Origin of the sequence: Pseudomonas sp. Pse1, assembly GCF_024519635.1 — a bacterium.
GTDB lineage: Bacteria > Pseudomonadota > Gammaproteobacteria > Pseudomonadales > Pseudomonadaceae > Aquipseudomonas.
Window position 1 is genome coordinate 1 of record NZ_JALJRO010000028.1, and the last position, 55,899, is coordinate 55,899.

Below are 55,899 nucleotides of genomic sequence, written 5' to 3' on the forward strand. Positions count from 1 at the left end.
CCGATGATCTTTATCAGGTGATGATGTCGGTGCGTCGATTCAAGGATGACAAGCGGCCTACGGAGGATCGCTACCTGATTACCTTGAGCATTGCCGAACCCTGGATGAAGCGCTGACCGTCTCGCCCCCCGCTGGCAGGCAGCGTGGGGGCAGTCCTATGTCGAACGAACCGCCGACGCCAAACCCACCAGCCGCCTCACCCCCTCACTCACCTGCGCCTCGCTCGCCACCGCGCTGTACCAATGCGCCTGCCCGAACAACAGCCCAATCACCGCATTAGCCATTCCGCCCTCGGCGTCGCCAATGATCCCCCGCAGCAGCGCCGCATACTGCTCCTTCAAACCGACAATGCGCCGCTTCTGCCCCTCGTCCAGATTGGTAAATTCACGGCAGATCAAGCTCAACGGGTGCGGTTGCTCGGCATGAAATTCCATGAACCCGCGCACGAACAATTCCAGGCGTTTGCCAGGGCTGCGTGCGCCTTTCAAGCGTTGGCTGGTGTGCTGCACAAGGTCGCTCAAACCGCTCTCGATCAGCTCGAAGAGCAACGCCTGTTTGTTGTCGATGTGGTGGTACAGCGAGCCGGGTTGCAGGCCGAGGTGGCTGGCCAGGTCGCGCAGGCCGATGGCTTGGTAGCCGTGCTCGGCGAACAGTTCGGCGGCGGCCTCGAGCAGGCGTTCGCGGGGGCTGGGCAGGGCGGTGGCGAGGTTTGTGGCCATGGCAGCTTATCCGGCGTGGCGATAGTGGGAGGGGGCGGCGTGGCGGGCGGTGCGCAGCAGCAACAGCACGGCGCAGAGGATCGGCAGGTTCACCAGTAGCAGCGCGTAGCGCAGTGATTGCTGGCCGAATTGCGGCAGCAACAGGTCACTGAGCAGGCCGGTGAGCAGCGGTCCGACGCCGACCCCGAGCAGGGTGCTGACGATGGTCTGCAGGGCCATGGCGGTGCCGCGGCGGGGGGCCGGGACCAGCTGGGTGACCAGGTTGTACGACGGCGCGACCCACCACACGGCGAAGAACGAATACAGCGCGCACCAGAGCATGGCAGCGGGAATCGGCACGTTGCCCAGGCGCGTCAGCAGGGTGTCAGACCACAGCAGGTAGGGGACCAGCGCACACAGGGCCGTCAGGTGGCCGATCACTGGAATCGACACCTGCCAGTGCGGATGACGCCGGCACAGGCGGTCGCTGAGCCAGCCGCTGAACAGCCCGCCAATACCCGCCGAAATACCGCAGATGACCCCCGCCAGCAAGCCGGCGTGTTGCAGCGACAGGCCATGGGAGCGCACCAGAAAACTGGTGTTCCACATGCCCACCGCATAGGAGCTGAGGGTGGTCAGGCCGCCGGCGAGGATCAGGCAGCGGTAGGCCGGCAACGCCCACAACTTGCGGGCTTCGGCACCCATGCCGAGCAGCGCCGGGTGGGCCGGGGCGTGGGGTGTGAGATCCCAGCGCCCGCGTTGTGGTTCACGGACCAGCGCGGCGAGGATGGTGCAAAACACCAGGGCCGGCAGGCCGAGGGCGATAAATGCGCTGCGCCAGCCGTAGTGCTCGACCACCCAGGCGCCGATGCTCAGGCCGATGATCGAGGAAAAGGTCGGCGCTGCGGTAAAGCAACTGATGGCGAACGAACGCCGTTGCGGCGGGTACAGGTCGGCGATCAACGACAGCGAGGCCGAGGTGGTCGGCGACTCGCTGATCGCCACCAGCATCCGCGCCACCGCCAGCGCCACGAAACTGCCGGCCCAGCCACAGGCGATGGTCGCCAGCGCCCACAGCAGACAAGACAGGGCCAGCAGGCGCACGCGCGGCATGCGGTCCACCAGCCGACCCGCCGGCAGGCCCATCAGCGCATAGACCGCGGCAAACGCCAGGCCGGAGATCAGGCCGATGGCGGTATCGCCGACGCCGAACTCGGCCTTGATCGGCTCGACCATCACCGCGAGGATCTGCCGGCCGACGAAGTTGTCGGCAAACACCAGGGCCAGCAACAGCAGCAGGCCATGGCTGCGCCAGCCGACTTTGGCCGCCGGCAACGCGCCCTGGTGCACGGTCATCGCGGCGCCCACAGGTCAGGCAAGCCAGGGTCACTGACCACGATCAGGCGCTTGAGCAGGACTTTCAGGGCTTGCGCGTCGGCGGCACCGAGCTTGCTCGACAGGTCCTCTTCCACGGCCTTGGCCAATGCCAGTTGATGCACCGAGACTTCGCGGCCCTGGGCTGTGAGCACAAAGCGCAGCGCTTCGCTGCTGCCTTCGAAGGCGACCAGGCGCTGGCGCTCGAGGAAACGCATGCTCGCCAGGGTCACTTCACGGCCGGTGTAGGTGACGAAGGTGTTGATTTCGTCGAGGGTCATGTTGTCGCGGATGCACAGGATCGACAGCACAAAAAACGACTGCTCATCCAGTTGCTGGCTGTTAAGCAACTGGCGCAAGGCGTTCAACGCCTGGTAGTGCGCACGGCCCAGCAGATAGCCGAGCAGGTCTTCGGTGTAGCTGCACTCCGGTGGCGGCGGGGTGGTCGCCAGGCGCAGTTCGCTGCGTGGCTTGCGCGTGGCCAGGGCATATTGACCGCTCTGGAACGCCAGCGGCGCGCGGTCGCTGTGGTCGAAGGCGAGCACTTCGCCAACGAAAATCACGTGGTCGCCGCCCTCGTACTGGAACGCCGTGCGGCATTGGAAACGCGCGGTGCAATCCTGCAGCAACGGTGCCTCGCTGACGCCGTTGTCCAACTCGATTTCGGCGAATTTGTCTTCGCCCTGGGTGGCGAAACGGCCGGACAGGGTCTCCTGCTCGGTAGACAACACATGCACGTTCCAGTGCTTGCCGTTGCTGAACACCGGCAGGCTGCGCGCCTGCTTGGACAGGCTCCACAGTACCAGCGGCGGATTCAGCGACACCGAGTTGAAACTGTTGGCGGTGATGCCCACCGGCGAGCCGTCTTCGCTCTGGGTGGTGATGATCGTGACCCCGGTGGTGAAGGTGCCAAGCGCGGCACGGAAGGCCTGGGGATCGAAACTGATGTTTTGCATTGCCATGACTGGCCTCATGGGGTGGGGATTTTCGTATGGCCAGTATTGGGCGATTGTGGTGGCCAAACATCGTCTCAACGGACTAACGCTAATGCAGGGACATCGTCCGATTGGACGTGGTCGCACAGGGCGCGGCGCGGCTAGGGTAGCGCCAGGCGCATCGGGCGCTCACCGGCCATCGAGCCAACCTGCAAGGGGATAACAATGAGTTCAGCGACGTCTTCACCACAGGCCCTGGGCAGCCTGCTGGCGCAACAGCAAAGCGCCTTTGCCAGCGCCGGCCATGTCAGTGCCGACACCCGCCGCCAGCGCCTGCAACAGGTCATCGATTTGCTGGTGCAGCACCACGAGGCATTGACCACCGCTATCGACCAAGACTTTGGCGGACGTCCCGCCGGTTTTTCGTTGATGAACGACGTGCTGGGTGCGCTGGCCTCGCTCAAATACGCTCGCGATCATTTGCAGGCATGGATGCAGGACGAGCCGCGTGAAGTGTTCGCGCCCTATGATCAACTCGGCGCCCGCGCCTGGGTGATGTATCAGGGCAAAGGCTCGGTGGGCATCCTCGGCACCTGGAATGCGCCGCTCTATACCCTGTTCAGCCCGCTGGCCTCGGCGTTGGCCGCCGGCAATCGGGCGATCCTCAAGCCCTCGGAAGTGGTGCCGCGCACCGCCGAACTGCTGGCGAAGTTGTGCGCCGAACACCTCGACCCGCGGGTGGTGGCGGTGGTCAACGGCGGGCCTGAGTTGGGCGAAGCCTTCAGCAGCCAGCCGTTCGATCACCTGGTGTTCACCGGCAGCACGGCGGTCGGTCGACTGGTCATGGCCAACGCCGCGAAAAACCTGGTGCCGGTGACCCTGGAGCTGGGCGGCAAGTCGCCGGTGATCGTGTCGCGCAGTGCCGACCTGCAGAAAGCCGCCTTCAGCATCGCCGCCGGCAAGGCCAGCAATGGTGGGCAGATTTGCATCAACCCGGACCTGGTCTACGTGCCCAATGCTCAGCTTGAAGACTTCCTCGCGGCCTTGCGCGGTGCCTATCGCGACCTCAACCCGACAGTCGCAGGTAATCCGGATGTGGTGGCGGTGGTCAATCAGCGTCATTTGCAGCGGGTCGAAGGCCTGGTGGCGGACGCCGAGTCCCGTGGCGCGCGTATCGAATGCCTGCCCGAAGTCCTGCCGGTGGACAGCGAAGACCGCCGTCGACCGCTGCGGGTGGTGGTGGATCCGCCGGCGGACACCCAGATCATGCACGAGGAAATCTTCGGCCCGGCCATGGTCGTGTTGAGTTACCACGACCTGGATCAGGTCATCGCCCAGATCAATAGCCGGCCACGGCCGCTGGCGCTGTACTACTTCGGCGAGGACCACGCCGAGCAACGCCAGGTGCTGGAGCAGACGCTGTCCGGTGGGGTGACCATCAACGACGTGATGATGCACGCCGCCCTGCACGATGCGCCGTTCGGCGGTATCGGCGCTTCCGGCATGGGTCATTACCACGGCCGCGAAGGCTTTCTGCAGTTCAGTCATATGCGCACCGTGTTCAAGGCCCCGGCCCACGATCCGCGTCGCGAATGGGGCCTGCTGCCGCCCTATGGCGAGCATTACCTGGCGGCCATGCTGGCTGGGGTCACCTGCGACTGATTGCAGCGCCGGCGATTCGCTGGCGCAAATCCGCTGCGGCACCGATGATGTGATCCGCAGCGCCGACCGCGAACCACTTCCCGATCACTTACGACAAGGGCGCGACCGTACCCATGGAAAACCAAGACAACCCCGTACCACCATCCACCACCGGCTGGCCGCGCCGCAGTGTGCTTAAGGCCGGAGCCGTCGCTGTTGGCGTCGGCCTTCTGGGACGCTTCGCCGAGGTCCGTGCCCAAGGGCTGTCGGCCGGCGACTACCAGGCCATGGATGCCTGGGCCATGAGCCAAGCGATCCGCAGCGGTGAACTGAGCGCCGACGAGCTGCTGGCGGCGGCTCTGGCGCGTTACAACGAGGTCAATCCCAGGGTTAATGCGGTGAACATGCTGCACGAGGCCTACGCCCGCGACGTGCTCGCCCGCCGCCGCGCCGCGGGCACCCTGAACCAGGGCGCCCTGGCCGGCGTGCCGCTACTGATCAAGGACCTCAATACCGGCCTGCAGGGCACCGTCACCAGCAACGGCAGTCGGATGTTCAAGGACTCGCCACCGGCGGCCCGCACCAGCACCCTGATCGCCCGCTACGAGCAGGCTGGCGCGGTGCCGTTCGGCAAGACCACCTGCCCGGAGTTCGGCCTGACCACCACCACCGAATCCCTGGCCTGGGGCCAGACCCGCAACCCATGGAACCTGGCCATGAGTGCCGGTGGCTCGTCCGGTGGCGCGGCGGCGGCAGTGGCGGCGGGGATTGTGCCGGTGGCCCACGCCACCGACGGCGGCGGCTCGATACGGATTCCGGCGTCCTATTGCGCACTGGTCGGGCTCAAGCCTAGCCGCTACCGGACCCCGAGCGGACCGCTGCATTTCGAAGGCTGGTTCGGTGCCAGCGTGGCCAATGTGGTCTCACGTACGGTGCGCGACACCGCGCTGTTCCTTGATGCCGGGCAGGGCCATGAAGCGGGCAGCGCCTATTGGCTGCCGCCGCTGGCACGGCCATATGTCGAAGAACTGCAGCGCGAACCGGGCAAATTGCGGGTCGCGGTGGTCCGCCAGTCGCTGACCGGTGCGCCGCTGGAACCGGCGATTGCCGCGACTCTGGAGCAGACCATCAAGCAACTGCAAGCCCTCGGCCATGAACTCGACGAGCTGACGCTGAATGTCGATCCACGGCAGTTGTTCGGCGCCCACGGCATGGTCATCGGCACTGCGCTGCGCAGCCTGATCGAGGAGCGTCAGCAAGTGCTTGGTCGCGAGGCCACGGCCCAGGATCTGGAACAGATCACCCGGGTCAACCTGCAACGCTCGAAAGGCGGCAGCAGCGTCGACCTGTACCGTGCACGGCAGTCGTTTGAAAGCATTGGCGCGACCATGGAACAGCACTTCGAGCGCTATGACGTGATCCTGTCGCCGGTCACCGGCAGCCTCACCCCGAAACTCGGCCTGCTGTCCCTCGACCAACCCTGGGACACCTATGTCAACCACGCCATGGGCAGCGCCGGCTTCACCGTGCTGGCCAACGTCAGCGGCCAACCGGCAATCTCCCTGCCGCTGGGCCAGAGCGACAGCGGTATGCCGGTGGGCATGATGTTCACCGCACACCTGGGCGGCGAAGACGTCCTGCTGCGCCTCGCCGCACAACTGGAACAGGCCCATCCGTGGGCGGCCAGAAGGGCCAGGGTGTAATCCCCATTTCCTGTGGTGAATGGGTTGGCCTCATCGCTGGCAAGCCAGCTCCTGCAGGGATCGCGGTGCACGCAGAAATTGTGTTCGACCGCAATCCCTGCAGGGGCGGGCTTGCCCGCGATGAACCCGAGAGCGCTGCGGATGACTGCCCCTAGTCCAGATTGACGATGAACCCCTCCCTTCGCACCCCTGATCATGGGCTGCACTCCGCCAGCGCACCCGCTGCGTCGTCGGCGGTTTCTTCCTGACCTCAGCTAATGGCATAACAACAATGACGGCTCAAGTTCAGTCTCAGGCCCGGTACGACGTGATCGTCGTCGGTTCGGGCGCCGGCGCGATGACCTCGGCGGTATTTCTGGCCGACCAGGGTTTAAGCGTCCTGGTGGTGGAAAAAAGCAACCAGTACGGCGGCACCTCGGCGATTTCCGGTGGCGGTATCTGGATCCCCAACAACCACTACTTCGCCCGCATCAACGGCAACGACAGCTATGCTACCGCGCTGACCTACCTCAAGGCCGCGGCCGGCGAGCATGTCGAGGAAGTACGCCTGCGGGCCTACCTGGACAACGCGCCGAAGATGATCGAAGCGCTCACCCGCACCAGCCGGGTACGCTATGCGGTGGCGGCCAAGTACCCCGACTATTACCCGCACCTGCCAGGCGCCCTGGCCGGTGGTCGCACCCTTGACCCGGAATTGTTCGACACCAGCTTGCTCGGCGATGAACTGGCCAACCTGCGCAAGCCGTCGCCCTCGACGCTGTTGATGGGCTGTATCGCCTGGACCGCGCGGGATGCGCACAAGGTCATGGCTCGCAGTTTCGGCTGGCGCCTGCTGATCATGAAGCTGATGCTGCGCTACAAGCTGGACTTCAAATGGCGGCGCAAGAGCAAAGGCAAAATTGATCGCCGCGCCTCCCTCGGCAGTTCGCTGGTGGCCTCGCTGCGCCGCTCGCTAATGGATCGTCAGGTGCCGCTGTGGCTCAACACCGATTTTTGTGGACTGATTAGTGACAACGGTCGGGTCACCGGGATCACCGTGCAGCAGGGGGACACCGAGCGCCAGTTGTATGCGCGCCGTGGGGTGATCCTCGCCTCGGGCGGTTTCGAACAGAATCAGGCGCTGCGCGACCAGTACCTGCCCAAGCCCAATCGCCAGGCCTGGAGTGCCACTCCGCCGGGCAATAACACCGGCGCGGCACTCACCGCAGGCCTTGGACAGGGCGCGGCCACCGCGTTGCTGGACTGGGCCTGGTGGGCACCGACCATTGCCGTACCGGGTGAAGAAAAACCCCGGGGGATCTTCGCCGAACGCGCGTTCCCCGGCGCTATCGTGGTCAACGGTCAGGGCCAGCGCTTTGTCAACGAAGCGGCGCCGTACCTGGAGTTCGTCGATGCGATGTACAAGGACGACAACAGGACCGGCGGCAAATCGGTTCCAGCCTGGGTGATCTTCGACGCGCATTTCCGTTTCAACTACGCCATGGGCCCGCTGATGCCGGGTCAGGTAGTGCCCGACAGCCGCCTGCGCAAAGAGTGGCTGAACAAGCTGTACTGGAAGGCCGAGACGCTGGAGGGCCTGGCCCGGCAGATCGGTGTCGATGCCGCCGGCCTGGAAGCCACCGCGCGCAAAATCAACGATTACGCCAGCTCCGGTGTCGACCTCGACTTCGGCCGTGGCGGCAACGTCTTCGACCGCTATTACGGCGACAGTAACGTCAAGCCCAACCCGTGCCTGGCGCCGCTGCGCAAAGGCCCGTTCTATGCGATGCGCCTGGATGCCGGCGATATCGGCACCAAAGGTGGTCTGCTGACCAACCAACACGCCCAGGTGGTGCGCGAAGACGGCAGCGCCATCGACGGCCTGTATGCGATCGGCAACTGCTCGGCATCGGTGATGGGCACCAGCTATCCGGGCGCCGGCGGCACTCTCGGGCCGGCCATGACCTTCGGCTACGTCGCCGCCAATCACCTGGCGCGCCAGGGTTAGGAGGTGGGCTATGTCGATGTCTGAAAATCTTCCCGCCACAGAGGTGCTGCCAGCCTTGCACGTGGACGACAGCAGCAGCGTCGCCTGGGACCAATTGTGCGATGTGCTGGTAGTGGGCTGGGGCGCGGCCGGTGCCTGTGCCGCCCTTGAGGCATGCGCCCGAGGTGCCGACGTGCTGATCGCCGACCGCTTCACCGGCGGCGGTGCCAGCGCCAAGAGCGGCGGGGTGGTGTATGCCGGTGGCGGCACCCGTCATCAACAGGCGGCCGGCTTCAACGACAGTCCCGAAGCCATGTTCGACTACCTCAAGCATGAAACCTGCAATGTGGTCAGCGACGAAACCCTGTGGCGCTTCTGTGCCGACAGCGTGAGCAACCTGCAATGGCTGGAAGGCCACGGCGCACCCTACGGACACCAGATGCCGCCGGGGGGAAAGACTTCCTATCCGTCCGATGGCTACTTCCTTTATTACTCGGGTAACGAGCTGGTACCGAGCCACAGCGGGCCGTTGCCGCCAGCGCCACGCGGGCATCGCACCGTGGGCAAGGGCCAGGGTGGCGCGGTGTTGTTTGCCCATCTCAAGGCAGCATGTCTGAAAGCCGGCGCCCGACCACTGTTGCAGGCCGCCGCACGGCGCTTGGTGGTTGATGCGCAGGGGCGGGTGCTGGGTGTCGAGTTCTGGTGCCTGGCCGAAGGCAGTCGAGAAGCGCAACTGCATGCCCGCCTCGCGGCGCGCGCTGAACGCCTGCAGAACTTTGCCCCGGGCTACTGCAACAAGCTGCGCAAGAAAATCTGCCAGCTGGAACGGGATTTCGCACGACCACGCCGGGTTCGGGCACGCAACGGGGTGATCCTCAGTACCGGCGGTTTTATCTTCAATCGGCAGATGCTCGAACAACACGCGCCGAAATTTCGTCGCAACTTCAAGGTCGGCGCCACCGGTTGCGATGGCAGCGGTCTGCGCCTGGGCGCCAGTGTTGGCGGGCAGGGCATCGGGCTTGAGCGGGTCTCGGCCTGGCGCTTTCTCAATCCGCCCTACAGTTGGCACAAGGGCATCGTCGTCAACCGTCAAGGCCAGCGCTTTTGCAACGAAGAAGTCTACGGCGCCACCCTCGGCCAGCCATTGATGGAAGAGCAGGGCGGCAAGGCCTGGCTGGTGCTCGATGCACCGTTGCGCAAGAAGGCGATTCGCGAGGCGTTGTTCGGGGGCTATTGGTGGTTCCAGAGTTTTCCGGCGCTGGCACTGATGCTGTTCAAGGTGCGCAAGGGCCAGAGCTTGAGCGAACTGGCCGGCGCCACCTTGATGGATCCGGCAGCGTTGCGCGATTCGGTGTTGGCCGCCAACGCCGCTGCCCGTGGCGAGGCGCCGGAGCCGTTCGGCAAGTCCGAGGGCGGGCGTCAGGTGCTGGAGCAGGGACCGTTTTACGCCTGCGATATTTCCGTGACCAACCCGGTGTTTCCGCTGGGCGCCTTGACCCTTGGCGGGCTGCGGGTGGATGAGGGCAGTGGCGCGGTACTGGATGACCAGGGCCAGGCAATTGCGGGACTGTATGCGGCCGGGCGCACAGCCTTGGGCATCCCTTCGCACCTGTACATCAGCGGCCTGTCCCTGGCTGACTGTGTGTTCTCCGGCCGGCGCGCCGGGGCCAGCGTGGCCCGTGCTGCGCAGCCATCCCCCTCGACCCACGCACATGAGATGACACCATGACCGACTCAACAAACAGCAACGGCCGGGTTCACGGTAAGGTGGCGCTGGTCACCGGTGGCGCCAGGGGCATCGGCGCCGCCAGCGTGCGGGCGTTGGTGGCCGAAGGCGCGCGGGTACTGATCAGCGACCTCGATGTCGAAGCCGGCCAGGCCCTGGCGACCGAACTCGGCGCGGCGGCCGCCTTTATCCGCCACGATGTCAGCAGCGAGGAGCAGTGGCGCGAGGTGATCGGCCATCTGCGCGAGCACTACGGACGCCTGGATATTCTGGTCAACAATGCAGGGATCCTGATCTGCGGTAGCCTCGAAGAAACCAGCCTCGCCGACTGGCACAAAATGCTGCGGGTGAACGCCGACAGCGTGTTCCTCGGCTGTCGTGAAGGCATTGCGTTGATGAAGGACCGCGGTGGCTCGATCATCAATCTGTCGTCCATTGCAGCCCTGGCCGGGCGTGACGATTACCTGGCCTATAGCGCCTCCAAGGGCGCCGTGGCGGCGTTGTCGCGCTCGGTGGCGGTGCTGTGCCGGCGGCGCAAATACCGCATCCGCTGCAACACCCTGCACCCGGATGGAGTGCTGACCGATATGACCCGCGGCGGATTTCCCCAGGGTGTCGACCCGGACCGTCTGACCATCGACAGCGACCCGATGAACCGCATGTGCCGGCCCGAGGATGTGGCGGCCAGTGTGTTGTTTTTGGCCAGTGACGAGGCGAGGGCGATCAATGGGGTGGAGTTGCGTATAGATAGCGGGCAGATGGTGATGAGTATCTAAGCGATGGGTTCGCTCCTTTGCTTCCCTGCTCCTGTGTAGGAGCGAGCTTGTTCGCGATGGCTATCTTTCGGCGTACACCGGAAAAAAGCCATCGCTAGCAGGCTAGCTCCCACAGAATATTCGCAGCTCACATGACGCATCGCCCGCGCCTAACTCCCCACAAACCGCGCCCCTCGTTTTTCAATAAACGCCTGCATCCCCTCCTTCTGATCCCGCGAAGCGAACAACAGCGCATTGGCCTTGCGCTCCAGCGCCAGGCCGGCCTCCAGCGGTGCATCCATGCCGGCGAGGATTACCTCCTTGATCTGCTCGGCAGCGAGCGCCGGCATTGCCGCGATGACCCGCGCCAACTCCAGGGCATGGGCTTGCACCTGATCATCATCCACCAGATCACTGACCAGGCCGGCCACCCAAGCCTCTTCAGCAGTGATCGGCTGCCCGGTCAGCGCCATGCGCATCGCCTTGACCTTGCCCACCGCGCGCACCAGGCGCTGGGTGCCGCCGATGCCGGGCATGATGCCGATGCGGATCTCTGGTTGGCAGAAGCGCGCGCTGCGGCCGGCGACGATCAGGTCGGCGTGCATCGCCAGTTCGCAGCCGCCGCCATAGGCATAGCCGCAAACCGCCGCGATCACCGGTTTCGGGCAATGCTGGATCGGCCCCCAGACTCGCTCAGTGTGGCGCTTGTAGATATCAATGGCACCGACCCCGGCCATGCTATTGATGTCGCCCCCGGCCGCGAACACCTGGTCGCCGCCGGTCAGGACGATGCAACGCACCTGCGGATCGAGCGCCAGTTCGCTGAAATGCTCTGACAGCAGCGCCTGCAACTCCAGGCTCAGGGCGTTGGTCGCCTGGGGCCGGTTGAGGCGCAGCAGGGCAACGCCGGGCAGGGGGTGTTCCAGCAGGACCGGTGTAGCGGACACGTCGGACATGGTCATCCTCTTAAGCCTGAAAAAGCCGTAAATGGTCGCCAGTGTCCTGTTCGCGAGGGCGAACTTTCATCGTCCGTTCAGACGTAGTTTGCCCTGCAGTTCCTCCCTAGAGTGAGCCTTGTCAGTAGAAAAGGAGCACATGATGGAGCTGCATTCGGGTCTTGATTTCAGCGCCAAGGTGATACTCATCACCGGTGGCACCAAAGGCATCGGCGCCGGCATCGCGCTGGGATTCCTGGCGGCGAACGCCCGGGTGATTGTCTGTGCCCGGCGCGAGCCGGAACAGCTGCCAAGCCTCGGCGACAGGCGCGCCACCTTCATCGCGGCCGATGTGCGCGACCCCGATTCGCTGCAGCGCCTGTTCAACTGCATCGAGCGCGACTTCGGTCGTCTCGACGTGGTGATCAACAACGCCGGTGGCAGTCCGGCCGCCGATGCGGCCACGGCCTCGCCGCGCTTTCACGAAAGCATTATCAACCTGAACCTGATCGCCCCGTTCAACGTCGCCCAGCACGCCAACCGCCTGATGCAGGCCCAGGCGCAGGGCGGTTGCATCGTGTTCATCGGCAGCATCAGTGCGCTGCGTTCCTCGCCGGGCACCGCCGCTTACGGCGCGGCCAAGGCCGGGGTGCTGGCGTTGGTGCAGTCGCTGGCGGTGGAGTGGGGGCCGAAGGTACGGGTGGTCACGGTCAGCCCCGGGCTGGTACTGACCGAACAGGCTCATCTGCACTACGGCACCGAAGCCGGGATTGCCGCTGTGGCGGCGGGGATTCCGGCTGCGCGCATGGCAGTCGCCGAAGACATCGCCAACGCCTGCCTGTACCTCGCATCGCCCCTGGCCAGTTATGCCAGCGGCTGCAACCTGCTGCTGCACGGCGGTGGCGAACGCCCGGCATTCCTCGGTGCCGCGCAAGTATTGCCGACCTGATCGACCTACTGCGGCGACCGAGTTCGGGCGCCGCCTTCATTCTGAAGGAGACGACTTTGGCTGATCCACAATTGCTATCCAATGTGCGCGCCCTGGTGGGCCGCCAGTACGGCCGCGTGTACGCCTGGGACGAAATCAATGCGCCGATGATTCGCCAGTGGTGCGAAGTCATGGGCATCGACAACCCGCTGTACACCGACCCGCAGTTTGCCCTCGGCACTCAGCATGAAGGCCTGATTGCCCCGCCTGCGATGCTCCAGGTGTGGACGATGGAAGGCCTGCACGCCAACAACTATCCGCCTGGCTCCACCGACGAGAACCCCTACGAGGTGCTCAAGGAGATGGAAGCCTACGACTACAGTTCCACGGTGGCGGTCAACTCCGAGCTGAGCTTCACCCGTCCGGTGCGCCTCGGTGAAAAGCTCTACTACACGACGCGCCTGGATGCGGTCAGCGACGAGAAAACCACCGCCCTCGGCACCGGTTTCTTCGTCACCCTGGTGATGAGCCACTTTGTCGAAAAGGCCAGCGGTGACGAGCCGGTGGGCGAGTTACTGTTTCGCGTGTTCAAGTTCCGCCCGGCGCATGCTCAGGCACCTGCCAAGGTCGACGCTGCACCGGTCAAGCCCAAGCGCCCGCTGCCGGGGATCAGCGATGACACGCGGTTCTTCTGGGAAGGCTGCGCCCAAGGCCAACTGCTGATCCAGCGTTGCAGTGCGTGCCAGACCCTGCGCCATCCGCCGGCCCCGGTGTGCATCGAATGCCACAGCTTCGACTGGGACACCGTGCAAGCCAGTGGAGAGGCGACTCTGTATTCCTTCGTGGTCATGCATTACCCGCAAGTGCCGCCGTTCGACTACCCGAATCCGATCGGCCTGATCGAGCTGGCCGAGGGCGTGCGCCTGATCGCCGGGCTGGTGGGCATCGAGCGCAGCGAATTGAAGGTCGGCCAGCGTCTGCAGGTCGAGTTCCAGACCTTCGATGACCAGCAGACCCTGCCGCTATTCCGGCCGGTAGAGGCATAGGAGCCCCCAATGGATTTCGAATTGAGCGAAGACCAGCGCGCCATTGCCGAGATGGCCGACGGACTGTTTGTCGACCACTGCCATGACGACTACATGCGCCAGTGGGATGTCAGTGGCGAGCCAATGATGGCGCCGCTCTGGGCGTTGTGCATCGAGACTGGCCTGCAGGCCCTGGCGATTCCCGAGGAGCACGGCGGCAGTGGCCTGGGTATGACCGAGCTGATGCTGGTGCTGCAGGCCCAGGGCAAGGCCCTGGCCCAGGTGCCGTTGTGGCGGCATCAACTGGCGGCGGCAACCCTGGCGCGTTTTGCTGCCAGCGAGCATGCCCACTGGATTGCCCGGGCGGCGTCCGGCGCAGCCTTGCTGAGCCTGTCCCTGGACGGCCTGAACAACGCGCTGGGCATCGAGTTGCAGGCGCAACCGATGGCAGAGGGTTGGAGCTTGAGCGGTCGGGTCGCGGCCCTGTCCCTCGGCGATCAGGCCGCAGCAGCGCTGCTGGTGGTGCAGGCCGAAGGGCAGCCACGGCTGGTCCTTCTCGACCTCTCGGCGCCGCAGATCAAACGGATCCCGGCGGTGCTGACTCACGGCGAAGCCGTCACCGACCTGCACATCGACGGGCTGACGGTGGACTCTGCGGCGTTGTTGCCCAGTGACGCGGTGGCCTGGCTCGAGCTGCGCAGCGTCGCCGCCCTGGCCGCCCTGCAACTGGGCAGCAGTGAAGAGCAGATCCGCCGCACCGTGGCCTATGTCAGCGAGCGCCGGCAGTTCGAGCGCAGCATCGGCAGCTTCCAGGCAGTGCAGATGAGCATGGCCGACACCCATATCGCCGTCGAAGCCTTGCGCACCGCCTTGTGGCAGCTGGCCTACCGAATCGATGCCGACCTGCCAGCGCCCAGCGAGGCCCTGGCCACTGCCTGGCTGGCCTGTGAAGCCGGGCACCGCATCGGCCATGCCGCACAGCATGTGCACGGCGGTATTGGCGTCGACCTGACGTACCCGATTCACCGTTTTCTCTACTGGAGCCGCGGCCTGAGCCTTGCCTTGGGCGGTTCGGCGGCAAACCTGGAACGCCTCGGCGACTGGCTCAACGATAACGACAAGCTGGGATGGAAATATGACCTCCAAGAACACCAAGCGCTTTGAAGACGTGCGGGCCGGCGAAGCCCTGCCGGAACTGGCGGTGCCGATTACCGTGACCCTGATCAATGGCGGTGCTATCGCCACCCGCGACTACTTCCCCGGTCACCACGATGCGCAAGCGGCGCGGGAACTGGGCTCGCCGCACATCTTCATGAACATCCTCACCACCAATGGCCTGGTGCAGCGTTTCGTCGAGCAGTGGGCCGGTCCGCTGGCGCAGTTCACCGCGCTGAAAATCAAGCTCGGTGCGCCGAATTACCCCGGCGACTGCATGACCTTCAGTGGCAGCGTCAGTGCTGTCGATGCGCAGACTCGCTCGGTGGAAATCACCTTGAGCGGCAAAAATTCCATGGGCAACCACGTGACCGGCACGGTCGCGCTGGTCCTGCCCTGATAGCCGGAGACACACAGATGACTGATTCATCGATTTCCGGGCGTGCCGCGATCGTTGGTCTGGGCGCGACCGAATTTTCCAAGAACTCCGGGCGCACCGAATTGCGCCTGGCCATGGAGGCCACCTTGAGCGCGCTCAAGGACGCCGGCATCGACCCGAGTGAGGTCGAGGGCTTCAGTTCCTATTCGGTGGACAAGGTCCCGGAATACGAAATCGCCCGGCTGCTGGGGTGCAAGGACGTCAAGTTTTTCTCCCAGGTGCCCCATGGCGGCGGCGCGGCTTGCGGGCCGGTGATGCACGCGGCGATGGCGGTGGCGACCGGCGTGGCCAAGGTGGTGGTGGTCTATAGGGCGATGAACGAACGTTCCTGGTATCGCTTCGGCACCGGCAGCTACGGTTTTGCCTCGACGCCGACCTTCGACAACGTCAACTACGGCTGGTACATGCCCCACGGCTTCCACACGCCGGCGGCCTGGGTCGGGATGTTCGCCCAGCGCTACATGCACACCTATGGCGCCACCAGCGAAGACTTCGGCCGGGTCGCGGTGGCGGCGCGGGATTTCGCCGCGACCAACCCCCAAGCGTTCTTCCACGGCAAGCCGATCACCCTTGAAGAACACCAGGCCTCGCGCTGGATCTGCGAGCCGTTGCACCTGCTAGATTGCTGCCAGGAGTCCGACGGTGCGGTGGCCATGGTCATCACCTCGGCCGAGCGCGCCCGTGACCTGCGACAAAAGCCGGTGACCATCAAGGCCGGCTCCCAGGGCATCAGCCATGGCCAGCAGAGCATGACCTCGTTCTACCGCGAAGACATTACCGGGCTGCCGGAAATGGGCGTGGTTGCCCGGGAGCTGTATCGCCAGTCGGGTCTGGGGCCGGAGGCGTTCCAGACCGCAGTGATCTACGACCACTTCACCCCGTTCGTACTGCCGCAGCTGGAAGAGTTCGGTTTCGTCAAACGTGGCGAGGCCAAGGAGTTCATCCGTGCCGGGCACCACGCTCGCGGCGGCAAGTTGCCGATCAACACCCACGGCGGGCAACTGGGCGAGGCCTATATCCACGGCATGAACGGCATCGCCGAAGCGGTGCGCCAGGTGCGTGGCACGGCGGTCAACCAGGTGGCGGATGTGCAGAACGTGCTGGTCACCGCCGGTACCGGCGTGCCCACCAGCGGCCTGATTCTCGGCGCAGCCTAAGGAGCAGCAGATGTTCGTCGACCTCACTCCCGAACAACACGCCCTGCGCCATAAGGTGCGGGACTATTTCCAGGCCCTGATGACCCCGGACATGCGCGACCAGCTGCGCGGCAAGGAAGGCGGCGAGCTGTTCCGCCAGACGATCCGGCAGATGGGTCGCGATGGCTGGCTGGCGGTGGGCTGGCCCAAGGCCCATGGCGGCCAGGGCTTCGCCGCCACCGAGCAGTTGATCTTCTTCGAAGAAGCGAACATCGCCGGCGCGCCGCTGCCGTTCGTCACCATCAGCACCGTCGGCCCGGCCTTGATGACCCATGGCAGCGCGTTGCAGAAAGAACGCTTCCTGCCAGGCATTGCCGCCGGTGAAATCATGTTCGCCATCGGCTACTCGGAACCGGGTGCCGGCAGTGACCTCGCGGTGCTGAAAACCAGCGCCCGCCAGGACGCCGACGGCTTTGTGGTCAACGGCAACAAGCTGTGGACCTCGGGTGCCGAATCCGCCGACTTCATCTGGCTGGCGGCCCGTACCGACCCCGAGCAGGCGCGGCACAAAGGCATTTCCCTGCTGATCGTCGACACCACCACGCCGGGCTTCTCCCACACGCTGATCCCGACCACCAGCATTCCGACCACGGCCACTTACTACGACAACGTGCGGGTGCCCAACGAGATGCTGGTGGGCGAGCTGCACGGCGGCTGGAAGCTGATCACCTCGCAACTGAACCACGAGCGCCTCGGCCTGGGCACCTGGTCGGACAAGGTGGTGGCGCTGTTTCGTCGGGTCTACCTGTGGGCGCGGGCCTGCGACGAACAAGGGCGGAGGGCGATGGACAAGGCCTGGGTACGCAGTTCCCTGGCCGAGTGTTACGCGCGGCTGGAGGCAATGCGCCTGATCAATATGCGCATCGCCGCCGACCTTGAACACGAGCGCATGGACGTGGCCCTGAGTTCGACCACCAAGGTGTTCGGCTCGGAATCGGCCATCGAGATCCTGCGCAAGCTGGCGGCCATCGTCGGCGCCAATGGTTCGATGCGCAGCGGCTCGGCGGCGACCCTGCTGCAGGGCGAGCTGGAGTACGAGCTGCGCAGTTCGGTGACCCTGACCTTTGGCGGCGGCACCAATGAAATCCAGCGCGAGCTGATTGCCCAGTTCGGTCTCGGCATGCCACGGGCGCAGCGCTGACGCTGGTCCCAACCCAACAAAAAGAACCGTACTCGCCCTGCATCCGGGGCGAGTCGAAGGGGACATTCATGAGCACTATCGAGCAATTCCGGCACGACACCCGTGCCTGGCTGGAGGCCAACTGTCCGCAGTCGATGCGCACCGCGATGGCCGAAGGCGATGTGGTGTGGGGCAGCCAGAATCCGGAGTTTCCCAGCGCAGACGCGCAGCTGTGGTTCGAGCGCATGCGCGATAAGCGCTGGTTCTGCCCCGAGTGGCCAGAGGAGTACGGCGGCGCCGGCCTGAGCGAAGACCAACTGGCGGTGCTGGAAAGCGAGATGCGCCGGATCAAGTGCCGGCCACCGCAGATCAACCTCGGCATCTGGATGCTCGGCCCGGTGTTGCTGGCCTACGGCAGCGAACAACAGAAGCGCGACCTGCTGCCGCCTATCGCCCGTGGCGTAGTGCGTTGGTGCCAGGGTTTCTCCGAGCCGAACGCCGGCTCCGACCTGGCCAGCCTGAAAATGGCCGCCCGTGATGGCGGCGATCATTTCGTCGTGGACGGCAGCAAGATCTGGACCTCGTACGGCGACAAGTCCGACTGGATGTACGCCCTGGTGCGCACCGATTTCAGCGCGCCGAAACACGAAGGCATCAGCCTGATTGTGCTGGACATGCGCAGCCCCGGCGTCAAGCCGCAGCCGATTGATTTGATCAGCGGCAAATCGGCGTTCTGCCAGGTGTTCTTCGACGCCGTGAAAGTGCCCAAGAGTCAGTTGATCGGCCCGTTGAACGGCGGCTGGAACCTGGCCAAGTACCTGCTGCAACACGAGCGCAAGGCGATGTCGAAGTTCGGCGAATTCAGCCTGCCGTCCCACGTCGACCTGCTGGGCCTGATGCGCGAGTACGTACCCGCACCACAGAGCCAAAGCGAGCACGCCTTGCACGCTCGGGCCACCGCCTGCGCGATGAACGAGCAGGCCTACAACCTCACCGTGCAGCGCATGGGCGAGGAGGGGCGGGCCGGTGAAGACGTCAGTGGCCTGATGTCGATCATGAAGCTGGTGCACACCGAGCAGGAGCGCGACAAGTTCGAAGTGCTGCTTGATGCCATGGGCGGCGTGGCGTTCGGCTGGCACAGCGAGGCGTTCAGCGAACAGCAGTTGGCGGTGACCCGCTCCTGGTTGAACAGCTACGCGCTGACCATTTCCGGCGGCGCCTCGGAGATCCAGTTGAACGTTATCGCCAAGCGCGTGCTGGGCTTGCCCGACGCGAAGAAAGGAGCCAATCAATGAGCCTGCGTTATAGCGATGAACAGCGTTTGCTGGCCGACAGTGCCGGGGATTTTCTCGCTGCCCGTAGCCCGGTCACGGCCCAGCGTCGACTGCGTGATGAGGCCGCGCCTTTGGGCTTCGACCCGCAGCTGTGGCGCGACGCAGTGGAGCTGGGCTGGAGCGCGATTGCCTTCCCGGAAGCCTTCGGCGGCCTGGACTTCGGTTGCAAGGGCTTGGGGCCGATCTTCGAGGCCATGGGCCGCAACCTGTCACCCATGCCGTTGCTGTCCAGCGTGGTCCTCGGCGGCTCGCTGGTGCACCTGGCAGGCAACGCGCAACAACAGACTCATTGGCTGCAGGCGCTGATCAGTGGCGAACAACGCCTGGCCCTGGCCGTCGACGAACAGTCGCGCCACGAACCACGGCGAATCGCCCTGCAGGCCGTGGTCGAGGGCTCGGGGTATCGCTTGCAGGGGGACAAGGTGGCGGTGGTCGATGGTCTTGGCGCCGATGCCTATGTGGTGGCGGCGCGCACGTCCGGGCAACTGGGCGATACCCAGGGCATCAGCCTGTTCCTGCTGCCGGGGGATGCGCCGGGCCTGAACGTCAGCGCGGTGTCGTTGATCGATTCGCGCAATGTCGCACGCCTGCAACTGGATCAGGTGCAGCTCGGCAGTGAGGCCTTGCTGGGCGAGCTGGGGCAGGGCTGGTCGGTGCTCGAAACGGCATTGGACCGTGGTCGTGTGTGTCTCGCGGCGGAGTTGCTGGGAATGGCCGAGCAGTTGTTCGCCACTACCCTGGAATACCTCAAGACCCGCGAGCAGTTCGAGACCCGCCTGGGCAGTTTCCAGGTCCTGCAGCATCGCGCCGCGCAGATGTACGTCGACCTGGCATTGAGCCGCAGCGCGCTGATGGCGGCGCTGGCGAGCCTGGATGACAGCGGTGTTGATGCCCGTAGCCGTGCGCGCCTGGTCAGCCTGGCGAAATGGAAAACCGGCGACACCGCGATCAAGGTCGCCAACGAAGCGGTGCAGATGCACGGCGGGATCGGCGTCACCGATGAACTGGATGTCGGCCTGTACCTCAAGCATGTGCGTGTTGCGCAGGCGTGCCTGGGGGATCGGGATTTTCATTGTGAGCGGTATGCGGCCAATACCTGAGCCCCGGCATTGAGCACCACCCAAATCCCTTGTGGGAGCTAGCCCGCTAGCGATGGCGGAGTCTCAGGCCATGCAGAGGGTGGATGTGCCGGCCTCATCGCTAGCAGGCGAGCTCCACAGGGGTCGCTGGGGCATTCGGCAGTTGAGTAGACCCAATCCCACAGACCCTTCAGCTGTTCTGGAGACAACAACAATGAACATAGAACCCTGGCAAACCGCCTGGCGGCAATTGATTGCCCCCGGTGCGCCATTCGAGGTGGTGACCCCCGATGACGGCGCGCCACGCTACTTCCGGCATGCCGCGCAGAACCTGCTGCAGGTGCTCGATGCCGGGCGGGTTCACGGTGACCGTGAATTCCTGGTCTGGCAGACCCAACGCCTGACCTTCAAGCAATACTTCGATCAGGCCGACCGCCTGGCCGGGCAGATGATTGCGCAGTTCGCCATTCAACCTGGCGAACGCGTGGCAATTGCCATGCGTAACCAGCCGGCGTGGCTGGTGGCGTTCGCCGCGATCCAGCGCTGTGGCGCGGTCGCTGTCCCGCTCAACAGCTGGGGCCTGCGCGACGAGTTGCAATACGCCCTGCAGGACAGCGGCTCGCGCCTGCTGCTGTGCGACCAGACGCGCCTCGACACACTGCGCAGCGACCTCGACCGCGAACAGCGCGCGACCATTGTGGTCGGCGCCACGCAAGGCCCGTTGCCGGAATATTGCCGGCGTTATGAAGCACTGATCAGTGCCCCGGCACAACCACTGCCCAGCCTGCTGATCGATCCTGATTCGGCCGCATTGATCCTCTACACCTCCGGCACCACCAGCCGTGCCAAGGGCGCCGTGTCCAGCCATCGGGCGATCTGCCAGGCGCTGTTTGCCCTGGAGTTCCAGGGCGCATTTTGCGCCATGAGTTCCCCGGAACGGATCGGCGTGGTGATCAACAGCGGTTTCGCCCCGACTACCCTGGCCGCGGTCCCGCTGTTTCACGTCAGCGGCCTGCATGCGCAGTTTCTCTCGGCCCTGCGCGGCGGCCGGCGTTTGCTGCTGATGTACAAGTGGGACGTGGAACAGGCGCTGGACCTGGTGCGTGACGAGCGTTGCACCCAGTTCAACGGTGCGCCGGTGATGATGCAGCAGTTGCTGGCTTCACCGCGCTTCGGCACCGAGCACACCGCCAGCCTGTTCGGCCTCGGCCTGGGCGGCGGTGCCTCGTCCGCCGGGGTGCTGGACAACATGCTCAAGCTCAAGCCCGACGTGATCGGCGGCGCCGGTTATGGCCTGACCGAAAGCAACGGCATCGGCGCGGCAATCGGTGGCGATCCCTTCGTCTACAAACCGGCCACCGCCGGCTGGGCCTTGCCGATTGTCGATATCCGTATTGGCGATGACCCCCAGCGGCCGCAACCGGCTGGCACCCGCGGGCTGATCTGGCTGCGCTCGCCGACCCTGATGAGCGCCTACTGGAACTTGCCCGAGGCCAGCGCGCAAACCCTGCGTGATGGCTGGCTCGACACCGGCGATATCGGTTATCTCGACGACGAAGGCTTCCTCAGCATCACCGGGCGGGTCAAGGAGTTGATCAATCGCGGTGGCGAGAAGATCTCCGCGGCGGAAATCGAGACCTGCATCCTCGACATGAACGGCGTGCTCGAAGCAGCGGCCTTCGCCATGGCTGATCCGTTGCTCGGTGAGGTGGTGGGGTTGGCGGTGCATGGCCAGTCAGGCTCGCTGCCCCATGAAGAACAGATCCGCGCTTTCATCGCCACGCGCCTGGCCGCCTACAAGGTGCCGGCCCAGGTCTATCGCTCCCTCGAACCCTTGCCACGCAACGCCACCGGCAAGGTGCTCAAGGCACAACTGCAGGAAAAATTGGGCGTATGACGCCTGCTTAGTCTTTCCGGACGATGTTGGGGCCGGCAGAAGGCGAACAATGGCTGCATCCCACACAGCCTTATCAGCGAAGGAGGCAATACATGAAAATAACAAGAACAGGTCTCATGCTCGCGGTCGCCGTCACAGCCAATACCGGGCTGCTGAGCGTCGCGCACGCCGAGGTATCCCCCCAGGAAGCCGCCAAGCTGGGCAAGGAACTGACCTGCGTCGGCGCCGAGCAGGCGGGCAACGCGGCAGGCACCATCCCGCCCTACACCGGCAAGTACCTGGGCGAGGTGCCGGGCTGGAACCATGTGAAGTATTCCGGCGACCAACCAGTGGATCCCTATGCGGCGGAGAAGCCGATCCTGGTGATCACCGCGCAGAACATGGGCCAGTACGAGTCGCACCTGACCGAGGGCCAGAAAGCGCTGCTGAAGAAATACCCGACCACTTACAAGATGAACATCTACCCCGGTCACCGGGATTTCCGTTATCCCGACTACGTCTGCCAGCGCGCGATGAAAAACGCGCTGAACGCCAAGCTGGTGAATGAGGGTGCGGGCTTTGAGGGCCTGGGCCAGGTGCCGTTCCCGATTCCGAAGAACGGCATGGAGCTGCTGTGGAACCACCAGTTGCCGGCGCGTGCCTACACCGAGGAAAAAACCACCGACCTGGCGTCGGTCCTGCCCAACGGCAGCATCGGTTGGGGTCGTGCTTATGCGCGTAACCTGTCGCAGGCCAACTCGCCAACGGTCGAGCCCGCGACTGAGGGTAAGATCCAGGCGATGAGCAACAACATGACCCTCAAACCGGCGCGCGACAACGGCACGCTGAGCATTGCCCACGAGCCCTATAACTTCGTCACCGAATCGCGCCAGGCCTGGTCCTACAGCCCCTCGACCCGGCGTGTGCGGCAGTTGCCGGGCTACGGCTACGACCAACCGATGATCGGCACCAACGGCACCATGACCGTCGACGAGGACCGCCTGTTCAATGGCTCGCCAGAGCGTTTCAGCTGGAAGCTGATCGGCAAGCGTGAGATCTACACCCCGGCCAACGCCTTCAAGCCCAACTCAGGCACCCTCAAGTACGCCGACATCCTTACGCCCAACCATCCCAATCCGGATGTGATGCGCTACGAGCTTCGGCGCGTCTGGGTACTGGAGGCGACCTTGAAAGAGGGCTTTCGTCACGTCTATGGCAAGCGCGTGCTGTTCATTGATGAGGACACCTGGAACGCAGTCATGGCCGATAACTACGATGCCCGTGGGCAGCTGTGGAAACACGCCATGGTCAACTACTACTACCACCCTGACATGAGCGGCTGGCAGGCCGGCTCGCAGTTCTTCATGGACCTGAACTCCGGGCAGTACACCGGCTACGGCATGTCCAACGAAGCGAAAAAAGGCCCGATACTCAACGAAGGCAAGTTCACTCCGGACCAGTACACCGCCGACGCGGCGCGGGCGATCGGTCGCTAATCGCAAACCGCAGTGATAAAGGCCTCGCCGGGTAACTGGCGAGGCCTTTTTTTGTCGTATGCACAACTCCTTTAGGAGCCAGCTTGCTGGCGAAAAACGTTAACGATAACGCGGATTGTCTGGATGTACGCGATGGCGGTGTGTCAGGCGACACACATGCCGGATTTGCCGGCGCCATCCCGAGCAGGCTCGGTCCCACAGAGGGCGTGGTGACCGCCGATCTTGCGACCAGCCACAAAACCCCGTGGGCGCTGGCTTGTCGGACCGGTCCCACAGTTGAACGCCATCCAGGTTTACCCTGCCAGATGCCCGCTCAAATCCCCGCTCATTTCCAGGTATGAATAATCACGGAAACTGAAACGCCAGATCCCGTCCACGCACTGGAACTCATCCACATACCTTCCGGCCGCAATGATCTGCAGCGGCAGGCTGTCAGTGGCCTGCAGCACCGTGTACGACGAGCGCACCGTCGCCGTCTGCGAAGCCTGGTCAATCTCGATGATCGGGTTGCTGATGAGGTGCTTGCTACGTGGCGTGCCGCAGGGGTACAGCTTCAGGCGCTGTTGCCAAATGCCCAGCAGGGCCTGGTGGTCGATAAACCCGTCATGGTTGTGCAGCTTGATCCGCGCATGGCGGAACAACTCGGCTGCGGCGACCAGTTGGCCGCTGTCCAGGTAGTCGGCATAGCGGTACAGCAGATTGCACAGCTCAATGGCGTTGTTGTTCATGAAATCACCTCATAAAAAAGCCGCTGCGACCCGGGCAGGTGGCAGCGGCGTGATGGCCTGAAAAGACCGATCAGGCAGTGACGCTGGCGTGCGCGCTGACCGCCGCCGCAGGCTGCTTGATCTGCTGCCGATAACGCGGCAGCGCCAGGGCCAGAAACACGCTGGCCAGCACCAGCATCGACACCGAGGCCGCCAGGGCATAGCGCAGGGATTCACTGCCCAGGGTCGGAACGAAGAAGTCGCTGAGCATGCCGACGAACAGCGGGCCGACGCCGACGCCGAGCAAGGTCATGGCCATCACGAAAATCGCCGTGGCCTGGGCCAGGCGGGTCGCCGGGAACAGGTGGGTGATCGCGCTCAGGCACGGCGTCGCCCACCACACGCCGAAGAAACCGAAGGCGCTGTAGAACAGAAAGGCTTGCGGTACCGCAGTGCTGCCGATGTAGAACGCCGTGCCCTGGGGCCAGAGGAAGTAGGCGAGGGCGAACGGAATGCTGATCAGCGTGCCCAGCAGCGGTACGCCGATCTGCCAGCCGGCATCGCGGCGTGCCATGCGGTCGGTGAGTACGCCGCAGACCAGGGTGCCGATGGTCGAGCCGGTGCCGCCGACCACCCCCACGAGAAAACCGGCCTGTTGCAGATTGAGGCCGTGGGAGCGGATCAAAAAGCTCGGGCTCCAGGTGCCGATGGCGTAGCCGGCAATCGCCGCCGCGCCGCCGGTGAGCACCAGCCAGACGAAGGAGGGCATGCGAAACAGCTCGACCAGAGTCGCCAGCCAGCCGTCCTCGGCCGCCACCGTGTTGCTCACCGGCATTACCCGCTTGGGCGCACGTACGGTCAGCAACAGCAGCAAGCCGAGGAAAATCCCCGGCGCACCGATCAGCAAAAAGGCGTAGCGCCAACCGTGGTGCTGGGCAATCCAGCCACCGAGGCCGAGGCCGACGATCGCCCCCAGGCTGGAACCGAGCATCAGGAACGCCAACGCCGTGGAGCGGCGGTTGGCCGGGTACAGGTCCGAGACCATCGCCACCGACGGCGCCGTGCCGCCGGCCTCGCCAACCGCCACGCCGATGCGCGCCAACAGCAGGGTCATGAAGTTGCCGGCCATGCCGCAGAGCATGGTCATCAGGCTCCAGGCAATGCAGCTGAAGGCGATCACCGGCTTGCGCCCGACCCGATCCGACAGGCGTCCCAGCGGGAAGCCGAACACGGTATAGAACACCGCGAATGTCACCCCCGACAGCAGGCCGATGCCGGTGTCGGAAATGCCGAACTCCAGCTTCACCGGCTCGATCAGGATCGCCATCAACTGGCGGTCGATGTAATTGAACACATAGATGCTGGCGAGCACGAACAACGCGTAGTGCGTGCGCCATGTCACGGGGGGGGATTGGTTCACTGCGGGTGCTCCGGTTCTTGTTCTGGTGGTCGCGATGCTCGGTCGCCTGCGGTTTATTTTCATCGTCCATTCAGACCATTTCCTGCCGGTGGGGCCAACCGTTCGACACCATAGCCGACCTAGTCTTGTCGGACGATGTTTCGCTCCAGCCCAGCGTCAATCATTGCGCTCATCTTCGCTGGCGTGGCGAGTCCACGACAGCCTGCAAACAATAAGAAGCTGAGGAATTGCAATGAGCGTCTTGTTCGAGCCGGTCACCCTGGGTGAGCTGCAACTGGCCAACCGCATTGTCATGGCGCCCATGACCCGCAGCCGGGCCCTGGCCGATGCCGTCCCCGGCAGCGACATGGTCGAGTACTACCGCCAGCGGGCCAGCGCCGGGTTGATCGTCGCCGAAGGCACGGCGCCGTCCGCCAGTGGCCTGGGCTACTGCCGCACGCCGGCGATCTACAGTGTCGAACAGATGGCCGGCTGGCAACGGGTAACCGACGCGGTGCACGCCGAGGGCGGGAGCATTGTCCTGCAACTGATGCACGTCGGCCGCGCCGCCAGCCGCCACAACAAACCCCAAGGTGCGGCCACTGTGGCGCCATCGGCACTGCGCGCACGGACCCAGGTGTTCAGCGACAGCCACGGCCTGGTGGACACCGACGAGCCCGAAGCCCTGACGCTGTACGCCATCAATCAGGTCATCAACGATTACCGCCAGGCCGCACTGAATGCGCGCCAGGCCGGTTTCGACGGGGTCGAACTGCACTGCACCAGTGGCTACCTGCCGATGCAGTTCATGGCCTCGGGCAGCAATCAGCGCAACGATGAATATGGCGGCGATGCCCACAGCCGGGTGCGTTTTGCCAAGGACGTGATCGAGGCCATGGCCAACGCCATCGGCGCCGGTCGCGTGGGGTTTCGCCAGTGCCCAGGCAACCCCTACAACGACATCGATGACCAGGACCCGGCCGCCACCGCCGCCGCCCTCTGCCAGGCGGTGGCGCACTTGCCTCTGGCCTACCTGCACATCATGCGCTCGCCGCTGGAAGGCCTGGATGCCTTTGCTTTGGCACGCCAGCACAGCCCGCATCAACTGATTCTGAATGACGGTTTCGACGGTCCTTCGGCCAGCGCCGCCCTCGCGTCGGGCGAGGGGGCTGCCGTGTCGTTCGGTCGTCATTTTATTGCCAACCCGGACCTGGTGGAACGTCTGCGTCGTGGCCTGGAACTGAGCCGTTTCGATCGCAAGACCCTGTACACCCCGGGCGCCGCCGGCTACTCGGACTACCCCGTCAGCCAGGAGCGTGCGCGATGAACCAGCAGCAATTACCCAGCGGTCTGGTGAGTCACCCGGTGCCACGTGAGCAGACCCAGGCCTTGCTCGACCAACGTTCGGCCGCTGCCGGGCTGATCAAGCCCCGCGACCTCTACACCCTGGCCGATCGCCTCGAGCAACAGGCCCTGGAGCAGGGCGAGCGGCCCTTGCTGATCTACGGCGAACAGATCCTGAGCTACGCCGAGGTCGATGCGCGGGCCAACCAGATGGCCCACACCTTCTACGCCAACGGCCTGCGCGCCGGCGATGTCTGCGCCCTGGCCATGGAGAACCGCCCGGCGTTTTTCTGCAGCTGGTTCGGCCTGGTCAAGCTCGGGGTGGTGGTGGCGTTCATCAACACCCAGGTCAGCGGCAAGCCGTTGCTGCATGCACTGCAGACCACCGAGGCCAAGGCCTTGCTGGTGGGCGAGGAATGCCTGGCCAATATCCAGGCCACCGAAGGCATGCCGGAGCTGCCGTGCTGGTTGATCCGCGATGCCGAGAATCCCTGGAGCGGCGCCTTGCCCAAAGGCGTCGACGGGCATTTCGACACGCGTCTCGCGCAAGCCCCGCGCAGCGCATTCCCACGCGATATTCGAGCGCACATCGAAGCGCAGACGCCGACCCTGCTGATTTTTACCTCTGGCACCACCGGCCTGCCCAAGGCTGCGCGCTACAGCCACATGCGCTGGATGTCCTCGGGCGACGTCATGCACGTCACCCTCAACGTCACCCGGGACGACGTGTTCTATTGCTGCCTGCCGCTGTATCACGGCGCCGCCGCCACCTCGGTGACCTCTACCGCCCTGCGCGCCGGCGCGGCGATTGTGGTGCGCCGCAAGTTCAGCGTGCGTGAATTCTGGATCGACGTAGCGCGCTATCGCATCAGCATCTTCCAGTACATCGGCGAGATTTGCCGCTACCTGCTCAACCAGCCGGTTCGCGACGGTGAGCGCGAGCACAGCCTGCGCTGCATGCTCGGCGCCGGGCTCGCGCCGGACACCTGGCAGCGCTGGCTGGAGCGCTTTGGGCCGATCCAGGTATTCGAAGGCTGGGGCGCCACCGAAGCGAATGCTGCGGTGATCAACGTCGACAACTACTTCGGTTCCTGCGGACGGGTGCCGGACTGGAACAAGACCAACCTGCGCCTGGTGCGCTACGACGTCGAGAACGACTGCCACCCACGGGACGAGCACGGCTTCTACCAGGTCTGCAAGGTCGGCGAGGTCGGCGAAGCCATGGGCTTTATCGTTGATCATCCGGAGATCGGTGGCGGGCGTTTCGAGGGTTACACCTCCAGCGAAGCCACTGAAAGCAAGATCCGCCGCAACGTGTTCCGCGACGGTGATGCCTACTGGAGCTCGGGCGATCTGCTGCGCGAGGACGCCGAGGGCTATTGCTATTTCGTCGACCGCATCGGCGACACCTACCGCTGGAAAAGCGAGAACGTCTCGACCCAGGAAGTCGCCGACGGCCTCGGCGATCTGTCGGGTCTGGAGCTGATCAACGTCTATGGCGTGCAGGTGCCGGGCCAGGAAGGGCGTGCCGGCATGGCCGCGGTGCTGATGCAGGCCGGCTGTGATTTCGATCCGGCGGCGCTGTTCGAGCTGGCCGATGCACGCCTGCCGCGTTATGCCGCGCCGGTGTTCGTGCGGGTCACCCAGGCCGCCGACCTGACTGCCAGCTTCAAGCTGCGCAAGGTCGATCTGCAACGCCAGGGGTACTGCCCGCGGCGTTGTACCGATCCACTGTTCATCCGCGACGAGGCCGCGCGCAGCTACGTGCCTTATTCGCCAGAAGCCTTGGCCCGCGCCGGCCTCGCGCCCTTCGCGGTGACCGGCAATGACTGAACTCGACGCCAACGGCCATGAACTGCGCGACGGCCTGCGCTATCCCTGGGTGCAGCCGCCGGAGTCCGGCCAGGCACGTGAGGTGGCACCCGGCGTGTGGTGGTTGCGCATGCCGCTGCCGTTTCGCCTCGATCACATCAACCTCTACCTCTTGCGCCATGGCGACGGCTGGGTAGCGGTGGACACCGGGATGAACACCGAGCAGAGCCGCGAGGTCTGGGACCGGGTGCTGAGCGAAGTCTGTGGCGGCCTGCCGCTGCGGGCGGTGGTCTGCACCCACTTTCATTCCGACCATGCCGGCGTCGCCGCCTGGCTCAGTGAGCGTTTCCAGTGCCCGGTGTACATGACCGTCAACGAGTTCCAGTCGCTGCACGTGCGCTTTCCCGCCGATCAGGCGCCGGGCTGGGACTTCCTCGATTTCTACCGCAAGGCCGGGGTCAGCGACGCGCAGAGCCGCGAGATGTTCGCGGTGATGAGTAACGCGCATTTCCTGCCAGCGCCGCTCAACCATTTCCGTCGCCTGCAAGAGGGCAGCCTGCTGCAGATCGGTGGCCGCACCTGGCAGGTGGTGATCGGTCGTGGTCATTCGCCGGAGCATGCCTGCCTGTATGCCGCCGACGACGGCTTGCTGATTTCCGGCGACCAGGTGCTGCCGCGCATTACCTCGACCGTCGGCGTGCACGCCACCGAGCCCCTGGCCGACCCGCTGCGCGACTGGCTGCAGTCGATCGAGCACCTGCGCAGTCTGCCCGACAGCGTGCTGGTACTGCCGGCCCACGAACGTCCGTTTTTCAATCTGCATCAGCGCCTGGATCAACTGGAGGCCCATCACCAGGGCCACCTGGCGCAGATGCTGGCCAGCTGTGCCGAGCCGCGCACCGTGCTCGAGCTGATGGCCGTGTTGTTTCCCAGGCTGTCAGGGCGTTTCGACGAACTGATGGCCCTTGGCGAAACGTTGGCCCACGCCAACTACCTGGTGGCCGAAGGGTCGCTGCAGCGGGAAGAGGACCGGGGGCTTTATCGCTACCGGTGCGCGGTAAAGGGAGCGCGCAAGGCTTCTGCGCTCAAGGTGTTTTGAGCCGGTTGCACGGCGCCCGTGTTGAACAGTCCAGGCAGCCACCCGGCTGCCGTTGAGGAGAGTCAGTGTGATCAACAACAACAAAAATAACTCCAGGGTCATGGCTTCGAGCGTGTTTCAGGTCAGCAGTCTGGCGGCGGCCATGGCGCTGGTGTCGAGCCCGGCCTGGGCCGGCGATACGATCGAATTCGACAACGGCCTGACCATGGACTGGGCAGTGACCACCAGCTACGGCATCGGCGTGCGCACGGCCGACCAGAGTCGTCGACTGCTGTCGGTCAACGCCGACGATGGCAACCGCAACTTCGACCAGGGCGGCCTCACCACCAACCGTGTCGGCGCCCTCGGCGAACTGATCCTGCGCAAGGACAACTACGGCGCCGTGGTGCGTGGCAGTACCTTTTACGACGACGTCTACCACCAGGAAAACGACAACGACTCGCCATCGACAGTGAACAAGACCGGGCGCAACGACGAGTTCACCAGCGACACCCGTTACTACAGCGGCGGCCGTACCCGTCTGCTCGATGCCTATGTGTTCAGCGGCTGGCGTTTCGACAACGACACCATGCTCGACGTCAAGGCCGGGCGGCATATCGAATCCTGGGGCGAGAGCCTGTACTACCCGGGCGTCAACGGCGTGCAAAACCCTTCCGACGCGGTCAAGGCTGCGCAGCCCGGGGTCGAGGTCAAGGAAGTGCTGCTGCCGGTGGGCCAGTTCTCCGGCTCGTTCCGCCTCAATCCGCAACTGACCTTCGGCGCCTACGTCCAGTACGAATGGAAGGGCACCGAGCTGCCGCCAGTGGGAAGCTACCTGTCGAGCAGTGACGTGGTCGGTCCGGGCCGCGAGTTCATCTACGCCAACGGCCAGAAAATCGCCTATCGCGGCACCGACGATCCAAGCGACAGCGGCCAGTGGGGCGTGCAGGTGCGCTATCGCCCGGTGCAGGCTCTCGAGCTGTCGCTGTTCCACATCAACTATCACGACAAGAACCCGGCCACTGCGCTGGTCGGCTATAACCCGCTGCCGGTCGGTGGCGGCCTGCTGGCCATGGCGTCCAACGGTTATCGGATCAAGTACTTCGAAGACATCAAGCTGACCGGTATCAGCGCCTCGACCAAGCTCGGTGACGTGCAGATCGGCGGCGAATGGTCGTACCGCGACGGCGTGCCGGTGATGGTCAATACCGGCCTCGGTGCGGTGCCGGCCAAGGGCAAGGGCCAGCAGATGCAGCTGTCGGCGATGCGCATCCTCGGCGATCGGCCGTGGGCCAGCCAGACCACCCTGACCGCCGAAGTCATTCGCACGCAAGTCGACAGTGTCGAGGCGACCTCGGCGGCGCCGAACCTGCAGGGCCTGAACCTGCTGCCTTCGGTGGCCGGCCTGGTGGCGCCTTCCGATGACTACACCTTCAGCACCCCCAGTGGCTGGAAGACCAAATCCTCCAGTGCCTACACCGTCGGCGCCTCGTTCAGCTATCCGGGCGTGGCCCAAGGCTGGGACCTGGAAGTGCCGTTCAGTTTCTCCAACGTGTTCAGCGGTGCCACGCCCATGGGCGGCAGCATCGCCGGGGTCGCCGGCGACCGTCGCCTGAGCGCCGGGACCACCTTCAAGTACCTGGGCAACCTGGAGCTCGGCCTGAAGTACATCGCCTACCTCGGCGAACCGGACCCGATCAAGCGTCCCTTCGCCGACCGCGACTACGCCACCTTTTCGGCGAAATACAGCTTCTGATCGACCCTCGGCCCGTGCTGCGTTGACGGGCCTTCCAATTATCTTGTCATTGCCGCAGCCCGGCGCTGCGGCAGGGAGGCTCTATGGGACTCAAAGGACACGCGGCCATTGTCGGCAGCGCGCAATACAAACCGGAAAAATACGCCACCGCGCCGAAGATGTTCCATCTCGAGCAGGTCGCCGACCTCGCAGCCCAGGCCCTGCGTGATGCCGGGCTCAAGGCCTCGGACCTCGACGGGCTGGTGATCAACGGTCCGCACTTTCACGAAGCCTCGGTGTTCGTGCCGGCAATGGCCGCTGAGTACCTGGGTTTGCGGCTGAATTTTGCCGAAGTGGTGGACCTCGGTGGCTGCACTTCGGTGGGCATGGTCTGGCGCGCTGCTGCTGCGATCGAACTGGGTCTGTGCCAGGCGGTGCTCTGTGTGATCCCGGCGCGCATGGCGCCGTTCGGTCCTGACGAGGACCCGAGCTGGATGGCCCGCTCGATGCGTTTTGGCGGGCACAGCACGGCCTTCGGCGCGCCCGAAGCGGAGTTCGACCTGCCGTACGGACATATGGGCCAGAACACGGGCTACGCGATGATCGCCCAGCGCTATGCCGCGCAGTACGCTTATGACCAGCGGGCGATGGCGAAGATTGCCGTCGACCAGCGCACCAACGCGTTGGCCAACCCCCAGGCGATGTTCTACGGCCAGCCATTGACCATCGAGCAGGTGCTGGCGAGCAAGATGGTTGCCGACCCGCTGCACGTCCTCGAAATCGTCATGCCGGTGGCCGGTGGCGCCGCGCTGATTATCACCAGCAAGGAAGTGGCGGCGCGGGCACGCAAGCGTCCGGCCTTTATTACCGGGTTTGGCGAGCACCTGGCGTTCAAGTCGCCGTCCTATGCCGAGGACATGCTCAACACCCCAATCGGCCCGGCCTCGCGCCAGGCATTCAGCATGGCCGGGCTCAAGCCCAAGGACGTGGATGCCGCGCAGATCTACGACTGCTACACCATCACCACCTTGCTGACCCTGGAAGATGCCGGGTTCTGCGGCAAGGGTGAGGGCATGGCGTTCGTTCGCGAGCACGACCTGACATGGCGCGGCGATTTCCCGATGAACACCCACGGCGGGCAACTGAGTTTCGGTCAGTCGGCCTCGGCCGGTGGCATGAGTCAGGTGATCGAGGCGGTGACGCAGATCGCCGGTGCCGCCGGTGAACGCCAATTGGGTCGCTGCGACAGCGTCTACGTCTCCGGTACCGGCGGCGTGATGAGCGAGCAGGGCGCATTGATTCTTCAGGGAGCATAAGCACATGTCCAACAACAAACCGATGCCGGTCGCCACGCAGATTTCCGCTCCCTTCTGGGAAGGCCTGAAGGCGCGCCGCCTGTTGATCCAGCAATGCAATGCCTGCAGCCACTGGAACTTTTACCCGCGCCGGCATTGCCCCAAGTGCCTGGAACATGACCTGGCCTGGCGCGAAGTCGACGGCACTGCGACGCTTTACAGCTACACCGTGACGCGCATCGCCACCTTGCCTGACTTCATTGATGAGATGCCGCAGAAACTGGCGGTGGTCGAATTGGCCGAAGGGGTGCGGATCAATACCAACCTGGTCGGGCTTGAAGAGGATGAGCTCAAGATTGGCATGGCGCTGCAGCCGGTGTTTGCCGAGGTGGATGCCAAGGGCAATCGCCTGTTGCGTTTTACCGGGGTGGACAAGGATGCGGCCAGCCTTGAGGGCTTGTCGGGGCAGGACCGCGAGCCGACGCCGGTGGCGGCTGAGCAACCGGCGGCGCGGCAGATCGATTTGAATGACGGCCCGGCGTTGCAGGCGTTGGTCAGCGAGCAGTACAGCGACTGGAGCAATGTGGTGGTGGTCGATCAGGCGCTGATCGATGCGTTTGCCCAGTTGTCGGGCGATGACTACTGGATCCACACCGACCCGGAACGTGCACGCCTGCAAAGCCCGTTCGGCGGCACCATCGCCCACGGTGCCCTGGTGCAGGTGCTGCAATCGCGGATGAAGCTGGCGTTGGGTTTCGAAATCAGCGGCTTCACCACCCAGATCAATTATGGTTCCGATCGCCTGCGCTTCCCGGCGCCAGTCCCGGCCGGCTCACGCATCCACTCGCGGGCACGGGTGAAAAAAGTCGAACTGCTGCCGCGGGGTACTCAACTGACTCTGGAGTTGAATATCCATGTGGTGGGGCAGGACAGGCCGTCGGTGATTAATGATCTGGTGATTCTGTATATCGCTTGATCCCGCAGATTTCCCCGATTCTGTGACCACCCCGCCCCTCTGTAGGAGCGAGCTTGCTCCTACAGAGGATCCAGGTACACCCAGGATTTCCTGATCGCCCCCAAATCCCTGTGCGAGCCAGCCTGCTGGCGATGGCGGAGTGTCTGGCACAGCGGCTGTTGAATGTACCGGCTGCAGTTCCGAACTCCGTGCCCCCCCACACGCCATTTGCATAAGCCATTTGGACGATGTGCCCCCCCGGCCTTGCGCCGACTATCGGTGCACAGGCAACGCCGCAGTGCTTGCCCTGGCGCCTGACAAGAACAAGAGGATTTGGCCCTATGACTTGCCCCCCGCACGTGTGCCCCGAACAGGAGCGTTGCCCATGCGCTCGGTGATCGGTTACATCGTCTGCCTGATGGTCGCCGTGACCATTGGCTACACCTTTTCCCCGAAAACCCCACCCCAGGCCGAAGTGTTGGCCATGCGTCCGGACCGGGTGCAGATCAATGGTCTGCTCAATCTCGGCGCACGGGTGGTGGCGGTGGGTGAGCGCGGCAGCATTCTGCTCAGCGACGACCAGGGTGTCAGTTGGCAGCCGGCTACTGTCGCCACCCAGCGCAACGCCACCTTGACCGCCGTGGTCGCCCTCGACGCCAGGCGTTTGCTGGCGGTCGGGCACGACGGCTGGATCCTGCGCTCCGAAGACGCTGGCAGCAGCTGGCGCGAGATCCGTTACGACAGCGACCTCGGCGAGCCACTGCTGGGCATCTGGAGCGCCGGTGGCGACAACGTCATGGCCTTCGGCAGCTTCGGCAAATTCTACCAGTCGCTGGACGCCGGACAGAGCTGGACCGCGCGGCCCCTGGACATCGACAGCGCGCACCTGAACAGCATGGCCGGCGGCGACGATGGCCGGCGCATGCTGGTGGGCGAACAGGGCCTGGTCCTGCGCACCACCGATGCCGGCCAGCACTGGCAGACCCTGCCGGCGTTCTACAGCGGATCCCTGTTCGGCATCGTGCGCCTGAGCGACGCTGACTGGGTGACCTACGGCATGCGCGGGCATGTCTTCGTCAGTCACGACTTTGGCGACAGCTGGACCCAGATCAATGTCGGCAACCAACTGCCGCTTTACGGCCATGTGCTGCTGCCCGATCACTCAGGGCTGGTGATTGTCGGCGCCGGCAGCTCCGTGGTGCGGCTCAACGCCAAGGGTGCGCTGGTGGGTGTTGAGCGCCTGGCCGGGCTCGGCACCTTGACCTCGGTGACGGTGGTGGGCTCGCGCCTGCTGGTCGGCGGCGAGCGCGGCGTATTGCAGGGGACAGGTGGCAGCGTGGCTGCCCGAGTGGCCACGCAGGCTACCCAGTGAAGGAGAAACGGGTAATGAATCACGGAAAACACTGGGTGACGCGCAGCGTCGATACCTGCGCCGATTACCTGATGGCCTGGCGCAAGGGGCTGCTGTTGCTGTTCGTCCTGGTGACCCTGGGCCTGGGCTACAGCGCCACCCATACGCAACTGGACCCGGGCTTCAACAAGCAGATTCCGGTGCGCCATGACTACATGATCAATTTTCTCAAGTTCAGCCATTACTTCACCGGCGCCAACCGTTTCCTGGTCAGCGTGCGCTGGAAAGGCGAGGGCGATATCTATAACGCCGAATACCTGGAGACCCTGCGCAAAGTCACCGACGATGTGTTTTTCATCTCCGGTGTCAGCCGTCCCAGCGTGACCTCGCTGTTCACCGCCAACGTGCGTTACATCGAGATTACCGAGGAAGGTTTCTTCGGCGACGTGGTGGTGCCGCCGCGTTTCAGCGGCACCGCTGAAGACCTGGCGCAAGTGCGCAGCAACACCGCCGCTTCGGGCCAGGTCGGGCGGCTGGTGGCCAACGACCTGAAATCGGCGATGGTCCGCGCCGACCTGCAGGACACCGACCCCAAGACCGGCCAGTCGGTGTCCTATGTCGACATCGCCAAGCGCCTGGAAGAGATCCGGGGCAAGTACAACAGTGACGATATCGAGATCAACATCGTCGGCTTCGCCAAGCTGGTGGGCGATGTGGTTGAAGGGCTGAACACGGTGATCGGCTTCTTCGTGGTCGCCTTCGTCATCACCGGCCTGCTGCTGTGGCTGTACTCGCGCTCGCTGCGCCTGACCGTGGTCGCGCTGGTAGTCGCGCTGTTGCCGGTGGTCTGGTTGCTCGGGTTGCTGCCGCTGCTGGGACTGGGTATCGATCCGATGTCGATCCTGGTGCCGTTCCTGATTTTCTCCATCGGCGTGTCCCACGCGGTGCAGATGACCAACGCCTGGAAACAGGACGTGCTGGCCGGCAGCACATCGCTGCAGGCGGCACGTTCGGCGTTCTGCAAAATCTTCATTCCCGGTTCCCTGGCGTTGTTGATGAACGCCCTGGGCTTCGCGGTGATCATGCTGATCGACATTCCCATCGTCCACGAACTGGGGGTCACGGCGTGCATCGGCGTGATGCTGATGATCATCACCAACAAACTGATGTTGCCGATCATCATCTCCTATCTGCGCCTGGAGCCCGGCCTGTTGCGCCGTGCGCAGGCCAAGCCCCAGGGCCGGCATCGCCTGTGGTGGCGGCTGTCGGCACTGGCGGAACCGGGGCCGGCGCTGGGCGTGTTCGCCATCAGCGTGCTGCTGCTGGTGGCCGGGGCCTGGAAGGCACGGGATTTGGCAGTGGGCGATATCGGTGCCGGCGCGCCGGAACTGCGCGCCGATTCACGCTACAACCTGGACAACGCGAAGATCATCAGCAGCTACTCGATCGGCCTCGATGTGATGTCGGTGTTCGTCCAGGTCAAGGGCGTCGACGAAGGCTGCCTGTCGCCGGCGGTGATGCGCGCGGTGGAAGCCTTCGATTTCCGCATGCGCACCGTCGCGGGTGTGCAGTCGATCCAGAGTGTGGCGGACATGGGCAAGCGGGTGATTGCCGGCAATAACGAAGGCAACCCGCGCTGGGCGGCGATCCCCGGTTCGCCTCGTGGCCTGAGCCAGGGCGCCCGGGCTTATGTGCCGGATGATGGGCTGGTGACCGACGGTTGCCAGCAGATGCAGATCCTGGTGTTTCTCGCCGATCACGAGGGCAGCACCGTCAGCCATGTCATCGCCGAGGCCAAGCGGATCATTGCGCAAGTCAGCTCGCCCGAGGTCGATTTTCTCCTCGCCGGCGGCAACGTCGGGGTGATGGCTGCCTCCAACGAAGCGGTCAAGCGCGCCGAAGTGATTATGCTCGCTGCGCTATTCGGATCAGTGGCGCTGTTTTGCTGGCTGACCTTCTTGTCGATCCGTGCGGTGCTGTGCATTCTGGTGCCGCTGGCGATCGTCGCGATCCTCTGCAATGCCTTGATGACCCTGCTGGGGATCGGCCTCAAGGTCGCGACCTTGCCGGTGATGGCGCTGGGTGTGGGGGTGGGGGTCGACTACGGGATTTACCTGTATGAGCGCATCCAACACGAAATGCTGCGCGGCGCGAACCTGCGCGAGGCCTTCTACGAGGCCATGTGTCAGCGCGGTACCGCTGCAGTGTTTACCGCTGTGACCATGTCCATCGGCGTCTGCACCTGGGCCTTTGCACCGCTGAAATTCCAGGCTGACATGGGCGTGCTGCTGTCGTTCATGTTTCTGGTCAATGTGTTGGGGGCGATCTTCCTGCTGCCGGCACTGGCTGCCTGGTTCAACCGCGGGCGGCCGCTGGTAACCCAGCGCGAGCGTGCAGCGGCGCCGGTGCAGGGGGCTTTTCCGCTGAAAAACAGTCCGGCGGCGCGGGACTGACCGCCCGCAGAAATAAACCGCGCAGGCCTCTTGTGGACGGCGCGGCGGCTGGAGAAACTGGGGCCGGTCCCATAGAGGGCCACCCCGGCAAGATGCGATTTGAGCGGGGAGCCCCGAGCTCCCCCGGGTCGAAATTATAACAATAATAAGGGGAAGGCCATGTCCTTGCCCGTGCGAGGTAAAGGCTATGCATGATGTTCTGTTGACCCATGAAGCCCTGGCGAGTGTCGGCCTGGACCTCACGCGCTACAACGAGTTGGTGGGGGAGATCTATGACGGCGCGCTGGAACCCAAGCGCATGGCCCACGCCCTCAGGAGTTTTCTCAAACTCTTTGACGCCAATTTCGTCACCCTGATTCTGCGGGTGCCGGACCAGCCTGACACCGGCCTGATGATTATCGTCGGCGAGATCGAGGGGGCCGGTGAAATCAACTACATGACCTACCCGCAGACCAACTCGCCGTTCGGCAACCAGCCGCTGGACCAGGTGTTCACGGTGGACGACATCATGACCGCTACGCAGTGGGAGCAGCACGGCTACTTCAAGACCTTTTGCGGCCCCCATGACGTGTATCACCTGATGGGCGCCGATATTTCCACCCCGGACGGCGGCAAACTGCGCTTTCGCATGACCCGCCCCAAGCGTTCGCCGAACTTCAGCGGCCACGAGCGGGCACTCTGCGCCAGCTTCCTGCCGCACCTGCGCCGCGCCTCGCAACTGCATAACCTGCTGGATCGCAGCGAGTCGATCGGCGAGTTGTACTCCCAGGCCATCAGCCGCCTGTCGGTGGCGACCCTGGTGCTCGACGAGAGCGGCAGCGTGCTGCAGAGCAACCCGGTGGCCGAGGAAATTCTTGCCCGCTCTGACGGCCTGAAGCTGGTGGGCGGGCGCCTGGAGGCGACTTATCCGAGCGACAACCGCGAGCTGCAACGGCTGATCCGTGGCGCCTTTGACCCGGATGCGCCAAAAGGGGCCGAAGCCATGTCGGTGACCCGGCCGTCGGGACTGGTCAACCTGGGGGTGGTGGTCGAATCGATTCCCTGTCTCGATTGGGCGGAAGAGAAGGGCCAGCCGGCGGCGCTGGTGTACATCCGCGACGCGTCGAGCAAATCCCTGGCCAGCGAAGTGGTGACCAAGCAGTTGTTCAACCTGACCCGGGCCGAAACCGCCCTGGCCATGGAGTTGGCCAACGGTTTGTCGCTGGAGGAGGCCGCCGAAGTCCTGAATATCCGCCGCAACACCGCGCGGGCGCATTTGCGTTCGATCTTCTCCAAGACCGGCGTGCGCCGTCAGACCGAGCTGGTGCGGATCATGCTCAACAGCGTGGTCGCCCTGGGCAAACCCAAGCTGGCGCTAAAGGTGGTGGATAAAATCAAGGTGCCGCCGCCCAAGCTGGCCGTACCGGTCTATCGCCAGGCTTGATCCTGCCTCTCCAGCGCCGGGCGTTCCTGCCCGGCGCTGCGCTGTTTTCTAGTCTGCCCGGACGATGCCGCGGTGTGAGCGCCCTGTCGATACTGGGTGGACCCATCACGGAGAACCACCATGCCAACAACAGCTATTACCGGCAGCGCGTCGGGCATCGGCGCGGCCGTCGCTGCTGCCCTGCGTGCCGCCGGGCATCAGGTCATCGGTATCGATCGCGGTAACGCCGAAGTGCTTGCCGATCTGTCGACTGCGCAAGGTCGCGACGCGGCCATCCATCAGGTCCTTGAACTCAGCGGCGGGGTGCTCGACGGCCTGATCTGCTGCGCCGGGGTTGGCGTAACGGCGCCCAACTGCGGGCTGGTGTTGGCGGTCAATTATTTTGGCGTCAGTCAGTTACTCGAGGGTCTGCAGGGCGCCTTGGCGCGGGGTCAACAGGGGGCGGCATTGGTCATCGGTTCGGTGGCAGCGACCCATTGCGGGCCGGATGGCCAGCCGCTGATCGAAGCCATGCTGGCGGGCGATGAGCAGCAGGCACTGGCGTTGGCCAACAGCCTCGGCCAGCCCCATGTGGCCTATGCCGCGTCGAAAGCCGCGATCACTCAACAGGCCCGCCGCCTGGCAGTGGTGTGGGGTAAGCAGGGCCTGCGGCTTAACGTGGTGGCGCCGGGCGCGGTGGAAACGCCGCTGCACCAGGCATCGCTGGACGATGCCCGGTTTGGCCAGGCGACCCGGGATTTTGTCGCACCGCTGGGACGTGCCGGTCGACCCGAAGAGATCGCTGCCGTGGTAGCGTTCCTGCAATCGGCGCACGCGTCGTTTGTCCATGGCAGCGTGGTATTTGTCGATGGCGGCATGGACGCCATGGTCCGCGCCGCGCGCTTCTAATAAGGAATCTGCATGAACAAGGTGGCATTCATTACCGGCGCCAGCCGGGGTATCGGTCGCGAGGCGGCACTGGCATTCGCCCGCGCCGGTTTCGACGTGGCCATCAGCGCACGCACGCTGAATGAGGGCGAGCAACATGAGCATGCCCTGCGTGACGCCGCCGGTGCGCCGCTGGCCGGCAGTCTCAACGGCACCGCCGAGGCCTTGCGCGAGCTGGGCGGCCGGGTGCTGGTGGTGCCGATGGACCTGCTCGACAGCGCCTCGGCCCTGGCGGCCTGTGCAGCGGTGCTGGCCGAGTTTGGGCGCATCGATGTGTTGATCAACAACGCGATCTATCAGGGTAGCGACCTCAACGCCGGCTTCATGGAGTTGCAGCCACAGACCCTGGAGCGGATGTTCCAGGGCTACATCCTGACCCCGTTCTTACTGACCCGGGCCGTGACCGAACACATGGTGACGCGCGGCGGCGGGGTGGTGATCAACGTCACCTCCGGCGCTGGTGAGAGCGATCCACCGGTGGCGGCGGGCAAGGGCGGTTGGGGCTATGCCTATGGCGCGGGCAAGGCGGCGGTGTCGCGGCTGTCCGGAGTGCTGACCACCGAGCTGGGGGCGCAGGGTGTGTGTGCCTATACCCTGAATCCAGGCGTAGTCACCACCGAAGCGCTGAAGGCGACCATTGGTGATAAAGGCTTGATCGCTTTGCGCGCCGGCAGCGCTCCACCCGAAGTACCGGCGGCGGTGATGCTGTGGCTGGCGACCGCCGAACAGGCTCCTGAGTTTCAGCGGCGGACCATTGCGGCACAGCCGTTTGCGCTGGAGCAGGGGATTGTGGCTGACTGGCGATAATGGCCTATACGCCTTGTGGGAGCTAGCAGGCTAGCTCCCACAGTTGTTGTGTTGATCAAGAAGGTCTTTTTATGCCTGCCGACGCTGCCGGGCCAGGGTCATGGCGGTGTCTTCGATCATGTCTTCCTGGCCACCGACCATACCGCGGCGACCCATTTCCACGAGGATCTCCCGGGCCGACACGCCGTACTTTTTCTCGGCACGCTTGGCAAACAGCAGGAACGAGCCATAGACCCCGGCGTAACCCATGGTCAGTGCGTCGCGGTCGCTGCGGATCGGGAAGTCCATGATCGGCACCACCAGGTCCTCGGCCACGTCCTGGATGCCGAACACGCTGACGCCGGTCTCGATACCCATGCGGTCACACACCGCCACCAACACTTCCATCGGCGTATTGCCGGCACCGGCTCCAAGCCCTGCACATGCGGCGTCGATGCGGTTAGCCCCGGCGGCAATCGCGGCGATCGAGTTGGACACACCCATCGACAAATTGTGATGCCCATGAAAACCAATCTCGGTTTCCGGCTTGAGGGCGGTGCGCATCGCGGCGACGCGGGCGCTGACGTCATGGGGCAGCAAGTAGCCGGCGGAGTCGGTGAGGTAGATGCAGTTGGCGCCATAGCTTTCCATCAGCAGGCCCTGCTTGACCAGGCCTTCGGGGCTGTTCATGTGGGCCATCATCAGGAAGCCGACGGTGTCCATGCCGAGGTTGCGCGCATGGGAGATGTGCTGTTCGCTGACGTCGGCCTCGGTGCAATGGGTGGCCACACGGATGGTGTTGACTCCGATTTCATGGGCCATTTTCAGGTGGTCGACAGTGCCGATGCCGGGCAACAGCAGGGCCGAGACCTTGGCTTTTTTCATCAGCGGGATCACCGCCGACAGATATTCCTCATCGGTGTGCGCCGGGAAACCGTAGTTGACCGAGCTGCCGCCGAGGCCGTCACCGTGGGTCACTTCGATCAGCGGCACGCCGGCGGCATCGAGGCCACAGGCGATGTCCTTCATCTGTTGGAGGCTGATCTGGTGGCGCTTGGGGTGCATGCCGTCGCGCAGGCACATGTCGTGAACGGTGATGCTTTTGCCGCGAAGATCCATTGTCGGCTCCTTATGCGTGGGCGGGTTGGGCAGTGGCTTGCAGGACCAGCTCGCCCTTGAGGATTTCCTCGGCGAACATCTCGGCGGTGCGCGCAGCGGCGGCGGTCATGATGTCGAGGTTGCCAGCGTACTTGGGCAGGTAGTCGCCGAGGCCTTCGACCTCCATGAAGACCGACACCCGGTTGCCGTCGAACACCGGACCGTTGACCAGCTTGTAGCCGGGCACATAGCGCTGCACCTGGGCGATCATCGCTTCGATGGCGGCGGTAATTGCCGACTGGTCAGGCTCGCTTTCGGTCAGGCAATGCACGGTGTCGCGCATGATCAACGGCGGCTCGGCGGGGTTGATGATAATGATCGCCTTGCCTTTCTTTGCACCGCCGACTTTTTCCACGGCGCTGGAGGTGGTGCGGGTGAACTCGTCGATGTTCTTGCGGGTGCCCGGACCCACCGATTTGGAGGCGGCCGTGGCAATGATTTCCGCGTATTCCACCGGCTGCACGCTGGACACTGCGGCCACCAGCGGGATGGTCGCCTGGCCGCCGCAGGTGACCATGTTGACGTTCATTACCCCCAGGCCCAGTTGCGCCTTGAGGTTGACCGGCGGCACGCAATACGGGCCGATGGCCGCCGGCGTCAGGTCGATCATTAACACCCCGAGGGCATTGAGCTTGCGCGAGTTTTGCGCATGCACGTAGGCCGACGTGGCGTCGAAGGCGATCTGGATCTGGTCTTCGAGAACGTGGGGCAGCAGGCCGTCAACACCGTCGGCGGTGGTTTTCAGGCCCAGTTCGCGGGCGCGGGCCAGGCCTTCGGAGGTTGCGTCGATGCCGACCATCCACACCGGCTCCAGCACGTCGCTGCGCATCAGTTTGTACAGCAGGTCGGTGCCGATATTGCCCGGTCCGATCAGCGCGCATTTGATTTTTTTGCTCATGGTTTTTCGCTCAAGGGGGAGGGGTCAAGGAACAAAACGCAGGCTGGTTTCACCGAGGCCGCTCATGCTCAGGCTGATGCGATCACCCGCGACCACCGGCACCAGTGGCGCCAGGGCGCCGGAGAGAATGATTTCGCCACGGCGGAACGGAATGCCCAGTTCGCCCAGGGTATTGGCCAGCCAGGCCACCGCTGCGCAAGGGTGGCCCTGCACCGCCGAGCCGAGGCCTGCGCCTGCCGGCCCGCCGTTTTTCAGCAGTTGCATGTGCACGGCGGCCAGGTCCAGCGAGCGTGGATCGATGCGCTGGCTGCCGAGGGCGAACACCCCGCAGGAGGCGTTGTCGGCCACGGTGTCCTGGATGCGGATCTGCCAGTCGGTGATCCGCGAGTCGACGATTTCAAAGCACGGCGCCACCCATTGACTGGCGGCCAGCACGTCTTCGGCGCTGATCCCCGGGCCTTGCAAATCTTCGCCGAGAATAAACGCGATTTCGCCTTCGGCCCGCGGCTGGATCAGGTTGTAGCGGGCCAGGCTGACATCGCTGCGATCCTCGACCTGCATGGCGTTGGTGAGGAAGCCGAAGTCTGGTTGGTGGACATCGAGCATCTCCTGCACGGCGCGGCTGGTGACCCCGATTTTCTTGCCAATCACCCGCTCGCCGAGGGCTTCGCGGCGTTGCAGGAACTGGAGGGAAATCTGGTAGGCCTGCTCCAGGGTGATGTCCGGGTAGCGTTGGGTCAGGGGGGCCAGGGTCTGGCGGTTGCGCAGGGCGTTGAACAGTTCGGCGCCGAGCGCGTTGATCAGGTGGGCGTCCATGGCGAAGGCTCCAGGGGATTAAAAAAAAGCCCGCCCCAACAGCGTCAGGGGCGGGCCCAAAGGAGTGCGTTAGCCAGGCCAGACCGAGGAGTCGGCACCGCCATCGACATCGATGACCTTGCCGGTGACCCAGGCCGATGCCGGGCTGGCCAGGTAGAGTGCGGCGGCGGCGATGTCCTGCGGGCTGCCCAGGCATTTGAGCGGGGTGTTGTTTTCCATGACTTCGCGCATGGCGCTGGGCATTACGCCGTTGAGCGCTTCGGTCAAGGTCGGGCCGGGGGCCACGGCGTTGACCCGGATCTGTGGCGCGAAGTCCTGGGCCAGCAGGCGGGTCAGGTGGCTGAGGGCGGCCTTGGCGGTGCCGTAGGCGCTGAAATGGCGCTGGGCGTAACGCGCGGCCACCGAGCTGATGTTGATGATGTTGCCGCCGCCGGCCTCGCGCATCAGCGGTACGCACAATTGGCAGAAGGCGTAGCTGGTGGCGACGTTGAAGGTCAGCACCTGGGCGAATTGTTCGGGGGGCATGCTCAGCGGGTCGTTGGGGCCACCGCCGCCGACGTTGTTGACCAGGTGGGTGATGCGCCCGAGTTGTTCGACGCTCTGGCGCACCAGGGCCTGGCGTTGCCCGGCATCGTTGACGTCACAGGCAATGGCCAGCGCGCGTCGACCGAGTCCGCGAACCTCCTCGGCGACCGCCTCGACCTCGGCCAGCGACCGTGCCGAGCACACCACATCGGCACCGGCTTCGGCATACGCCAGGGCAATCGCCCGACCAATCCCCCGGCCACTGCCGGTGACGATGGCGACGCTGCCGGGCATCTGGAAACGCTGCAAAATACTCATGGGCCCTTGCTCCGTGGGGTCGGTGGTTGATGGGCTCAATATCGCTGTGGCGGGAGGGAAGGGCATCGTCTTAATGGACTAGCGTTGGTGCCTGGGATTGCAATCGCCGATCAACTGTAGGCGCTGGCTTGTCGGGACGCCGCATCGCAGCGAAAAACCTGAGGCCGCCGCGTACATCCAGGACAGCTTCGTCATCGTAAACGACCATCGCCAGCAGGCTGGCTCCCACAGGTTTTTGAGCTGCGCCGGCTTTCCTGCATAGGCCGGCCGGTAGGCCGCCTCGGTTGCTGGTGATCTTGATTCACCGGCCCCGTTACAGAAGGCTGAGTGGAGGCATTCATCCGGGGGGAGCGCGTAGCGCGCTGCGGCGTAGCCGCAGTCATCGAGAGGAGGTGCCAGCGAAGCCAACCGGAGGCGATGACCCACGGATGGATGCCGGAGCGAAGGTACGCCGAGCCTAAGCGAGGGGGCCGGATGTTGGGGCAAGCGTTTTTTGCTTCCTTTTTTCGGCGCTTGTAAAAAAGGGAGTCGCCGTAAGGGCGAAACCATAAGTAGCCGTTACCGCAGGAATGGATATGTACACAAATAGATCGCCATCGCTGGCAAGCCAGCTCCCACGGTAAGCGGGCGTTACCGCAGGAATGGATATGTACACCCCTAGTCCGCTTTGACGATGAACGAATCCCCCCCGCAACCCGATGATCCCCCTCAACTCGCGCAGTGGCGCAGTGAGATCGGGAGAATTGAGTGATGCACAGCATGCGAGAAAAGACCCAGGACGAGTGTGATCTGCTGGACCGTGCGCGGCGTCTGGTGCCGATGCTCAAGGCACGCACGGCGCAGGCCGACAAGGATTTGAAAGTGCCGGTGGAAAGCGTCCTCGAATTGCAGTCCGCCGGATTGTTGAGGGCTCTGCAGCCACGGGCGTTTGGCGGTTATGAAGTGGACCCGCGGACCTTCTTCGAGATCCAGACCATCCTCGCCGAGGGCTGCATGTCCACCGCCTGGATCTACGGTGTGATGGGCGTTCACCCCTGGCAACTGGCGCGTTACCCGATCGAAACCCAGCGCGAAGTCTGGGGCGATGACCACAGCGCGCTGATTTGCTCGACTTATATGCCAGCGGCTCAGGTCACAGTGGTCGAAGGTGGCTACCGGATCAGCGGACGCTGGGGTTTCTCCAGCGGCAGTGAACACTGCCAATGGGTGTTCCTCGGCGGCATCCTGCCACCCGACGGCGAACTGGCGGCCGAGCACGGTACCTTCCTGTTGCCGAGCAGTGACTACCGCATCGAGCGCAATTGGGACGTGATGGGCCTGCGCGGCACCGGCAGCCACGACATCGTGGTTGAGGACGTTTTTGTCCCGGCCCATCGCGTGCAACGCACCAACAACTGGACCCTCGAAGCGACCCCGGGGCGTCTGGTCAATACCAACCCGATCTACGCGATACCGTTCGCCCAGGTGTTCTCCCGCGCGGTATCAACCTCGGCGATTGGCGCCCTGCAAGGCGCGATCAACGAGTTCCGCGACAACGCCGCCAAGCACATCGGCAAGCATGGCGCGCGCACTGCCGATGATCCGGTGGCGCAAACCGCTGTGGCCGAGGCGATGATCACCGTCGACAGCCTGCGCCTGGTGCTCGAGCGTAACTACCAGCACCTGATGGACCTGGCCCGTGCCGGCGACTACCCGGACACTGAGACCCGCCTGCTGTACCGCTACCAGTCGGCCTACGTCACCAACATCTGCGCCGAGCGCGCCAATGACCTGCTGCGCAGCATGGCCGCCTCCGGGCTGTACAACACCAATCCGGTGGCGCGGCTGTTCCGTGACCTGCACCAGGCCCGTGGGCATATCGCCAACAACTACATGGCCTACGGACGCAGCTACGGCGCGGTGATGCTCGGCCTGCCCAACCCCGACCCCTATGTCTGAAGCCTGCACGGCGGTTTGACCCCATTGGGTTTACACCGGCTCGTGTCGTACGGGCCGGTGGTCATGAGTACCTGAGCTATGAACCATTATCTTCCCCTGCGCGTGGCGCAAGTGATCGAGGAAACCGCCGACGCCTGCTCGGTGGTATTCGACGTGCCCGAGCACCTGGGCGAACGTTTTCGTTATCAACCCGGACAGTTCCTGACCTTGCGCGTGCCCTACGAGGGCGGTTGGCTGCCCCGTTGTTATTCGTTGTCGAGCACGCCACTGCTGGATGAGCCATTGCGCATCACCATCAAACGGGTGCAGGACGGACGCGCCTCCAACTGGCTGTGCCGTGAACTGCAGGAAGGCCAGATTCTTGAGGTGCTGCCACCGGCCGGGGTTTTCGTGCCGCGCAATCTGGACGGCCACCTGCTGTTGTTCGGCGGCGGTAGCGGGGTGACGCCGGTGCTGTCGATCCTGCGTTCGGCGTTGCTCGCCGGCAGCGGTCGGGTGCTGTTGATCTACGCCAACCGCGATGAAGCCTCGGTGATTTTCAAGGAGGAATTGAAGTTCCTCGCCAGCGTCCATCCCCAGCGCCTGCAAGTGCTGCACTGGCTCGACTCGGTGCAAGGCATCCCCAGCGTCGGCCAACTGGCGGAACTGGCGCGGCCGTTTATCGATGCCGAGGCCTTTATCTGCGGTCCGGGGCCGTTCATGGACGCCAGCGTCAGCGCCCTGAAAAGCCTCGGCATGCCGGAGTACCGAGTGCATGTCGAACGCTTCGTTTCGCTGCCCGGCGAGGGTGAGCAACTGCCAGTGAGCAGCAGCGAGGCAGCGGTGGCCGCGCAGTTGGCGGTGCGCCTGGATGGCGAGGATTTCGAGTTGCCCTGCGACAGCGGCGAAACCGTGCTCGCCGCCATGGAGCGTGCCGGCCTCAAACCGCCCAGCGCCTGCCGCGTCGGTGGTTGTGCCTCGTGCATGTGCACCCTGGACAGCGGCGAAGTCGAGATGCTGCTCAACGACGCCCTGGACAGCGGCGAGCTGGCCGATGGCTGGATCCTCGCCTGTCAGGCCGTGCCCACCAGCGCGCAATTGCGTATCCGCTTTCCCGAATGAGCCCGAGCCCACGATGAATCAGAGCCTGAACCCCGCCGCACCCCCTGTCACCCTGGCCCAACTGGTGTTCGCCAGCGCCGAACGTTTTGCCGGGCGCACCGCCATCGAGGACAACGGCCAGTGCATCGACTTCGCCCAGTTGCCTGAGCGGGTCATGGCCTTTGCCCGAGGCTTGATGGCCCTGGGCATCCAGGCCGGGGACCGCGTCGGCATCTGGGCGCCGAACAGCGCCGAGTGGATTCTCGCCGCGCTGGGCATTCAATGCGTCGGCGCGGTGCTGGTGCCGATCAACACGCGGATGAAGGGCCTGGAGGCCGCCGATGTGCTGGAGCGCAGCGGCTGCCGGGTGCTGTTTGTCCAGCAGCGTTTCCTCAACGTCGACTACCCGACGCTGCTGGCAGCCCATCGTCCGGCCAGCCTTGAGCATCTGCTGATTTTCGAAGGCGATGCACCGGCGCTGGCCACGGACCTGAGCCTTGAACAGTTCCTGCTGGGCGCCGCAACCGTCGATGTCGAACGGGCTTTGCAGCGCGCCATGGCAATCAGTCCCGAGGCCATGTGCGACCTGCTGTTCACCTCCGGTACCACCGGCAAACCCAAGGGTGTGATGAGCGGCCATGGCCAGAACCTGCGGGCCTTCAGCGAATATGTGAAAGTCATCGGCCTGCTGCCGGGTGACCGCTACCTGATCGTCAATCCGTTTTTTCACGCCTTTGGCTACAAGGCCGGCTGGCTGACTTGCCTGATTGGCGGGGCGACTATCCTGCCCCATGCGGTGTTCGATGCCGAGCAGGTGTTCCAGCGCATCGCCCGTGAGCGCATCAGTGTGCTGCCCGGCGCGCCGACCCTGTACCTGTCGCTGCTGGCCCATCCGCAACTCAAGCAGACCGATCTGTCGAGCCTGCGCATTGCCGTCACCGGTTCGGCGAGCATTCCGCCGAGCCTAATCGAGCGCATGCGCAACGAGCTGGGTTTTGCCGTGGTCACCACCGCCTACGGCCTGACCGAGTGCGGCGGGCTGGCGACCATCTGCGATCCGCAGGACTCGGCGCAGGTCATCGCCGGCACCAGCGGCCGCCCGATCGCCGGTACCGAAGTGAGCATCCGCGACCCCGAAAACCAGGCGCTGGACGCCGGGCAGACCGGGGAAATCTGCCTGCGCGGCTTCCACATCATGCAGGGCTATTTCCAGAACCCCCAGGCCACCGCCGAAGCTATCGACAGCGACGGCTGGTTGCACACCGGCGATGTCGGGCGCCTTGATGCCGCCGGCAACCTGATCATCACCGATCGCCTCAAGGACATGTTTATCGTCGGCGGCTTTAACTGCTACCCGGCGGAGATCGAAGCGGCGCTGATCCGCCATCCGGCCATTGCCCAGGTCGCGGTGGTGGGCATTGCCGATGAGCGCATGGGCGAGGTTGGCTGCGCCTGTGTGGTGTTGCGCGACGGCGCGCTGCTGGACGAAGCGCAATTGATCGCCTGGAGCCGTGAGCAGATGGCCAATTACAAGGTGCCGCGCCAGGTGCGGTTCTTCAGCGCCTTGCCGCTGAACCCGTCAAGCAAGGTCGCGAAGAACGAATTGCGCGCGGCGCTGGCCGACGCGGTGGTCTGAGACGAGGAGGTTTCACCAAACGGACGATGTGCGTGCCGACGGTTTTTTTCAGGCTGTGGCGGCACCAGTAACCACAACAACAAAAAAGGAGAGGAGCATGTTTACGCGAAACACGGTTGCGCGACGTTCGGGGAGGCCGGCTTACGCTCGCACGCTTTTGGCCACCGCCATCACCCTCGGCAGCGCCGCGGCCAGCGCCGGGCCAAGCCTGCAGTTGGGCGAGGACACCACCCTGGATTCGACCCTGACGGTCAACTACACCGCCTCCATGCGCACCGCCAAGCAGGCCAGCCAGTACCTCAACGACCCGAACAACGACGACGGCACGCGCAACTTCAAGCGCGGTTCGTTGATCAACAATCGCCTGAGCCTGTTCGGCGAATTGCAGCTCAAGCACGACAATCTCGGTGCGGTGCTGCGCGGCAGTCATTTCTATGACGACGCCTATCACCAGCGCAACGCCAACGACTCGCCGGACACGGTGAACAAGCTCGGGCATAACGACGGTTTCAGCGACAAGACCCGCGAGCTCAGCGGTGGCCGCGCGCGTCTGCTGGATGCCTATGTCTACGGCAACTTCGATGTCGGTGAGACCCAGTACCTGTCGCTCAAGGCCGGCCGCCACCTGGTGGCCTGGGGCGAGAGCCTGTTCTGGTCGAACATCAGCCAGGGTCAGGCGCCGGTGGATGCGACCAAGTTCAACGTTCCGGGTACCGAGGCCAAGGACTCCTATCTGCCGGTGGGCCAGGTCTCGGGCTCCTGGTCGCTCAACGAAGACCTGGCGCTGGTGGGCTACTACCAGTACGAGTGGGAGAAAACCGATCTCAACCCGGTGGGGGATTATTTTGGCAGCGACACCTTTGGCCCGGGCGCCGAGTTCTTTCGCCTCGGCAGCGGCCAGGTCAGCAGCCTGCCCAACGGTGCGGCGGTGGCCTTTGCCGGTGACAAGGACGCCAGCGACAGCGGCCAATGGGGCCTCGGCGTACGCTATCGGATCACCGAAAACACCGAAGTCGGTGTGTTCCACTACCGCTACAACGAGCGTGTCGGCTCGATGTTTTTCGACTTCACCGGCACCACCCGTTATTCCTCGCTGAAAAACATCGGACACACCGGCGAAGCGATGACCTATCGCCTGGGTTACTTCGAAGACGTCAAGCTGACGGGTATCAGCTTCAGTTCCAAGGTCGGCGACTCGGTGCAGTACGCCGGCGACCTGAGCTACCGCGACGGCGCCGCGGTGTACCTGGCCAGCGGTGCGCCGACCACCGGGCAGATCTGGCAGGGCAACCTCAACACCTCCTACATCCTTGGCCCGAGCCTGCTGGCGCAGCAGACCACCTTCATGGCCGAAGTGGTGCACCAACGCATCGCCGGGGTCGACAAACTGACCATCAGCGGCGGCGGGCCTGGCGTCGACGGTACCTTCGACAATTTCGAGTCGGACACCCAGACCCGCGGCTCGACCCTGCTCGGCATCGGTGCCTACATGGACTATCCGTCGGTGGCCACCGGCCTCGACCTGAGCACCAAAGTGGTGTGGACCCAGAACGTCGACGGCAGTGCCTATCAGGGCCTGGGGCGCGACGAGAAACGCCTGACCCTGGGCGGCGATTTCAAGTACCTGGGCAATTTCCAGATCGGCATGACTTATGTCGCCTACCTGAGTTCGCCGGATGTCGCTCAGGGCCGCTTGCTGGCGGACCGCGACTACCTGTCGCTCAACGCCAAGTACAGCTTCTGATGATCCCGGCGGCGTCACCCTGTGGCGCCGCCGTCTGTTTTAGCCATAACAATAATGAGAGGCCTGTCATGAACTCACGTCCGACCCCGTCACCGTTCAGCCCTGTGCAGATCGGCCCGTTGACCCTGAAAAACCGCTTCATTAAGGCCGCCACCAACGAGGGCATGAGCGCCGGCGGCGTGCCTTCCAAACAACTGGTCAAGCTGCATTCGGCGCTGGTCGCCGGCGGCACGGCGCTGACCACCGTTGCCTACTGCGCGGTGAGCGACGACGGGCGCACCTTGCCCAACCAGTTGACCCTCAGCCAGTCCAGCCTGCCGCACTTTCGCGCGCTGACCGAGGGCGTGCACCAGGCCGGTGGCCTGGTCAGCGCGCAGATCACCCACGGCGGCTGCTTTACCTTTATCCGCGAGCGTTCGACCAAGCGTCCGTTGTCCGCCAGCGGTGGTTTCAACAAGATCGGCATGATGAGCGGCATGTTCCTCAAGCAAAAAATGAACGAGGCCGACATGCAGCAGGTGATCCGCGACTTCGCCCAGGGCGCACGCCTGGCGCGCCAGGCGGGTTTCGATGCGGTGGAAATCCACATGGGCCACGGCTACCTGCTCAGTCAGTTCATTTCGCCGATGTACAACAAGCGTCGCGACCAGTACGGCGGAAGCCTGGAAAATCGCCTGCGCTTTCCGCGCCGGGTGCTGCGCGCGGTGCTCGATGCGGTGGGCCACGAGATGGCGGTGATCTGCAAATACAGCGTCACCGAAGGCGCCCGTTCCGGCAACACGGCCGAGGACGGTGCGCAGATCGCCCGCATGCTGGAAGAGGAGGGCGCGCACCTGCTGGTGCTCAGCGCCGGGATGAATGCCGAATCGATTACCACCATGTTCGGCTCCTCGTTCCCCAAGGAAAACCGCGTACAGCAGAAGAACAAGATCATCGCCCTGGCCATGGCGATTCAGCGTCGCACCGAACCGGAAGTGGAGTTCCGCGAGCTGTATTTGCTCGAGCATGCGCGCAAGGTGCGGGCGGCGGTGAAGATGCCGCTGGCGTATTTGGGTGGGGCCAAGAGCCTGGCGAGCATCGAGCGGATCATGGCCGAGGGCTTCGACCTGGTCGCCATGGGCCGGGTGCTGCTGGCGGAAAATGACTATGTCGACAAACTCGCCAGCGGCGCCAGTCGCGACTCGATCTGCACCGCCTGCAACCGCTGCGTGGCGATGATGTACACCCCGGGCGGGACTTCTTGCGTGCTGAACAAACCGGGGGATGCGGAGCTGAATCGGCAGCCGGCGGGGAGTTGAAAGCGGTCTGATCTGCGGACCTCATCGCGGGCGATCTCGTGATCGGCCGCAGATCCTGTGGGAGCGAGCCTGCTCGCGAAGGCGGTGGATCAGTCACCAGAGATGGCGCATGTGATGGCCCATTCGCGAGCAGGCTCGCTCCCACAAGGGAGGCATGGTGTTTGCTGATCACCCGTTCTGCAGAAAATCAATGCAGCTGCGGTTGAACAATTCCCGATGCTCTACCTGGACCCAATGCCCGCAGCGGTTGAGGACGATGAAGCGCGCATTCGCGGCGCCGTCGATGATGCGCTGGGCGCCGCTGATGGGGTTGAACTGATCGTTGTTGCCCCAGAAACCGAGGATCGGGCACTGGATCTCGCCCAGGCGGGTTTCCATATTCGGCACCAGCATGGTGCTAAACAGATTCTTCGGCTGGGTCACCGCCACCGCCACCCGTTCCTGCAGCAGGCTGTCCGGCAGGATCGAGTCATCGAACAGTTGCAGGCGCATCATGCTGCGCATCTCGTCCATGCCGATGGGGCCGGCACTGAACAAACTGACCATGCGCACGATGCCGGCCATCTGGAAGTAGGTTTCCCGCTCTTCGACCCCACCTGGTGCCAGCAGGATCAGGCTCTGCGCCAATTGTGGCTGACGCAGCGCCAGGCCCAGGGCGATGGCGCCACCCAGCGAATTGCCCAGCAGGGTGCAGCGGCGCACGCCGATAGCCTCAAGGAACGCCGACACACAGTCGACGAAAAAGTCCAGGTGATACTGCGCGTCCTCGGGCTTGTCCGAGCGACCGAAACCCGGCAGGTCGAGGACGATGTTGCGATAACCGGCCGCGACGAATTGCGGGAAGTTGCCCTTGAAGTTGCTGAAGCCACTGGCACCCGGGCCGCTGCCGTGCAGCCACAGGACCACCGGGCCGGTGCCTTCGTCCAGGTAGTGCAGGCGCAAGCCGCTGTTGGGCAGCGTCGCGTAATGGCCGATGGGCAAGGGCAGGTCTAAGGGTTGATTCATGGGGGTGCTCCAGGTTCTGCGAATGGGAAGAGCACAGTCGCCTCGGGCGCGCTGTTGAAGGGGAACGTTGCGCCCGAGGCGATGTGCTCTGTGCATGCTGGCCCCGGGTGGTGTTGCCGGCATCGTCCGTTCAGACCACGCGGCGCTAGTCCCATCGGACGATGCCGGTCCCGACCTTCGCCGCTAATCATGCAGGGGACGGCGCCACTGCACGGGCAGCGGGTCGCAGCGTATTTGCACATCTGGAGATTGCTGATGAAGTTACTCAATAAAGTGGCGTTCGTGACCGGCGCCGGGCAGGGCATGGGCCAGGCCATCGTCCGTGGATTTGTCGCCGAGGGCGCCAAGGTGGTAGCGGTCGACCTGAACCAGGCGGCCCTGGCCGAGAGCCTCGCCGACCTTGGCGATCAGGTGTTGGCATTGGCCTGCAACGTCGCTGACAGCGCCTCCGTGGCCGATGCCATGGGCCAGACTGAAGCGCATTTCGGTGGACTCGATCTGCTGGTCAATAACGCCGGTGTCGGCGCTCTCGACAGCTTCCTCGAAACCCCCGACGACAGTTGGGCGCGGGTGATCGGGGTGAACCTCGGCGGGACCTTCCTGTGCTGCCGTGAAGGGGCGAAGCTGATGATCAAGGGCGGTCGCAAGGGGGCGATCATCAACCTGTCGAGCACCGCCGCGCTGACCGGCGACGGCCCCAGCCACTACTGCGCCTCGAAGGCCGCGGTGATGGGTCTGACTCGTTCCATCGCCCGCGAATTGGCCGCCAGCGGCATTCGCGTCAACACCCTGGTGCCGGGCCCGACCAACACGCCGATGATGGCCGGCATTCCTGATGAGTACATGCAGACGCTGCTGAAAAACGTGCCGCTGGGGCGCATGTGCGAGACCGACGAGATCGCCAGAGTCGCAGTATTTCTCGCCAGCGAAGACGCCAGTTTCATGACCGGGCAGAACGTTGCGGTCAACGGCGGCATGGCCTTTATCTGATCTGGGAGTAACGACTATGAGCAACCGTCTGCAAGGAAAAATTGCCTTCGTCACCGGCGCCGGTTCCGGCATCGGCGAAGCCACCGCGCTGCGCTTCGCCGAGGAAGGCGCCACGGTGGTGCTGTGCGGCCGCCGGATCGAGCCGCTGCAAGGCGTGCAGGAGAAAATCCAGGCGCTGGGCGGCCAGGCCGAGATCGCCGTGGCCGACGTCAGTGACGAGCAGGCCTACGTCGCGGCACTGCAAGCCACGGCACAACGGCACGGCCGTCTGGACATTCTGGTCAATAACGCGATGGCCTACACCTGGGGCGGCATCGACAGCATGAGCACCGCCGACTGGCACGCCAACTTCGCCACCACCGTCGACGGCACCTTCTTCGGCACCCGTACCGCGATGCAGTTGATGAAGGCCCAGGGCGGTGGTTCGATCGTCAACATCGCCTCGATCTGCGGCCTGTTCGGCACCGCGTGGATGGCCGGCTACTCGGCGGCCAAGGCGGCAGTGATCAACTTCAGCCGGGCGGCGGCCAGCGAAGGCGCGCCGGACAATATCCGCTGCAACGTGATCATCCCGGGGGTGGTCGATACGCCGGCCACCGCCGGCATGCTCGGTGATGCCAAGGCGCGCGGCAATACCGAGAAAGTCATCCCGATGAAGCGGGTCGGCTTGCCGGTGGAGTTGGCCAACGCGATTCTGTTCCTCGCCAGCGACGAGGCTTCGTACGTCACCGGCGCCAGTCTGGCGGTGGATGGCGGGCGCGGTTCGGACCTGTACACGGTGTTCGACTGATGAGCCAGGACAACGACAGCATGCTGGCGCGTATCGACCGCCTGGAATCGCTGGATGCGATCCGCCAACTGGCCGGCAAGTACGCGCTGGCCCTGGACATGCGCGACATGGACGCCATGGCCAACTGCTTCGCCCCGGACGTGCGGGTCGGTCGCGACAAAAGCGGTCGCGCGCACCTCAAGGCGTGGCTGGATGAAACCATGCGCAAGCAGTTCCACGGCACCTCCCATCATTTGGGCCAGCACATCATCGAATTCAGCGATGCCGACCACGCCACCGGCGTGGTCTATTCGAAGAACGAGCATGAGACCGGGCCTGAGTGGGTGATCATGCAGATGCTCTACTGGGACGACTACGAGCGGATCGACGGGCGCTGGTGCTTCCGCCGCCGCTTGCCGTGCTACTGGTACGCCACCGACCTCAACAAACCGCCAATCGGCGGCCTGAAAATGCGCTGGCCCGGGCGCGAACCCTACGCCGGCAGCTTCCACGAGCTGTTTCCGTCCTGGGACGCGTTTTGGGCCCAACGCCCGGACAAGGACGCCCTGCCACAAATCGCCGAACCGGCACCGCTGGAGGGTTTCCTGACCACCCTGCGGCGCGGGGCAGGTGATCCGAAAATTCGCGTTCGCTGATCCTTGTAACGGTAGGAGCGAGCCTGCTCGCGAAGGCGGTGTGTCAGTCGCTGGTGATGGTGAATGTGCTGGCCTCTTCCCGAGCGGGCTCGGTCCCACAGTGGATCTATGTGGATGCAGATTCTGTGTTCGGCAGCGATCAAAACTGTAGGAGCGAGCCTGCTCGCGAATGCGGTGTGTCAGTCACCGATGATGGTGAATGTGCTGGCCCCATCGCGAGCAGGCTCGCTCCTACAGGGGATTCGCGGCGGACGTGGAATTTGCGCTCAACCGCAATCCAAACTGTAGGAGCGAGCCTGCTCGCGATGCGGTGTGTCAGTCACCGATGATGGTGAATGTGCTGGCCCCATCGCGAGCAGGCTCGCTCCTACAGGGGATTCGCGGCGGACGTGGAATTTGCGCTCAACCGCAATCCAAACTGT

45 protein-coding genes are annotated in these 55,899 nt (G+C 64.4%); 34 read left to right on the forward strand and 11 right to left on the reverse strand.

Features of this window, described 5'->3' with window-relative positions; all coding sequences use genetic code 11:
• Nucleotides 1–155: 155 nt before the first annotated feature.
• The 3 genes from NR126_RS26185 to NR126_RS26195 are packed head-to-tail and all read right to left on the reverse strand — an operon-like array spanning nt 156 to nt 3,034.
• On the reverse strand, nt 156–719 hold the full coding sequence (locus NR126_RS26185) for a TetR/AcrR family transcriptional regulator (protein WP_256832308.1): 564 nt from the start codon (nt 717–719) through the stop codon (nt 156–158).
• A gap of 6 nt (nt 720–725) precedes the next feature.
• A complete protein-coding gene (locus tag NR126_RS26190) occupies nt 726–2,054 on the reverse strand; it encodes an MFS transporter (RefSeq protein WP_105755322.1) in 1,329 nt (442 codons plus the stop codon).
• On the reverse strand, nt 2,051–3,034 hold the full coding sequence (locus tag NR126_RS26195; protein WP_105755292.1) for a flavin reductase family protein: 984 nt from the start codon (nt 3,032–3,034) through the stop codon (nt 2,051–2,053). Before NR126_RS26195 ends, NR126_RS26190 begins: the two co-directional genes overlap by 4 nt.
• Before the next feature lie 171 nt (nt 3,035–3,205).
• Between NR126_RS26195 and NR126_RS26200 the strand changes: the two genes are divergently transcribed.
• The 5 genes from NR126_RS26200 (at nt 3,206) to NR126_RS26220 (ending at nt 10,819) form a co-directional block, all read left to right on the forward strand.
• Nucleotides 3,206–4,669 (forward strand): coniferyl aldehyde dehydrogenase, encoded by a 1,464-nt coding sequence (locus NR126_RS26200; protein WP_256832331.1) that lies wholly within the window; start codon nt 3,206–3,208, stop codon nt 4,667–4,669.
• Nucleotides 4,670–4,782: 113 nt separating this feature from the next.
• The gene (locus NR126_RS26205; RefSeq protein ID WP_256832309.1) at nt 4,783–6,351 is read left to right on the forward strand and encodes an amidase; all 1,569 of its coding nucleotides are present in this window, start codon (nt 4,783–4,785) and stop codon (nt 6,349–6,351) included.
• 271 nt (nt 6,352–6,622) lie between these two features.
• Nucleotides 6,623–8,338 (forward strand): FAD-dependent oxidoreductase, encoded by a 1,716-nt coding sequence (locus NR126_RS26210; protein WP_256832310.1) that lies wholly within the window; start codon nt 6,623–6,625, stop codon nt 8,336–8,338.
• 10 nt (nt 8,339–8,348) lie between these two features.
• Complete coding sequence (locus tag NR126_RS26215; RefSeq protein WP_105755288.1) at nt 8,349–10,046, forward strand: FAD-binding protein; 1,698 nt, start codon at nt 8,349–8,351, stop codon at nt 10,044–10,046.
• Nucleotides 10,043–10,819, forward strand: a complete 777-nt coding sequence (locus tag NR126_RS26220) for an SDR family oxidoreductase (protein WP_105755287.1) — start codon at nt 10,043–10,045, stop codon at nt 10,817–10,819. The genes NR126_RS26215 and NR126_RS26220 overlap by 4 nt, the downstream gene beginning before the upstream one ends.
• A gap of 149 nt (nt 10,820–10,968) precedes the next feature.
• Here the strand turns inward: NR126_RS26220 and NR126_RS26225 are convergent, their stop codons facing one another.
• Entirely contained in the window at nt 10,969–11,754 is a 786-nt protein-coding gene (locus NR126_RS26225; protein ID WP_105755321.1) for an enoyl-CoA hydratase, read from the reverse strand.
• A 142-nt stretch (nt 11,755–11,896) separates the two neighbouring features.
• On the opposite strand from NR126_RS26225, the gene NR126_RS26230 reads away from it, so the two are divergent.
• The 10 genes from NR126_RS26230 (at nt 11,897) to NR126_RS26275 (ending at nt 23,381) form a co-directional block, all read left to right on the forward strand.
• Entirely contained in the window at nt 11,897–12,682 is a 786-nt protein-coding gene (locus tag NR126_RS26230) for an SDR family oxidoreductase (protein WP_256832311.1), read from the forward strand.
• A gap of 56 nt (nt 12,683–12,738) precedes the next feature.
• A complete protein-coding gene (locus tag NR126_RS26235) occupies nt 12,739–13,707 on the forward strand; it encodes a bifunctional MaoC family dehydratase N-terminal/OB-fold nucleic acid binding domain-containing protein (RefSeq protein WP_105755285.1) in 969 nt (322 codons plus the stop codon).
• Nucleotides 13,708–13,716: 9 nt separating this feature from the next.
• Entirely contained in the window at nt 13,717–14,850 is a 1,134-nt protein-coding gene (locus tag NR126_RS26240) for an acyl-CoA dehydrogenase family protein (protein WP_256832312.1), read from the forward strand.
• Complete coding sequence (locus tag NR126_RS26245) at nt 14,822–15,241, forward strand: MaoC family dehydratase (RefSeq protein WP_105755283.1); 420 nt, start codon at nt 14,822–14,824, stop codon at nt 15,239–15,241. Before NR126_RS26240 ends, NR126_RS26245 begins: the two co-directional genes overlap by 29 nt.
• Before the next feature lie 17 nt (nt 15,242–15,258).
• Nucleotides 15,259–16,437, forward strand: coding sequence for a lipid-transfer protein (locus NR126_RS26250; protein ID WP_105755282.1), 1,179 nt, complete (start codon nt 15,259–15,261; stop codon nt 16,435–16,437).
• Nucleotides 16,438–16,447: 10 nt separating this feature from the next.
• A complete protein-coding gene (locus NR126_RS26255) occupies nt 16,448–17,617 on the forward strand; it encodes an acyl-CoA dehydrogenase family protein (protein ID WP_105755281.1) in 1,170 nt (389 codons plus the stop codon).
• A 68-nt stretch (nt 17,618–17,685) separates the two neighbouring features.
• The gene (locus NR126_RS26260) at nt 17,686–18,891 is read left to right on the forward strand and encodes an acyl-CoA dehydrogenase family protein (RefSeq protein WP_256832313.1); all 1,206 of its coding nucleotides are present in this window, start codon (nt 17,686–17,688) and stop codon (nt 18,889–18,891) included.
• Nucleotides 18,888–20,030 (forward strand): acyl-CoA dehydrogenase family protein, encoded by a 1,143-nt coding sequence (locus tag NR126_RS26265; protein WP_256832314.1) that lies wholly within the window; start codon nt 18,888–18,890, stop codon nt 20,028–20,030. The genes NR126_RS26260 and NR126_RS26265 overlap by 4 nt, the downstream gene beginning before the upstream one ends.
• A gap of 193 nt (nt 20,031–20,223) precedes the next feature.
• Nucleotides 20,224–21,906: a class I adenylate-forming enzyme family protein gene (locus tag NR126_RS26270; RefSeq protein WP_256832315.1), complete on the forward strand. Its 1,683-nt coding sequence runs from the start codon at nt 20,224–20,226 to the stop codon at nt 21,904–21,906.
• Between the two features lie 92 nt (nt 21,907–21,998).
• Nucleotides 21,999–23,381: a DUF1329 domain-containing protein gene (locus tag NR126_RS26275; RefSeq protein ID WP_256832316.1), complete on the forward strand. Its 1,383-nt coding sequence runs from the start codon at nt 21,999–22,001 to the stop codon at nt 23,379–23,381.
• Nucleotides 23,382–23,674: 293 nt separating this feature from the next.
• Here NR126_RS26275 and NR126_RS26280 read toward each other — a convergent pair whose 3' ends face one another.
• Both NR126_RS26280 and NR126_RS26285 read right to left on the reverse strand, forming a co-directional pair.
• Nucleotides 23,675–24,109, reverse strand: coding sequence for a nuclear transport factor 2 family protein (locus NR126_RS26280; RefSeq protein WP_105755952.1), 435 nt, complete (start codon nt 24,107–24,109; stop codon nt 23,675–23,677).
• 70 nt (nt 24,110–24,179) lie between these two features.
• Complete coding sequence (locus NR126_RS26285) at nt 24,180–25,508, reverse strand: MFS transporter (RefSeq protein ID WP_105755953.1); 1,329 nt, start codon at nt 25,506–25,508, stop codon at nt 24,180–24,182.
• Nucleotides 25,509–25,740: 232 nt separating this feature from the next.
• Here NR126_RS26285 and NR126_RS26290 point away from each other — a divergent pair, with 232 nt between their 5' ends.
• The 11 genes from NR126_RS26290 (at nt 25,741) to NR126_RS26340 (ending at nt 40,667) form a co-directional block, all read left to right on the forward strand.
• The gene (locus NR126_RS26290) at nt 25,741–26,814 is read left to right on the forward strand and encodes an alkene reductase (RefSeq protein WP_256832317.1); all 1,074 of its coding nucleotides are present in this window, start codon (nt 25,741–25,743) and stop codon (nt 26,812–26,814) included.
• Complete coding sequence (locus NR126_RS26295) at nt 26,811–28,664, forward strand: long-chain-acyl-CoA synthetase (protein WP_256832318.1); 1,854 nt, start codon at nt 26,811–26,813, stop codon at nt 28,662–28,664. The genes NR126_RS26290 and NR126_RS26295 overlap by 4 nt, the downstream gene beginning before the upstream one ends.
• A complete protein-coding gene (locus NR126_RS26300; protein ID WP_256832319.1) occupies nt 28,657–29,742 on the forward strand; it encodes an MBL fold metallo-hydrolase in 1,086 nt (361 codons plus the stop codon). Before NR126_RS26295 ends, NR126_RS26300 begins: the two co-directional genes overlap by 8 nt.
• 67 nt (nt 29,743–29,809) lie before the next feature.
• Nucleotides 29,810–31,477 carry a DUF1302 domain-containing protein gene (locus tag NR126_RS26305; RefSeq protein ID WP_371321436.1) on the forward strand — a complete coding sequence of 556 codons (1,668 nt, stop codon included), beginning with the start codon at nt 29,810–29,812 and terminating at the stop codon, nt 31,475–31,477.
• An 83-nt stretch (nt 31,478–31,560) separates the two neighbouring features.
• Nucleotides 31,561–32,772: a thiolase family protein gene (locus tag NR126_RS26310; RefSeq protein ID WP_105755957.1), complete on the forward strand. Its 1,212-nt coding sequence runs from the start codon at nt 31,561–31,563 to the stop codon at nt 32,770–32,772.
• Between the two features lie 4 nt (nt 32,773–32,776).
• On the forward strand, nt 32,777–33,727 hold the full coding sequence (locus NR126_RS26315; RefSeq protein ID WP_256832320.1) for an OB-fold domain-containing protein: 951 nt from the start codon (nt 32,777–32,779) through the stop codon (nt 33,725–33,727).
• A gap of 364 nt (nt 33,728–34,091) precedes the next feature.
• Nucleotides 34,092–35,078, forward strand: a complete 987-nt coding sequence (locus NR126_RS26320; RefSeq protein ID WP_105755959.1) for a YCF48-related protein — start codon at nt 34,092–34,094, stop codon at nt 35,076–35,078.
• A 14-nt stretch (nt 35,079–35,092) separates the two neighbouring features.
• Nucleotides 35,093–37,510, forward strand: a complete 2,418-nt coding sequence (locus NR126_RS26325; RefSeq protein ID WP_256832321.1) for an RND family transporter — start codon at nt 35,093–35,095, stop codon at nt 37,508–37,510.
• A 187-nt stretch (nt 37,511–37,697) separates the two neighbouring features.
• The gene (locus NR126_RS26330; RefSeq protein WP_105755961.1) at nt 37,698–38,933 is read left to right on the forward strand and encodes a helix-turn-helix transcriptional regulator; all 1,236 of its coding nucleotides are present in this window, start codon (nt 37,698–37,700) and stop codon (nt 38,931–38,933) included.
• 120 nt (nt 38,934–39,053) lie between these two features.
• Nucleotides 39,054–39,821 carry an SDR family oxidoreductase gene (locus NR126_RS26335; RefSeq protein WP_256832322.1) on the forward strand — a complete coding sequence of 256 codons (768 nt, stop codon included), beginning with the start codon at nt 39,054–39,056 and terminating at the stop codon, nt 39,819–39,821.
• Nucleotides 39,822–39,833: 12 nt separating this feature from the next.
• Nucleotides 39,834–40,667, forward strand: a complete 834-nt coding sequence (locus tag NR126_RS26340) for an SDR family NAD(P)-dependent oxidoreductase (RefSeq protein ID WP_105755963.1) — start codon at nt 39,834–39,836, stop codon at nt 40,665–40,667.
• Between the two features lie 69 nt (nt 40,668–40,736).
• Here the strand turns inward: NR126_RS26340 and dmpG are convergent, their stop codons facing one another.
• From dmpG to NR126_RS26360, 4 genes are all read right to left on the reverse strand, one after another.
• Entirely contained in the window at nt 40,737–41,765 is a 1,029-nt protein-coding gene (gene dmpG / locus NR126_RS26345) for a 4-hydroxy-2-oxovalerate aldolase (protein ID WP_256832323.1), read from the reverse strand.
• 10 nt (nt 41,766–41,775) lie between these two features.
• Complete coding sequence (locus NR126_RS26350; RefSeq protein WP_105755965.1) at nt 41,776–42,702, reverse strand: acetaldehyde dehydrogenase (acetylating); 927 nt, start codon at nt 42,700–42,702, stop codon at nt 41,776–41,778.
• A 24-nt stretch (nt 42,703–42,726) separates the two neighbouring features.
• Nucleotides 42,727–43,518 carry a fumarylacetoacetate hydrolase family protein gene (locus tag NR126_RS26355; RefSeq protein WP_256832324.1) on the reverse strand — a complete coding sequence of 264 codons (792 nt, stop codon included), beginning with the start codon at nt 43,516–43,518 and terminating at the stop codon, nt 42,727–42,729.
• A 69-nt stretch (nt 43,519–43,587) separates the two neighbouring features.
• Entirely contained in the window at nt 43,588–44,361 is a 774-nt protein-coding gene (locus NR126_RS26360; RefSeq protein WP_256832325.1) for a glucose 1-dehydrogenase, read from the reverse strand.
• 750 nt (nt 44,362–45,111) lie between these two features.
• Between NR126_RS26360 and NR126_RS26365 the strand changes: the two genes are divergently transcribed.
• The 5 genes from NR126_RS26365 (at nt 45,112) to NR126_RS26385 (ending at nt 52,057) form a co-directional block, all read left to right on the forward strand.
• The gene (locus NR126_RS26365; RefSeq protein ID WP_105755968.1) at nt 45,112–46,299 is read left to right on the forward strand and encodes an acyl-CoA dehydrogenase family protein; all 1,188 of its coding nucleotides are present in this window, start codon (nt 45,112–45,114) and stop codon (nt 46,297–46,299) included.
• Nucleotides 46,300–46,377: 78 nt separating this feature from the next.
• Complete coding sequence (locus NR126_RS26370; RefSeq protein WP_256832326.1) at nt 46,378–47,400, forward strand: ferredoxin--NADP reductase; 1,023 nt, start codon at nt 46,378–46,380, stop codon at nt 47,398–47,400.
• Nucleotides 47,401–47,413: 13 nt separating this feature from the next.
• Nucleotides 47,414–49,015, forward strand: coding sequence for a FadD3 family acyl-CoA ligase (locus NR126_RS26375; protein WP_256832327.1), 1,602 nt, complete (start codon nt 47,414–47,416; stop codon nt 49,013–49,015).
• 97 nt (nt 49,016–49,112) lie between these two features.
• Nucleotides 49,113–50,759, forward strand: coding sequence for a DUF1302 domain-containing protein (locus NR126_RS26380; protein ID WP_256832328.1), 1,647 nt, complete (start codon nt 49,113–49,115; stop codon nt 50,757–50,759).
• 68 nt (nt 50,760–50,827) lie between these two features.
• On the forward strand, nt 50,828–52,057 hold the full coding sequence (locus NR126_RS26385; protein ID WP_256832329.1) for an NADH:flavin oxidoreductase: 1,230 nt from the start codon (nt 50,828–50,830) through the stop codon (nt 52,055–52,057).
• Nucleotides 52,058–52,225: 168 nt separating this feature from the next.
• Here the strand turns inward: NR126_RS26385 and NR126_RS26390 are convergent, their stop codons facing one another.
• A complete protein-coding gene (locus NR126_RS26390; RefSeq protein ID WP_256832330.1) occupies nt 52,226–53,062 on the reverse strand; it encodes an alpha/beta fold hydrolase in 837 nt (278 codons plus the stop codon).
• A 255-nt stretch (nt 53,063–53,317) separates the two neighbouring features.
• Here NR126_RS26390 and NR126_RS26395 point away from each other — a divergent pair, with 255 nt between their 5' ends.
• The 3 genes from NR126_RS26395 to NR126_RS26405 are packed head-to-tail and all read left to right on the forward strand — an operon-like array spanning nt 53,318 to nt 55,477.
• Nucleotides 53,318–54,052, forward strand: coding sequence for an SDR family NAD(P)-dependent oxidoreductase (locus NR126_RS26395; RefSeq protein WP_105755974.1), 735 nt, complete (start codon nt 53,318–53,320; stop codon nt 54,050–54,052).
• Between the two features lie 16 nt (nt 54,053–54,068).
• A complete protein-coding gene (locus NR126_RS26400) occupies nt 54,069–54,842 on the forward strand; it encodes an SDR family NAD(P)-dependent oxidoreductase (RefSeq protein ID WP_105755975.1) in 774 nt (257 codons plus the stop codon).
• Nucleotides 54,842–55,477, forward strand: coding sequence for a nuclear transport factor 2 family protein (locus tag NR126_RS26405; protein ID WP_105755976.1), 636 nt, complete (start codon nt 54,842–54,844; stop codon nt 55,475–55,477). The genes NR126_RS26400 and NR126_RS26405 overlap by 1 nt, the downstream gene beginning before the upstream one ends.
• Nucleotides 55,478–55,899 lie beyond the last annotated feature (422 nt).

Coding starts and splice junctions, on each gene's coding strand:
- NR126_RS26320 (WP_105755959.1), top strand. CDS start 34,092: ATGCGCTCGGTGATCGGTTACATCGTCTGCCTGATGGTCGCCGTGACC.
- NR126_RS26210 (WP_256832310.1), top strand. CDS start 6,623: ATGACGGCTCAAGTTCAGTCTCAGGCCCGGTACGACGTGATCGTCGTC.
- NR126_RS26375 (WP_256832327.1), top strand. CDS start 47,414: ATGAATCAGAGCCTGAACCCCGCCGCACCCCCTGTCACCCTGGCCCAA.
- NR126_RS26370 (WP_256832326.1), top strand. CDS start 46,378: ATGAACCATTATCTTCCCCTGCGCGTGGCGCAAGTGATCGAGGAAACC.
- NR126_RS26310 (WP_105755957.1), top strand. CDS start 31,561: ATGGGACTCAAAGGACACGCGGCCATTGTCGGCAGCGCGCAATACAAA.
- NR126_RS26220 (WP_105755287.1), top strand. CDS start 10,043: ATGACCGACTCAACAAACAGCAACGGCCGGGTTCACGGTAAGGTGGCG.
- NR126_RS26195 (WP_105755292.1), bottom strand. CDS start 3,034: ATGGCAATGCAAAACATCAGTTTCGATCCCCAGGCCTTCCGTGCCGCG.
- NR126_RS26185 (WP_256832308.1), bottom strand. CDS start 719: ATGGCCACAAACCTCGCCACCGCCCTGCCCAGCCCCCGCGAACGCCTG.
- NR126_RS26230 (WP_256832311.1), top strand. CDS start 11,897: ATGGAGCTGCATTCGGGTCTTGATTTCAGCGCCAAGGTGATACTCATC.
- NR126_RS26260 (WP_256832313.1), top strand. CDS start 17,686: ATGAGCACTATCGAGCAATTCCGGCACGACACCCGTGCCTGGCTGGAG.
- NR126_RS26265 (WP_256832314.1), top strand. CDS start 18,888: ATGAGCCTGCGTTATAGCGATGAACAGCGTTTGCTGGCCGACAGTGCC.
- NR126_RS26355 (WP_256832324.1), bottom strand. CDS start 43,518: ATGGACGCCCACCTGATCAACGCGCTCGGCGCCGAACTGTTCAACGCC.
- NR126_RS26250 (WP_105755282.1), top strand. CDS start 15,259: ATGACTGATTCATCGATTTCCGGGCGTGCCGCGATCGTTGGTCTGGGC.
- NR126_RS26215 (WP_105755288.1), top strand. CDS start 8,349: ATGTCGATGTCTGAAAATCTTCCCGCCACAGAGGTGCTGCCAGCCTTG.
- NR126_RS26395 (WP_105755974.1), top strand. CDS start 53,318: ATGAAGTTACTCAATAAAGTGGCGTTCGTGACCGGCGCCGGGCAGGGC.
- NR126_RS26245 (WP_105755283.1), top strand. CDS start 14,822: ATGACCTCCAAGAACACCAAGCGCTTTGAAGACGTGCGGGCCGGCGAA.
- dmpG (WP_256832323.1), bottom strand. CDS start 41,765: ATGGATCTTCGCGGCAAAAGCATCACCGTTCACGACATGTGCCTGCGC.
- NR126_RS26205 (WP_256832309.1), top strand. CDS start 4,783: ATGGAAAACCAAGACAACCCCGTACCACCATCCACCACCGGCTGGCCG.
- NR126_RS26400 (WP_105755975.1), top strand. CDS start 54,069: ATGAGCAACCGTCTGCAAGGAAAAATTGCCTTCGTCACCGGCGCCGGT.
- NR126_RS26280 (WP_105755952.1), bottom strand. CDS start 24,109: ATGAACAACAACGCCATTGAGCTGTGCAATCTGCTGTACCGCTATGCC.
- NR126_RS26190 (WP_105755322.1), bottom strand. CDS start 2,054: ATGACCGTGCACCAGGGCGCGTTGCCGGCGGCCAAAGTCGGCTGGCGC.
- NR126_RS26325 (WP_256832321.1), top strand. CDS start 35,093: ATGAATCACGGAAAACACTGGGTGACGCGCAGCGTCGATACCTGCGCC.
- NR126_RS26225 (WP_105755321.1), bottom strand. CDS start 11,754: ATGTCCGACGTGTCCGCTACACCGGTCCTGCTGGAACACCCCCTGCCC.
- NR126_RS26380 (WP_256832328.1), top strand. CDS start 49,113: ATGTTTACGCGAAACACGGTTGCGCGACGTTCGGGGAGGCCGGCTTAC.
- NR126_RS26300 (WP_256832319.1), top strand. CDS start 28,657: ATGACTGAACTCGACGCCAACGGCCATGAACTGCGCGACGGCCTGCGC.
- NR126_RS26330 (WP_105755961.1), top strand. CDS start 37,698: ATGCATGATGTTCTGTTGACCCATGAAGCCCTGGCGAGTGTCGGCCTG.
- NR126_RS26390 (WP_256832330.1), bottom strand. CDS start 53,062: ATGAATCAACCCTTAGACCTGCCCTTGCCCATCGGCCATTACGCGACG.
- NR126_RS26295 (WP_256832318.1), top strand. CDS start 26,811: ATGAACCAGCAGCAATTACCCAGCGGTCTGGTGAGTCACCCGGTGCCA.
- NR126_RS26315 (WP_256832320.1), top strand. CDS start 32,777: ATGTCCAACAACAAACCGATGCCGGTCGCCACGCAGATTTCCGCTCCC.
- NR126_RS26385 (WP_256832329.1), top strand. CDS start 50,828: ATGAACTCACGTCCGACCCCGTCACCGTTCAGCCCTGTGCAGATCGGC.
- NR126_RS26350 (WP_105755965.1), bottom strand. CDS start 42,702: ATGAGCAAAAAAATCAAATGCGCGCTGATCGGACCGGGCAATATCGGC.
- NR126_RS26290 (WP_256832317.1), top strand. CDS start 25,741: ATGAGCGTCTTGTTCGAGCCGGTCACCCTGGGTGAGCTGCAACTGGCC.
- NR126_RS26270 (WP_256832315.1), top strand. CDS start 20,224: ATGAACATAGAACCCTGGCAAACCGCCTGGCGGCAATTGATTGCCCCC.
- NR126_RS26335 (WP_256832322.1), top strand. CDS start 39,054: ATGCCAACAACAGCTATTACCGGCAGCGCGTCGGGCATCGGCGCGGCC.
- NR126_RS26240 (WP_256832312.1), top strand. CDS start 13,717: ATGGATTTCGAATTGAGCGAAGACCAGCGCGCCATTGCCGAGATGGCC.
- NR126_RS26340 (WP_105755963.1), top strand. CDS start 39,834: ATGAACAAGGTGGCATTCATTACCGGCGCCAGCCGGGGTATCGGTCGC.
- NR126_RS26365 (WP_105755968.1), top strand. CDS start 45,112: ATGCACAGCATGCGAGAAAAGACCCAGGACGAGTGTGATCTGCTGGAC.
- NR126_RS26275 (WP_256832316.1), top strand. CDS start 21,999: ATGAAAATAACAAGAACAGGTCTCATGCTCGCGGTCGCCGTCACAGCC.
- NR126_RS26255 (WP_105755281.1), top strand. CDS start 16,448: ATGTTCGTCGACCTCACTCCCGAACAACACGCCCTGCGCCATAAGGTG.
- NR126_RS26405 (WP_105755976.1), top strand. CDS start 54,842: ATGAGCCAGGACAACGACAGCATGCTGGCGCGTATCGACCGCCTGGAA.
- NR126_RS26360 (WP_256832325.1), bottom strand. CDS start 44,361: ATGAGTATTTTGCAGCGTTTCCAGATGCCCGGCAGCGTCGCCATCGTC.